We start from the raw sequence: 57,671 nt of genomic DNA on the forward strand, positions 1-57,671 counted from the left end.
TTCTTCCTGACGACGTCTCTCCTGCTCACGTCTTTGAGCTTTTTGACGCTCACGCTTAGCATGACGTTTTTGTGTCTCATCAATCAAGACCTTAGTGTTGTCTTTAATATGCATCCACTTAACAAGACGAACTAGAAGTCTCCATAGGAAGACAATAATTGACTCTGCAAAGAGAAGAATCTCAACCAGAATAACTCCCAACAAGCTCCAAGCCATGAAGAGTGTAATCAATAATTGCGTGAAGATCTTCTTCAAGTCACCCAAATGATTATTGTGAATATTAAGGGTTTCAAGGAAAAGATCTAAAATCCCTTGCAAGAGGTGTGATTTAACAGATTTGTCTCCCTCTAGGCTCAAGTCCGTCTGGACTTCTGCCGGAGTAACAACTGTCAAGTCCCCATCTTGGTAGACATCAATACGATCTCCTAATTTTATATCAAAATCAAAAAGCGTGCGATCTATTTTCTTAAGTCGCCCGTCAGGATGACTGAGATAAACAAAGTCATCATCAAATTTTAAAATACGAAACATAATTTACCTGCTCTTTATTGCTCCCTAAATAATAGCAAAGTTAAAAAGCCCTTGTCAAGAGCTTCTTTTTCAATCCAAGGTTTTCACACCGATACGATTTTTATACTCTTGATACGTTTCAGTGTGCATGAGAGCTTTAGCATTTTTGACCCGATCTGCAGTTGGTGGTTTAACCCCTTCCAAAGGATATGGGATACCGAGCTCACGCCATTTGAACTCACCCATTGTATGATAGGGAAGAATTTCAAATTTATCGACATTTTTCAAGGTCTTTACAAACTCACCAAGCTTAATCAAGTGATCGTCAAAGTCTGTCAAACCAGGTACCAAGACATGGCGAATCCAGACTGGAACTTGTTTGTCAGATAGATATTGAGCAAATTCCAAAATATTCTTATTAGGTTGACGGGTCACAAACTTGTGTTGTTCGGGGTCAATCTCTTTGATGTCAAGTAGGACCAAGTCAGTCACAGCCAAAAGTTTGTCAACAACTTCATGATACTCAGGAGTATTGCGGTACGCAAACCCACAAGTATCAAGCGTACAGTGAATCCCTAGCTTCTTAGCCTCTGTAAAGAGGGCAGTGACAAAATCAATCTGAAGCATGGCCTCACCACCTGATACAGTGATACCACCATGCTCACCCCAGAAATGACGGAAACGAAGAGCCTCATCTAAGACATCTTCAACTGTACGTTCAACAGCCTTATTTGACTCCATAGCCCAAGTATCTGGGTTATGACAATATTGGCAACGCATCTTACAGCCTTGCATGAAAACAATAAAACGGATACCAGGACCATCTACGGATCCAAAACTTTCGGTTGAATGAACAAGTCCAGTCACCTGACTGTAATCAATTTCTGCCATGGCAGCCTCCTTGAAAACGCTTTTTACATGTTTTTATTATACCTCTTTTATCAGAAACATGCTCCATATCTGCCTGAATTCAGGCAAAGGTTATACTATAATACATCTGAAATTAAGGAATATCTATACTATACCAGAAGAAAAACAAAAAAACTGGAAAAATCCAGTCTTTTATCATCTATATTATTAGGCACGTTTCTTAAGCCCCAAAAAGGCTGCAGCAGCAAGGAAGAATGTTCCTGCCATTGTCAAGATTACTGTTGATGCTTCACCAGTCTTAGGAAGTGTAACTTCCTTACCTTTAGCATCTTTACCAGTCAATGTACCGTCAGCGTTCACTTTGAATCCTACTGTTTCAGGAGCGACAACACTTGTTGTACCATCAGTGTTAGCGATAACAATTTGGCTATTTTGTGTAGACACAATTGTTTGGCCAGCTGCAGTGATAACTGGAGCTGTTGGTGTTACAGTAACAACAGGTTGTCCATTAACATTCACCGCTGGAGTTTCAGAGTTTTGAGGTGCTTCGCTTGTCCCTTTATCAGTTGCTGAAGCTGGGTCTTCTGGCTTATCGGCTGGTTTTGTTGATGAATCAGCTGTTGGAGCCGGTGTCGCAGGTGCTTCCGGAGTTGCTGGTGTTGTTGGCTCAGCTGGTACTTCAGGAACTGTAGGTGTTGGTGTTGTTGGCGTTGCCACACCTGTGTTTGAATCATTGCTACGAGCCAAGTCACCATCACTTGGGGCTGTTGAAGGACCAGTTGTTGCACGATCTGTCGTTGGTTGTGTAAGAACAGCATCATTTGTCGCAATACCATCATCCGCAAAAGAGGTTACTGGTACAAAAGCTCCTAGGGTAAGGGTGAGTAAAAGCAAGCTACTATATATAGATATAGATTTTTTAGAAGCCATTAAGATTCTCCTTTTTTCATTTATCAGTTAACCTACATTCTACCATAAAAAAGTAATAAAAGACCGCTTTAATTAAAATCTTATTTATTTTTATTCTAAATCTTTCAACACGCTGAAATATGTTAGATTATCTTCAAAATTATGGTTGTTTTCCTGACAAAGTCCGGCAGTTTTGATAGGTAAAAAAGGCTTTATGACGTACTTTATAGACGTTTTCTAATCTTATTATTTTGATAAGCTGATATTCCAAGATAGATAAGAAAAAACACTTTCACTCATAATGAGAGAAAGTGCCTAATTAGTAAATAGTCGCTTTTAAGTTCCAATATTTTCTAATAAAAACATGTAGAAAACTATTCTTCTGCCTCTTCTGGAGCTGCCGTGATGATTACCTTAAGTTTGGTTACACGACCATCCTTAACTTTATCATTGATAAATTCGAGGTGTTTGTCCTTGTTGATAACTGAATAGTGTTCCTTGACTTCTTGAGTTGGAATGGCTCCCACACCAGTCAAATAATAACCTGCGATAGTATCAACGTCATCACTCTCAAGTTCTGTATCAAAATGTTCATTGAAGTCGTTAAGAGTCATAGCTCCCTCGACAATATAGGTATTCTCACCAATTTCACGAACTTCCACACTAGATTTATCTGTTTCGTCGTCAATCTCACCAACGATTTCTTCCAAAAGATCCTCGAAGGTAACAAGACCAGCAACGCCACCGTACTCATCAAGCAAGATAGCCATCTGATTATTGGTGTTACGAAAGGCTGCCAAGAGATCATCTACGAAGATAGTCTCAGGAACAAAGAGAGGTTCGTTCATGATTCGACGAAGTTTGATATTTTCGAAACCAAGTTCGAAACCTGCTTTAAGAAGATTTTTGGTATGAATGACACCGATAATCTTATCCTTGTCATCTTCGTAAACAGGAATACGAGAGAAACTTTCCTTGAGAATAGCTTGGATATTTTCTTGAGTGTTGTCTTCAATATCAATCATGAAGGCATCCGTACGAGGGACCATAACCTCACGCGCCATCAATTCATCAAGAGAGAATACCCCTTGGAGCATTTCAATTTCTTCAGCCTCAAGCGTATCCTCACTCTTGGTCAACATGTACTCAATCTCATCACGTGTCATCTGCTCATCGGCATCATCAAAGGTCATAGGTGTCAAACGAGACAAAAGATTGGTTGACGCCGAAAGAATCCAAACAAAGGGACTAACAATCTTACCTGTAACAATAATAACAGGAGCTGAGTAGATGGCTAGATTTTCCTTGAGGTTCATAGCGATACGTTTTGGATAAAGTTCCCCAAAAACGATAGAGATATAGGTCAAGACAACCAAAGAAATCATGCTACCCGCTGTCTTAGCCCAAGCCGCATGACCAAACCAAGTCGCTATCACTGCACCTAGTGACGCAGAGAGACTGGCCCCCTGTAAGAGGCTAATAAAGGTAATACCAACTTGGATAGTTGATAGGAAGTTGTTTGGATTTTCAAGAACCTTGAGCAGGCGGATAAATTTCTTATCGCCTTCTTCTGCCTTTTGCTCTACACGTGAGCGGTTAAGTGATACAAGAGCCATCTCAGATGCTGAGAAAAAGGCTGTAAGCAAGGTTAAAATTAGTAGTAAAATAGATTGAAATAATAAGGACTGACCACTAGAGTCTTCCATTTTTTCTTCTCCTCTAAAAAAAATTCTGACTTTCATTATACCATAATTTCCCAATAAAGGCGTCTATTTTATGCTATAATTAGGGTAATTTATCATCAAAGGAGAGACTTATGTCACTTATACGATTAGAAAATGTCAGCTTGGTCCGCCAAGGAAAAACACTTTTATCTGACCTTAACTGGACAGTTGAAAAAGGACAAACCTGGGCTATCCTGGGACTTAACGGTGCTGGAAAATCAACCCTCCTACGTTTGTTGACAGCTGAATTTTTCCCTTCTGAAGGGAAGGCTGGGATACTAGGCTACACCTTTGGTAATGGAGACATCACAGGTCTTCGTCAACACATCGGTATCGTCAGCTCCTTCATCACTGAGCGTCTACCTCAACATATGACTGCTGAAAAAATCGTCCTTACCGGTAAGTACAAGAGCTCAATCCTCTACAAAGCCTATGGAGACAAAGAGCTACAAGAAGCCAAGGATATGCTAACTTCACTTGGTGCTGGAGATTTGATTGGTCGTAAATACCATGGCCTCTCTCAGGGAGAAAAGCAAATCTGTTTGATTGCTCGTAGTCTTATGGAAGATCCCGACATCATCATCCTTGACGAAGCAACTGTGGGCTTGGATCTCTTTGCCCGCGAAAAGCTGTTACGTCAGATCGACCGTATCACCTCGCTTCCTCACGCACCCCTGGTCCTTTACGTCACCCACCATGCTGAAGAGATTACTGAGAAGATGGACCACATCCTCCTACTCCGTCAAGGAAAAATCGTGGCACAAGGACCAAAAAATGATATCATCACACCGGAAGTTTTAGCTGACTTCTACCAAAATCCTGTTCAAATTATTCCAATTGATGACCATCGTTTTTACATTAACCCTCTTCTATAAAAATCGCTCAAAGAAACAAGTCCCCTAGACATTATCTGGGGGACTTGTTGTTTTATCACTACTCCTCTTTTATTTTAGATACACCATACAAAATTAAGGCTGGAACGATATGCTGTTCTATAAAAATATATGAAAAAGAAGCCAAGAAAAATCTTGGCTTCTTTTTGTGATAACATTCATTGCTTAAGCCCGACCTCGAGCCAGATTAATCATATCATAGGTTAACGTGTTGCTAGTTTCTTTGAGAGAGTAATCCTCCAAAGTATTGACTTCCTTACGAAGCTGCTTGGCATAACGGCTAGAGATAAGTTCAGCCTGCTCGTACTCGTTGATAACCTTACGTTCCAAATAGTAGCCTCGCAACATTTCATCAATATTGTCTGGATGAAGGTGGGTGATAACCCGCTCAACAAAGGCACCTGATTGAATAATCTCAGCCTCTTGAAGGCGACTGCGTTTCAGATAAGACAAGAGATCTGAGTGATAAACACCTTCCAGATTACTCAAGGCTTCCAAAATCTGCTCAGTATTTGTCAAATAGAGCTCAGTCATATGGTCGCGGTTTTCTTCCGTCAACCTAGGACCTCTTCTAGTATCATCCTGATCAATACGAAACTTGAAAGTAAGAGCTAAGTGCAACAATCTACGAAGGCCACGCACAAAGACAGCTAGGGCGTAAGAAAGGCTAGAGACAAAACCACGGTTGATACGACGTTCCAAGCCCTTGATATAACGTTGGTAGAGATTGTATTCGAGTTCTGAAATCTTCCCCTTCTTGTAGGCATATTCCAGACCCTCACTCTCGATTTCCATAATCATTACTCGAATATTGGCCAACTCTTCTTTGACATCATTTGATTCCTGCTCCAAGATTAAATCTTCCAAGCGTTGATTGTAGTTGTCAATCGTAGCATAGACAGCTCCTTGATTAGTTGACTGTTTTAGATCTTTTTCCAACTCGCCGACCACATCATTAAGAATGGCAATCTGCATATAATGGTTGGTCGTGTGGGCTGGTCCAGTGGCTAGCTTAGGTAGGACTAAAATCCCTGTTAAGAAACTTAATAAAGTGACACCCGCTACCGTAAAGAGCAAGAGACTATGTTCCAAAGCCGTCATATTGGCAACCGGAAGCAAAAGGATGGTTGCAATGGAAACCGTTCCTTTAACACCTGAAAAGGTTAACAGAGTAGAACCCTTCCAGATTTTTTTTAGTGATCGTTTGGCCCTCCAAGCTCTTTGGGCAAATACTGCACTAATCATAACAAAGCGAATGCCAAACATGGTCGCTGTTAAAAGGATGATAGCAAGAAGCATCCAGAGATTATCGTAAGTGCTGCTACGCAGTACTGGGGCTGCTAGGGTTGGAAGTTCTGTTCCCAAGAGGAAAAAGACCATACCATTAAGCATGAAGGTAATGGTTCCCCAAATCGTATGAGAAACACTATCCAACTTGGCATCAAAAACGGTGATTTTTTTGAACCGACTGGCAAGCGAAATCCCTGCTACGACAACGGCAATAATTCCAGAAGCATGAATTTCCTCGGCTACAAAGTAAGAGGAAATCGGTAGTACCAACTCTAGTAAGAGAGCACCTGTGACATCTGCAGCATCCATATTGTCCAAAATGGTCAAAAAGAGGCGATTAAATAAGGCTGTAATCAAGCCAATTAAAAAACCACCAAGCACAGAAATAACCAAATTCCAGCTCGCACCAAGGAGGGAGAAGGTCCCTGTTGTCAATGCAGTCACTGCCACCTGAAAGGCAACCAAGCCAGAGGCGTCGTTCAGAAGACCTTCACCCTGCAAAATATAGCTAATCCACTTTGGAAAACTGAAACGTTTGGAAATAGCGGAATAGGCAACCAAATCCGTTGGTCCAAGGGCGGCACCGATGGCTAGGCAGGCAGACAAGGGTACCGAAGCAGGCAAGACGGCCTTAGCAAGATAACCGATTCCCAAGGTAGACACAAAGATAACTGGGAAAATCAAAAATAGAATGAGTTTCCAGTTACGTAGAATACTAGTGATATCACTTTCTTCACCCTCACGAAACAGCAAGGGAGCAATAATGAAAGCTAGGAAAAGTTCTGTTTCAAGCTCGAAAGCGCGTCCCTTTAAAAGTAAACCAATACCAACCCCAAAAATAATTTGAATCAAAGGTAGGGGAAGACGTGGAAAGACACGATTGATAACGTTCGATAAAATCAAGCTAAAAAGAAGAACAAGCAAAGCTAATGATAAATGCATAGCTCCTCCTACCCTTCCTTATGACAACAGTTTGAGAATAGTTCTTTTTGCTTACTAATTTTTTTATCAATGGCAGTGACATCTTCCTTAGCCAAAAGTTTATGGCAACGTTCGACCTCAAGACTAGCTAACTTTTTCTTAATTTTAGCCGTTTTACGATTATCAACCTTTTTCAAAGTACCCTCGGCACTCTGCTTATCGATATATTTGGCCTGCATATCTGCAAGTTTTTCTTTAATATCTGTAATCATTGTAATTTCTCCAACATCACCAAAAATGGTGGGGTATTAATTTGATTAAGGGGTTGGTAAAGCATAGCTGTAAAATCACGCTGGTCCAAACCGATAACGTACTCAAGCACAGCATCCTTCTCCATATCGCCACCATCATGACCATAGTAAATCATAATAGCTAAACGACCACCCACCTCTAGACGGTCAAGAATTTTCTCAATGGCCTCAAGGGTCGTGTGGGGTTTGGTAATAACACTCTTATCTGCAGATGGCAGATAACCCAGATTGAAAATAGCTGCACGAATAGGTTCCGTGACATAACGGTCCAGATTTTCGTGACCGTCTAAAATGAGTTCCGCATTTTCAATTTCCAAATCTGACAAGCGTTGACGAGTCTTTTCGAGCGCCTGCTCCTGCACGTCAAAGGCATAAACCTTCTTGGCAAGACCAGCCAGAAAGGCTGTGTCATTGCCGTTTCCCATGGTTGCATCGACAACTACACTCTCATCGTCCAGCACTTGAGCTAGAAAGTCATGAGATAGATGAATTGGTCGTTTAATCATGCTTTTTCCTCCTTCTCGTTAGCTACTTTGCACCCTTGCCATGAGTCACGACGTTCCATCTCTTTGTCAATGGCATTGAGGACTTCCCATTTGTTGAGACTCCACATAGGACCTATCAACATATCTCTCGGCGCATCACCAGTAATTCGATGAATGACGATATCCTTAGGGATGATTTCCAACTGGTCACAGATGATGGACACATACTCTTCCTGACTCAGCAATTTAAGACGCCCCTCGTGGTAGTCTCTTTGCATACGCGTATTGGTCATCAGATGGAGGAGGTGGAGTTTAATTCCCTGAATGTCATTGTCCGTCACACAACGTCGAACATTTTCCACCATCATCTCGTGGGTTTCCCCTGGTAGCCCATTAATCAGATGCGATACAATCTCAGCCTTTGGCGCACGCTCACGCACACGCTTAACCGTCTCCACATAGAGATCATAGCTGTGTGCTCGGTTAATGAGTTCTGACGTTTCTTCATAAGTCGTTTGCAAGCCAAGTTCAACGGTCACATGCATACGTTCTGTGAGTTCTGCCAGATAATCAATCACATCGTCTGGCAAACAGTCCGGGCGGGTACCGATATTGATGCCAACAACACCAGGCTCATTGATAGCCTGTTCGTAGCGTTCCTTGATAACTTCAAGCGACGCGTGGGTATTGGTAAAGTTTTGAAAATAAACCAGATATTTCTGAACTTCTGGCCACTTGCGGTGCATGAAGTCAATCTCATGGTAAAACTGCTCACGAATCGGTGCCTCAGGTGCTACAATAGCATCCCCAGACCCCGATACCGTACAAAAGGTACAGCCACCGTGGGCCACTGTGCCATCACGATTGGGACAATCAAAACCCGCATCAATTGGTAGTTTGAAAATCTTTTCGCCAAAAATTTCACGATAGTAATCATTGACTGTTCTATAACGTTTTTTCATAAAGACTATTATAACACTTTGACCTAAAAAAGAGAGTAAGACTCAGACAAAAATCATGAATTTCTGCCTGTCCTACTCTCTTCTTATTTAGTCTTTTTCAAATAATCAATGGCTTCTTGAGCTGTTTTAACAGGGACGATTTTCATCTTGGTTCCCAGTTTCTTGGCAGCTTCCTTGGCCTCTTGATAGTTGGTTTTGGCATCCGGATCAGCCTTTTTCATTTCCTTGGTTACTGGATTATTTGGCACGAAGAAAATGTCTGCACCACTATCAGCCGCTGATTTCACCTTGAGGTAGGCACCACCGATATCACCGACCGAACCATCCTTTTCAATGGTTCCTGTTCCAGCAATCTTACGGCCAGCCTTGAGGTCTTGACCAGATACCTGATCGTAAATAGCTAGGGTAAACATAAGACCCGCACTTGGTCCGCCAACGCCATCAAGTTTAAACTTCACATTTTCAGGACTCTTAACCTCGGTATGATCTGTCAAACCGATACCAATACCATTTTTACCATTGGCAATCTTGATAATCTTACCAGTGGCAGTCTTTTCTTTGTCATCTGTCGTATAAGTGACCTTGACTTTTGAACCCAGCTTAAGTCCTTGAACGTATTTAATCAAGTCAGCAGAATTATCAAAGGTCTTGCCATTGACAGCTGTCACCGTATCCGCAATATTGAGGACACCCTTGAAGCTAGAATCATCAGCCACCTGAAGCACATAGACACCCATATACTCCAAGCTAGCCTCCTTACCGGCCAGAGTCAAGCCCTGATAAATCGCTTGGTTTTGGGAAGTCTCCATGTAAAATTGGTTGATACGCATGAAATCTTCATCAGAGTAATTCCCAGTTGCCTCTTCAGCTGTTTGAAGCTTTGCAAAATCATTAAGCTGAGCATAGAGCATCAAGGCTAAAGTCGCCTTGGTTTGGGCCACTGCCACAAAATTGTAGGATCCTTTTGAATCATCAGCTTTCTTGTCTACAGTCAAGACTTCCTTAGTATCAAAAGCACCACCCGGAAGCTCAACATAATAATTATTTAGCGGGAAAAAGAGGGCAAATAGGAGGAAAAGTACCGTAAAAATACTTAACAACCACCACTTAATCCGCCAAATTTTCCCTAATAGTGATTTAGATTCGTTCTTGTTTGCCACGCTTAGCCTCCACTTCCTTAACAACTGCTTGAGGAACATAGGAACTAATATCCCCCTCAAAATAAATCAACTCACGCACACGACTGGAAGAGACTGGTGTTACCTCATGACTAGCAATCAAATAAACCGTTTCAATTTCAGGGGCCAACCCCTTATTGAAATAATCCATATTAGCCTCATAGTCAAAATCTGTCGCATTACGAAGGCCTCGGACCAAATAAGTCACCCCAAGATCTCTGGCGACATCTACAGCCAGACTATCGTGAGCCGTTATAACCTTTACATTGGGAAGATCTGCCACGACCTCTTCCAAGATACGCTTGCGAGTCTCCACGTCCCAGAAGCCCTGCTTATTTTTATTATAAAAGAGACCGATATAGAGCTCATCAAAGAGCTTGCTGGCTCTGGCAATAATATCCATATGCCCATTAGTAATCGGATCAAAAGACCCCGTAAACATAGCAATCTTTGTCATAGCATTCCTTTCTACAACTTCCCTATCAAAGGCTAACGCACGTAAACGGTCACCTTACTGATACCATAGGTTTTCTGTTTCCAAATCCCAAAGTTTGAAATTTCTTCAGGCAGGTCCACAGCCTTATCCGTCTCGCAAACCAACATAACCTCCTCAGCTAAGAGCCCTTGCTCCTCTAACTGAGTAATATTGGCCACAATCTGCTCTTTGGCATAAGGCGGATCTAAAAGTACCAAGTCAAACTTTCCTGTCAATTGTGTCAGCGCACGCGCCGCATCCATCTTCAAAAGCTGGAACTGCTTCTCACTCTTGGTCATCTTGATATTTTCCTGAATAACAGCCTGTGCCCGACGATCCTTTTCCACGAGGACAGCAGACGACATACCACGACTGATAGCCTCAATAGCCAGACTACCACTTCCAGAAAAAAGATCCAAAACACGCCCCCCATCAAAGAAAGGACCAATCATATTGAAAATGGCACCCTTGACCTTGTCCGTTGTTGGACGAGTCGTTTTGCCTTCTAACGTTTTAAGCGGACGTCCGCCAAATTCACCTGCTACAACACGCAAGTCGGTCACCTCGTTTTTACTGATTTTTAGTAAGACTTTTCTATTATAACAAAAAACACGCATAGATGTTGGTCCAAAGGGGACTAGACAAGCTAAATCCCCCCAAGAGAACACAAAAAACTCGAGAACATCCCGAGTTTTTATTATTTTACTTATCACCAAGTGCAGTCACGTAGTTGTAGGCTTCGATACCAGCTGTGGCACCATCACCTACGGCTGTTGTAATTTGGCGAAGGTCTTTCTGACGGACATCCCCAATGGCAAAGATACCAGGAATACGTGTCGCCATCTTATCATCTGTAATTACCCAACCATCTTGGTCAGTGACGTCGAGACCTGTCAAGTAATCTGAAACAGGATCAAGTCCCACATAAACGAAGACACCGCCAAATTCGTGGTTAGTCACCTCACCAGTTTTGACATTCTTGATATCAACACTGCAAACCTTGATGTCATCACCCTTAATTTCTTCAACGACTGAGTCCCAGATAAACTTAACCTTTTCATTGGCGAAGGCACGGTCTTGAAGGACCTTTTGAGCACGCAATTCATCACGACGATGAACAATGGTCACGCTATTGGCAAAGCGTGTCAAATAAATTCCTTCTTCAACGGCAGAGTCTCCACCACCAACGACCAAGAGGTCTTGATTACGGAAGAAGGCACCATCACAGACCGCACAGTAAGATACCCCACGGCTGTTGTACTCTTCTTCGCCAGCAACACCAATGTGGCGATGTTTGGCACCAGTCGCAATGATCACTGTCTTGGTTTGGTACTCTTCATCACCAGTTTTGACAACTTTATAGTCACCCTTGTCTTCGATACCAGACACGATACCATAAAGATTTTCAACGCCCAATTTTTCCAAAGGTTCGAACATCTTCATTGACAATTCTGGACCAGAAATACTTTCAAAACCAGGGTAATTTTCAATATCAGACGTGTTATTCATCTGTCCACCAGGAGCACCTTGCTCCAAAGTTGCCACTTTAAGGTTGGCACGTGCTGCATAGAGTGCTGCAGTCATCCCCGCAGGACCAACTCCAATAACAATTGTATCGTACATAAGTAACTCCTTATATGATTTTCTTGTAGAGATATCTTACACCTAATGTGCCAACAAAGCTAGAATTATGCATTCAGCACGATAAGAATCGCCATAAAAGCAAATGCCAAAACTGGGATCGAAACCATCGACATCATAATAGCATCATAGAGGGCACCTTGACGCTCCTTAACAGTTTTGTCCGCACGACGTAAGGCACGCCATCCAAGCCAAATGGCACCAATCACCAAGCACACAAAGAAAGCAATCACAAGGCCTAAGAGGTAAAATTTAAAAATATTTAATAACATAAATCATCCTAAAGTGAGAAATAGAAAAGGCTGAGATAACATTCTCCAACCTCTAAATTCGACTAGTAATAACTGCACGATGCAGTTTCTGATTGGACTATAGTCGCCTTTGAAACATTCAAAAGTTCCTAATCATCCTTGTGGGACTTTGACTATGGACTAAAATGTCGTCCACTCCCACCACCTTTTCTATTGTAACAAAAATCTCATCTTAAAGATATTGTTTTGAATAAGAAGCGAAAAATTCTTTTGTTCGTTCTTCTTTTGGATGGTTAAAGACTTCGTCAGGTGTTCCTTGTTCAAGAATACGACCTTTTTCAAGGAAGAGCACCTTGTCAGCCACTTGATAAACAAAGTTCATGTCGTGACTGACCAAAATCATAGTTTGACCTGACTTAGCTGCATCAGCGATTGATTTTTCAACCTCACCAACCAACTCAGGGTCAAGAGCAGATGTTGGTTCGTCAAGCAAGAGCACATCAGGCTTCATTGCAAGGGCACGAGCCAAGGCCACACGTTGCTTTTGACCACCTGACAAGTGACGTGGGTAGTGGTTTTCACGATTAGAAAGCCCAACCTTAGCAAGCTCTTCTTTCGCAATCTTGGTAGCTTCTTCGTCAGAAAGTTTCTTAACAATCTTAAGACCTTCCTTAACATTATCCAAGGCTGTACGACGTTCAAAGAGGTTGAACTGTTGGAAAACCATGGCCAACTTACGGCGAAGGGTAAGGATTTGTTCTTTAGTGATAGTCTTAAAGTCGACTTTAAAATCATCAATGGTAATGGTACCAGAATCAGGTTGTTCCAAATAGTTTAAGCTACGAAGAATTGTTGATTTCCCTGCACCAGAGGCACCAACAAGAGCTACAACTTCACCCTTTTCAATGTCAATATCAATACCATCGAGAACCTTTTGACCTGAAAATTCCTTGGTCAAATTTTTGATACTAATCATTAGCGGTCACCTCCAATTCCAGAAATGTCAGTCACTTCAGGCGCCTTAATGGCCATGTGATTTTCAACTGAACGACCAATGTACTCAATCAAGATTGAGATTACCCAGTATACAAGGGCAACTGAGATATAACGTTCAAAGTAACGGTAGTCAGCACCACCCAAGATTTGAGCCTGAGCATACATTTCGACGATACCAGCACTAAAGGCAAGTGATGTTCCCTTAGTCAAGCCAATCAAACTGTTAATCAAACTTGGTGTTGCAATAACTGCCGCATTTGGAATAATAACACGACGGTAAACCTGTGCCGATGTCATCCCAAGAGAACGGGCAGCTTCGATTTCCCCAGCGTCAACGGCCTGAATCGCTGCACGAATGGTTTCACTCATGTAGGCTGCTTCGTTAAAGGCAAAGGCCGTAATCGCGAAGATAGCTGGTGGAATCTCATTGATATTCCAATCCAAACCAAATTCACCATTCAAATAACGAAGGAAGAGTGGTATTCCATAGTAAGTCAACATGAGTTGTACAAGGATTGGTGTCCCACGCAAGAAGCTCACAAAAACTGCTTGAATTGGATAAAGGATACGTACTCGATTGATCTTAACGACCGCAAAGACAAGGGCCAAAATCAAACCGAAGAAAGCACCTGCAATGGTCAATCCCAAAGTCAAAGGCAAGCGTTCCACAATCTTAGGAACAGCATCAAAGACTGCCTTCCACGAGAAGAGCTTACCAGCTGGCATCCAAGACGAAATCCATTTGAAGATAATCGTAATCAGTTGCAAAACATAGCCCCAAAGAATTTCTACTAGCCAAGACAAGGGAATGGCTAAAGCAACAGCTACTGCCAAACCAACCAAGCCAATGATAACTTGGAGATACCAAGGTGACCGATTAAATGCTTCTATACTCTTTTTCACAATGTCGCCCTTTCTTTCTAAAAAAGTAGGTTAGCCTAGTGCTAACCATTCAAATATCTTATCATAATTTTATAGTATTCATTTTAGCACGACTCAGAAAGTCTGTGAAATAGTCTTTTCTTATCATAGTGATAAGAAAATCGTATCACTGATAATAATACCTTGTTAAGACCAAAAAGATTTGAACTAATTCCTTATTTAACGAACAAAGTGAGCATAAACCGAGGCTTTCCGGCGTGAGAAAAACACCTGAAACTTTAAAGTTTCAGGTGTTCGGAAGTTTTGAGACCTTAGGCTCAAAACTTAGTCATGGAGCTTCGACGAAGGTCGCTGACGTCCGTCATCACCTCAGGAAAGCCTCAAAAGAAAGCTTTGTGTTAAATCCAAAGCTGAGACAGCAGTCTCAACTTTTAACAGTCTTATTTCAAATCACTGACGTAATCGCCACCGAAGTATTCCTTGCTGAGTTTGGCAAGGGTTCCATCCTTCTTAAGCTCTTTGATACGCTTATTAACAAATGTCTTGAGTTCCTTACCTTGCTTATCATTTGAGAATAGAAGATATTCCAGACCATCAGTCTTCATACCGATATCGTCTTTAATCTTGTTTACAGCTAGCTTATAGCCTTGATCTTTGACAATGTACTCAGACGAAATCGCATCGTAAAGGATAAAGTCAATTTTTCCTTCTTGAATGTGTTGAATACGTGTTGAAAGACCCGTTGAGCTAGAAGCATAGTTGATAGTAATTGGTGTCTTGTCCGCATTGGCATGGTTCCAATTTTCAAGCAACTGAGCATAGTTAGAGCCAGGAAGCACCTCTGTCGTCTTACCAGACAAATCGTCTAGGCTAGTATACTTGGTACCCTCAGCACTAGTGATGGCATAGTTAGAACGTGAAATCGGATCTGAGAAACCATATTTCTGAGCACGTTCTTCATTGTAGTTGAAGTCGTTAGCCGCAATCTGATAACGTCCAGAATCCACCCCTGTCAAGATGGAATCAAAAGGTGTCGTTACAAACTTGACCTCATATTTGTCCGAATCCTTGAAAATAGCCTTGACCAAATCAATATCATAACCCTTGAAGTCGTCACCTTTTTTGAAAGTGAAAGGTGCCGTATCAGAGTCCGTCGCAACAGTAATCGTCTGCTTTTCACCAGATCCCTTACTGTCACTCTTGTTTCCACAAGCTGCCAAAGTCAAAACTGACAAGCCAAGAATCCCTAAACCTGCAAGCCATTTTTTCATATCTATAATCCTCGATACTTTCATTAATAGTTAGTGATAACAGTTTATCATCTTCATCCTTAGTCGTCTAATAATAAAAACCTAAGTGGTGATAGAAAATGGTTATAGGGGAATCGATACAACGAACAATAAGAAAAGAGCTGCCACTGGTGTGACAACTCTTCTCGTCCAAAAAAGCTTTCCGTACATGTTTAACATCAAATGCAATAAAACTCTATTTTCCCTTACTTGATGACTTACTGCTTGAATCGCTACTGTCTTCAGGTTGATAATCTGATAAATTCTTATGGATACGTTCAGCGTAAACGGCTCTGCTTCCTGATTCATCATGGTCAACCAAGGCTTCGGCAAGCTCTTTATAATCTTCTATAGAAATCGTCCAGTTGCCTCCATCATCTTTGGTTAGCTTGAAGGTCTTTTCTAGATTATCAGCACCTGTCAAAGGTGTATAGGCCATTTCTTTATCAATATCCTTAAATTGTGTCAAATCTCCGTTAAAGTTTTCACCATAAAGGAATTTCGTTGTGAGATCTTTGGCTTTACCTTTTTCCACATCGTTGTTATCAGCTTGATTCCATTGTTTCAACTTGTCAATATCGTTGTCATAGAGACTCATAAGGAGAGTACGAACAGCAGCTGCAGCACCATAGGCACTAACAGAACGTGAAGTAAAGGTAACTGTCGCTTCATTTCCTTTAACTTTGACATCTTTCAGCTTATAGTCCTGAATCTTACCAATCATATTACGACGGACCTTGAGGAACTTAGAAAGCACTTGGGTTGGAGTCTTGGCATCATAACCTTCAATGTATTTAAACGTATACTTGTCTTCCGGTGTATACCCCTTTTCTTCGATAGTATCTGCAACTTGTTTTTCAAAAACATTCGTTTCAGTCCAGGTTTCGTAATTTTCACCGTAGAGTTTTGAAAAACCGTTACTAGATTTTCCAAGCATAGTATCAATTAAAACTGTCGCATCAGCCTTGGCACGTTCTGTCGGAGTTGGTGTCGCTTTTTTCTTCTCAGCTGGTTTATTGGAAGCACAAGCTACGAGAACCAAGCAAGCTGCTAGAATCAGTCCTAAATAGGTAAGAACTTTTTTCATTAATATTATTCCCTCATTTCTTTTAGTTACTCTTTAAGATAGCATAGGTCTGATGATTCTTCAAAGTCACTTTCCAAAAGAAAAAATCAAAACTCTACTATTATAATGACTCCAAATCATCTAGGTCCAATTGCCTGCCTTCTTGATCTTCCAGACCCGTCAGCGTCACACCGAGCAGGCGAACACCGCTGCTATTTTCCTCTAATTGATCAAAAATGGTATGGGCAATCCTTTCGATGGTGTCGAAATCCTGAGTCGATTTGTCCAAGGTCATACGCTTGGTTAAGGTCGAGAAATCCGAATAACGGACCTTGATGACAATAATTCGACCGACTTTTTTATTTTTCTGAGCACTTTCAGCTACCCGCCTAGCATTCTTAGTCAACTCAGCCTTGATGTCATCTTCATTATAAAGAAGTTTGCCGTAGGTTCGCTCACTTCCAATAGATTTACGGACACGATTGGGCCTAACAGGACTATTGGAAATCCCTCTAGCCTTTCGAAAGAGATCAAATCCAAAACGTCCAAAACGATCAATCAGCGTCATCTCAGGAATCTTCAGAAGATCGGCACCGGTGTATATTTCCATGTCATGAAGACGTTCAACTGACTTTTTACCTACCCCATGAAACTTTTCAATAGGTAGCTTTCCCAAAAATTCCTGAGCTTCCTCTGGAAGCACCACCGTCAAACCAGCAGGCTTTTGAAAATCAGAGGCTAGTTTGGCGATAAATTTATTGTAGGAAACCCCTGCTGAACAAGTCAGGTGAAGTTCCTGCCAGATATCATACTGGATAAGTTTGGCTACCTTAACCGCCGATTTGATACCAAGCTTATTTATCGTCACATCAAGATAGGCTTCGTCGATAGACATAGGCTCTACCAAGTCGGTGTAGCGTTTAAAAATCTCACGAATTTGCATCCCTACCTCTCGGTAATGGCTATAATTTCCTGAGATAAAGACAGCATTAGGACAACGTTCATAGGCTTCCTTAGAAGACATGGCTGAATGGACACCATATTTTCTAGCCTCGTAATTACAGGTTGATACCACACCACGTCCCCCAGTTTTTCTAGGATCGTGACCGATAATAACCGGTTTGTCCTTAAGACTGGGGTCATCCCTCATCTCGACCTGAGCAAAAAAGGCGTCCATGTCAATATGGATGATTTTCCGACTGGTATCATTTATTAGAGGAAACTCTAACATGGCTCCCTGCCTCCTTTCTCAGATTTATCTCATTGTAAAGCTTTTCACATAAAACTTTGGGACTACAAAGCATTCTCCCCTTATGATACCAAAATCTATCAAAAAACAGAAATTTATAATACAGATTTGTCGTTTTCGAAACTGTATTATAAAAGAATGTCTCTAAAAACGCAGTTTTAAAGTTGTGTAAGCGGTTACTGTGTGATAGAATACTTCTAGAGAATGTAACAGATGATTTTGTTACTAGAATTATAGGAGATCCAAACTATGGCAACGGTTAAAACTAACACAGATGTTTTTGAAAAAGCGTGGGAAGGCTTTAAAGGAACTGACTGGAAAGAAAAAGCTAGCGTTTCACGTTTCGTTCAAGCAAACTACACACCTTATGATGGTGACGAAAGCTTCCTTGCAGGACCAACTGAACGCTCTCTAAAAATTAAAAAAATCGTAGATGAAACTAAAGCAGGCTATGAAGCTGAAGGACGCTTCCCAATGGATACTCGTCCAACTTCAATCGCTGACATTGACGCAGGATACATTTCAAAAGAAGATGAACTTATCTATGGTATCCAAAATGATGAGCTCTTCAAATTGAACTTCATGCCTAAAGGTGGTATCCGTATGGCGGAAACTGCTTTGAAAGAACACGGTTATGAACCAGACCCAGCTGTACACGAAATTTTCACAAAATACGTGACTACAGTTAACGATGGTATCTTCCGTGCTTACACTTCAAACATCCGTCGTGCACGTCACGCTCACACAGTTACTGGTCTTCCAGATGCTTACTCACGTGGACGTATCATCGGGGTTTACGCTCGTCTTGCCCTTTACGGTGCTGACTACTTGATGCAAGAAAAAGTTAACGACTGGAATGCTATCAAAGAAATCGACGAAGAAACTATCCGTCTTCGTGAAGAAGTTAACCTTCAATACCAAGCACTTCAAGACGTTGTTCGCCTTGGTGACCTTTACGGTGTAGATGTTCGTCGTCCAGCCTTCGATACTAAAGAAGCTATCCAATGGACAAACATCGCCTTCATGGCAGTATGTCGTGTAATCAACGGTGCCGCTACTTCACTTGGTCGTGTGCCAATCGTCCTTGACGTATACGCAGAACGTGACCTTGCTCGTGGTACTTACACTGAATCAGAAATCCAAGAATTCGTTGATGATTTCGTTATGAAACTTCGTACAGTTAAGTTTGCTCGTACAAAAGCTTACGACCAATTGTACTCAGGTGACCCAACATTCATCACAACTTCTATGGCTGGTATGGGTGCTGACGGACGTCACCGTGTTACCAAGATGGACTACCGTTTCTTGAACACTCTTGACAACATCGGTAACTCTCCAGAACCAAACTTGACAGTTCTTTGGACTGACAAATTGCCTTACTCATTCCGTCGCTACTGTATGCACATGAGCCACAAACACTCTTCTATCCAATACGAAGGTGTAACTACTATGGCTAAAGACGGATACGGTGAAATGAGCTGTATCTCATGTTGTGTATCACCACTTGACCCAGAAAACGAAGAACAACGTCACAACATCCAATACTTCGGTGCTCGTGTTAACGTGCTTAAAGCCCTTCTTACTGGTTTGAACGGTGGTTACGACGATGTTCATAAAGACTATAAAGTATTTGACATCGAACCAGTCCGTGATGAAGTTCTTGACTTTGACACTGTTAAAGCTAACTTTGAAAAATCTCTTGACTGGTTGACTGACACTTACGTAGATGCCCTTAACATCATCCACTACATGACTGATAAGTACAACTACGAAGCTGTTCAAATGGCCTTCTTGCCAACTAAACAACGTGCTAACATGGGATTTGGTATCTGTGGTTTCGCAAATACTGTTGATACATTGTCAGCAATCAAATACGCTACAGTTAAACCGATCCGTGACGAAGATGGCTACATCTACGACTACGAAACAATCGGTGAATACCCACGTTGGGGTGAAGATGACCCACGTTCAAACGAATTGGCAGAATGGTTGATTGAAGCTTACACTACTCGTCTTCGTAGCCACAAACTCTACAAAGATGCAGAAGCTACAGTTTCACTTCTTACAATCACTTCTAACGTTGCTTACTCTAAACAAACTGGTAACTCTCCAGTTCACAAAGGGGTATACCTCAACGAAGATGGTTCAGTGAACTTGTCTAAATTGGAATTCTTCTCACCAGGTGCTAACCCATCTAACAAAGCTAAAGGTGGATGGTTGCAAAACTTGAACTCACTTGCAAGCCTTGACTTCGGTTATGCAGCTGACGGTATCTCACTTACTACTCAAGTATCACCTCGTGCCCTTGGTAAGACTCACGACGAACAAGTTGACAACCTCGTAACTATCCTTGACGGATACTTCGAAAACGGTGGACAACACGTTAACTTGAACGTTATGGACTTGTCAGATGTTTACGAAAAGATCATGAGCGGTGAAGATGTTATCGTACGTATCTCTGGATACTGTGTAAACACTAAATACCTCACTCCAGAACAAAAAACTGAATTGACACAACGTGTCTTCCACGAAGTTCTTTCAATGGACGACGCTTGGGGATAAATCTAAGCATATAACAAGAAACAAGCATCCTAGTGATGCTTGTTTTTTCTTAGCTTCTTAAACAGTTTCTACCAAACTGTACAAAACCTTACATTAACAGTTGTTAATAATTATGGATAGGACTATAATACAAACTGAATTTGAAAGAAGGTATTATTATGAAAAAAGTGTTTTTCAAAACTAGTCTTGGAATCACACTTAGCGTCCTAGCTAGTGTCTTATTCCTTGCCCACAAATCTGAATTCTTCAAGGACGATAGTGCCTTATATGATGAATTTGATTCTACGTTGGATTAAGGAGGAGAACTATCATGCAAAAGAAAAAAGCAATTATGATCGGTGCTGGTTTATCAAATATGGCTGCCGCTGTTTACCTCATTCAAGAAGGTAAATGGTCAGGAGACCAAATCACTTTCTACGCTCTTGATAATTACGGATCAAACGACGGTTCCCCTACCCAAGATGTTAAGGATGACTATTGGAATAAAAATCATCCGATGGAAAATCAAAAGGGTTATATTGCTCGCGGTGGTCGTATGCTTAACTACCGTACCTATGTTGACTTGATGGATTTGCTTGATCGGGTTCCTTCAATGACAGAACCATGTCTTACAGCTGCTGAGGATACTCGCCAATTTGATGCCGCACACCCAACCTATGACAAGGCTCGTCTCTTAACAGGCGGACAAGGTATCGTTGATGGTGGTAAGCTTGGTTTGAATAATAAAAGTCGTAAGCTCCTTACGCAGTTAATTATGATGCCTGATTCACAAGAAGAAAAACTAGATAACATCACGATTGCTGACTATTTCAAAGACAATACTGAGTTTTTCGAAAGTAACTTTTGGTTTATGTGGGAAACGACATTCGCTTTTAGGACTCGCAGTTCTGCACAAGAGCTTCGTCGTTACATGCACCAAATGATTTATGAATTCACTCAGATTGAGCATTTAGTTGGTGTTAACCGTACACGCTATAATCAATACGAAAGCATCATGAAGCCTTTGATTAATTACTTGGAAAAAGAGGGCTGTCACATAGTCCTTAATCGTCGTGTTGTTGACTGGAAATTCAAGGACAGCAAGATGCAAGACGAAATTACTGTTACTGGTCTTCACATGGTCAATACTAAAACTGATGAAAATGAGTTCGTCCCAGTGGATAACGATACAGCAGTCATCTTTACAAACGGTTCGATTACTGACTCTGCAACACTAGGTGATTTCAACACTCCGGCTGCAGAAAACATGGATTATGGTGCTGCTTCAAGTCTTTGGAAAAAGGCATCAGATCATTTTTATAACCTTGGTAATCCTGATAAATTCTTCGCTGATCGTGATGCCAGTGAATGGGTAAGTTTCACTCTCACTACTAAAAATCATCTCTTCTTGAACGAAATTGCTCGTATTACCACTCAGGAACCAGGCAACGCCCTTAATTCCTTTATTTCTACAGAACCAGTGACACCACTCGGTCAAAAAGATGTAACCATGTCAATCGTTGTCCATCACCAACCTCACTTCACTAGTCAAAAACCAAACGAAACGGTTCTTTGGGGATACTTCCTCTACCCTCGTCGTCACGGGGAAATCATTGATAAACCTTATATCGAAATGACTGGTAAAGAGATGCTCCAGGAACTTATTGGACAACTTTCAAAGGTAGACCCAGGGCCTATCAATATCAGCGATAAAGAAGAGGAAATCATGGACAGTGTTATTAACTGTATCCCTGTCTATATGCCATATGCTTCTGCTCTCTTTAACAATCGAGCCAAGTCAGATCGTCCTAAGGTTATTCCAAAACATTCAACAAACCTTGCCTTTACTGGAGAATTTGTCGAACAACCTTATCAAATGATTTTCACAGAAAATAGTGCTGTTCGTTCTGGAGAAATCGCAGCTTTCCATTTTGCTGGTATCCCCATGTCACGTTTGGTGAAAACACCTCGTTATGATAAAGATGTCAAAACCTTGTTAAGAGCTGCAAAGAAAATGTTCGATTAAGAATCATTACACACATTAAAGACAGTAAACATCATGATTTCAAAATGTTTGCTGTTTTTTTATTTTTGCAAAAACCAGCTTTCATTATATTTTTCTAAATCTACTATAATTTACATTTGACTTTTTATCAGATTAGCTATAAAATAAAAGCGTTTCCGTTTGGTATCTCCAAACACTTCCTTCTCAGAAGCACCATAGAGAAACGATACTCAATTACGTCAAATGGATAGTGTCTAATAACACGTAAACTATCATTGTTATAAGATTAAAGAATATAAGGAGGACAAATGAATAAGAAAAGTTTTAAACTAATTGGATTAGTAGCTCTCGTAGCAAGTACTATCCTACTCGTAGCCTGCCAGTCTGATACCAAAACTGAATCCTCAAAGTCCAAGGACGTTCAATGGGGTTATACTGATGCTACTGGTCCAGACCATTGGGGTGACCTTTCTAAAGATTATAAACTCAGCAAAAATGGTAAAGAACAATCTCCGATCAATATCACCGGAGCTGAGGACGTTGATCTTCCAGAACTAAACCTTAATAATCAAGAATCAGAGGCTCAAGTTGAAAATAACGGGCATACAATTGAAGTCAGCTTTAAAAATCCAAAGAATACCCTAACGATTGGTGATGATGTCTATAAATTACAGCAGTTCCATTTTCACGCACCTAGTGAGAATGAAATTGATGGTCAGACTTATCCTCTAGAGGGTCACTTCGTCTACAAGACTGATAATGGGAAAATCACAGTTGTCTCAGTTCTCTATAATTATGGCGATGAAAATCAAGCCTTAAAACAAATCTGGGATAAGATGCCTCAGGCTGCTAATACTGAAACCGAGTTGTCTCAACCTATCTCACTAGATGATTTCTATCCTGAAGACAAGGACTACTACAACTTCGAAGGTTCCTTGACAACACCACCATGTACTGAGGGTGTTAACTGGATTGTCTTCAAGAATCAAGAAACCGTTAGTAAGGAACAAGTGGAGAAATTCACTCAAACCCTTGGATTTAAAAATAACCGTCCTATCCAAGATACAAACGGTCGACAAATTAAAGAATAAAACAAGATAAAAAGCTTGATGATGACTCCTCTCATCAAGCTTTTTTTCGTTGACAATTAGTTATAGACTTTGTTACACTTGCCCTATGATTATCAAACATACAAGAGATACACTCTCAGAAACTTACCTCGATGCCGTAGCCATCCGAAACACTGTTTTTGTTAAGGGGCAAGGTGTTCCTCGCTCCATTGAGATTGATGCGAATGAAGCCTACTGCATCCACTTTGTTCTATATGATGACAAAGGCAAGGCTGCAGCAACCGTACGCCTACTACCGAATAAAGACTTGACTCAGCTTACCCTCCAACGTATGGCGGTGCTCGATGCCTACCAAGGTCAAGGTCTGGGGAGCATTCTCCTAAAAGAAGCTGAAGATTTTGCACAAGAACAAGGCTTCCAGACTATTTCTCTCCATGCTCAACTCAGTGCACTTAAGTTCTACCTCAATAATGGCTATCAAGAAGTCGGTAACATCTTTGAAGAAGCTGGTATCCAACACATTACTGTAGAAAAATCCTTAATAAGTAAAAAAGCTTAAGCAGTTGACGTACTGCTTAAGCTTCTTCTTTTGTCGCAAATATAGGATAACCATGCTCGACAGCCAGCACTGTCACATTTTCTCTAGCTTTTAATCTCTCTGTGATTTTTTTCCAGTATTTCTGTCCTGTAAAAAGAAGGACAAAAAATCCCATGTAGACCAAAAAACCAAGAAATTGTTTATAATCAGAAGATGCCATTCTTGATTCTAGTTCTAGTAGCTCAAATAGTCCTCTCAATAGGGCTGTAAAGGTAATCATTATAAGACTAAGTCCATTAAAGTATCCTAAACATATAAGCAAATACTCTATTTGAAGCTTCTTGGAACGCTTTTTGTAGAGTAACTTATAGTCTTGACCATACTTTTCAAACACAGGAAAATGAATATCAAACCCTCTTCTCATATGAAGGACTTTTAAATCGGGTTGGGCACGATACCCAAGGCAATGAATCAGTTTGTATAGTAGTTCTCTTATCAAAATATAAAAAGAAATAATAAGGTTAGATAACAAGCTAATAAATACCAAAACTACAAAAGAGCTTACATCTCTATTAGTCGTCAAAAAAATGATCACCACTGTAAAACACATACCACAGAAAAAGAGACTACTCCCGTTAAGCATGCAAAAGAGCAAACTCAGAAACCAAGGGATAAGCTTTCTTTCCTTGGAGTGTCTACTCGACCGTTTCACGAATCAGCTCCTTCTTCATTATCTCAATTAAAACATCTCTGTCCTTAATCCATTGAGCTCTCTCATCCTTGTAGTAAGTACGATTACTGAGGAAAATCGCCGCACGTTGACGAGGGATATTGATAAGCACAAAGGTACCTGTATAACCAGTGTGAAGAATCCACTCGCCTTGGAGGTCCCAAGCGACACTGCGTTCCTTGTTGGATTGGCTGATATTCTGCGTCATATTTTTAGCAAAATCATCCGTCAAATAATGGTTAACAAAAATCTCTAAGTCTTTTAGTGTTGAAAAGAGACCTGCTGAACCTGTATGTTCTTTGAGAACTCGAGCCTTGGGATCATGAACAGTCCCTCCCGTAACCCCCTTAACTGTTGGAACAGCTACCTCAACTGGGCCAAACTGTGTTTCAGACATACCAAACGGTTGAAAAATCTCGGAGTCAAAGAGCTTATCCAGTGTTTGTCCAGAGACTTTTTCAAGCATCAAACCTAGGAGAATAAAATTTATATCTGTATACAAGAAAGGTTTATCAGCCTTAACTTTGATGGCATTAATAGCAGCAATCAAGCCAGCTTGGTCTAAGTCATCACGATTTGGAATAAAAGGATCAATTCCGCTACTGTGAGAAAGAAGCTGACGAAGGGTTAACGTCTTATCCACAACTTCAGGATAATAGGTCGATAGTTTCTCATCCAAGTCCAATTTTCCCGCTTGCAAGTAGAAAAGACAGAGGGTCCCAACTCCGACTACCTTGGAAACACTAGCTAGATCATAGGTAAGTCCTGGAACTACCGGAATAGTTCCATCCTGAGTTCCTAGATAATGCTCCTGCCAATCTTGTCCGTCATAAAGTGCAAGGCTGGCACCTGGAAAGATGTCAGCCTTGATGTAGTCTGTAATTGTTGACAATGTTTGTTGAAAATTAGTCATTACTTTGTAAACCAAACCTCAATATTGCTCATGTCAGTGAGTGCGAGCAAGTTCCCTTTGCTGTCTAGGTAACTAGAGAACTGTTCTTTTTCAAGTTTATCATGCAAGGCAACCAAGTCATAGTCTTCTGCTACCTTAAACTCTAGAATTTCCAAATCCCAAGTCTGGTCTGGACTCACTTGGAGGTCAGGACCTTCTGCTTTTTCAAAGTGGATAGACAAAGGCAATTCTTCGCCAAAAAGATTATCGTAGAAGAAAGCTGCTTGAGCTGTATCAACAACGTTCAAGGTCAAAGACTCAACCGTAAAGTCTGACACTCCTTTGAAATCTTCTTTTTCTTCAACATCTGCGTATTCAACTGTCTTAAGAGTAGACAAGTCATCTTCGGCATGCATCAAAATAAGACCATTCTCAGGTGAGATTGTTTCAAAGGCATACCCCTTTTCCCCTTGGAAAATAGCCTTGGCTTGGTGATCATCACGCGCCAAAAGGTACTCAATCTCAAGTGGATTTGAAACTTTAATGACCACTTTATTAATTTTCTTAGGACCTTCAACAGCGCGACAACGATAAGCTGGTGACTCCTCAATCACAAAAAGTGAGTTACGGTCTGTCCAATCTGTGAAGACCGCAAGGGCATTTTCCTCAGTCAAAAGCTTAAATCCTAATGTATTTTGGTAAAAATCAATATTTTCTTGTCTGTTATTTACACGAAAAATTGGTGTGTGAAACTTAAAATTCCCTGATTGCGTCATGACAACCTCCATTCTTTTCTATTTTATCCGAAAAGAGCCTGTGTGACAAGGATTTTCCTAAGAAAAAACAGTATTGTAATTTTTTCACTTTCTTTCACACAAATTATGAAAATCATTACATTATCTTTACTTTGGGGCTAGCATTTTCCTCATTTTAGAGTATAATAGAGTCTATGAAAACTCTTGTCAATAATCTGGCATTTAGACATGCCTATCAGGGATTTTTTTTACTGCTGATGATAGCTATCCCAAACATCACCTTAGGTATGACAACCTTATATAACAATCAGACTGGATTGACTTTTACGAAGCTTGAAAGCTGGGGAGTCATCGCTATCAATCTCATCATTTTTTACCTTACCTATCTCTGGGCAAAGAGTGAAGGATTGATGACTCGTTTTAGACTAGACCTCAAGGATGCTAAAGCAATTATCTGGGGCTTTCTCACTATCTTCTTGATGGGAGTCATTGGCAGTAATCTTATGCTACTAACCCATACCAACTACCATGCAGAACTTCAAAAGACGCTCACAACAACGCCTATCCTTCCAGTAACCATTGGTATGATTACGACAGCCTTCCTCCAAGAAATCCTCTTTCGCAAGTGGATTTTCACCTGGTTAGCTCCTTATTCGAAAACAGCTGTGCTAGTCAGCACTGGGCTCTTTTGTCTCTTTCATATGCCAACTAATCTTGCCTACCTCACTCTTTATATCGGAATGGGCTTGGCTCTCTCTATGGTCTACCAAAAAAGAGAAAACTTATCTGCAAGTATCACACTTCATGTTTTATGGAATCTTTACACCTTAGGTGCTACCATTCTAGTAATGACTAATCCAATGTGACTGAGAATATTTTCTCAGTTTTTTATTACTTTCAAAATTTTAAGCATAAAAAAATCTGAAGCACTAACTTCAGATTTTTTGTATTGATTAAAGGTAGAGGAACTTGAACAAAGCTATAGCTAAAACTCCTGCTAAGATTGGAGCTACAACTGGAACCCAAGCATACCACCATTTAGAATCACCTTTGTGCTCACCAAGAACTGTTGTTGGCAAGATGTGGTGGAGAAGACGTGGCATCAAGTCACGGGCTGGGTTAAGAGCTGGACCTGTTGCACCACCAAACGAAATAACCAAGGCTGCAACCAAGAAACCAACACCGATGTGGGCAACCGCAAGTGCACCATTAGCCATTTGACCTGTTACAGCTTCTTTATCATACCCATATTGAACTGCTTGTGAGACTAATTTGTGACCAAAGTAGTTGTTAGTCAAGGCAAGAGCACCAAAGAAGAGAAGGAATGAACCCGCAAACTCATTGGCAAAACCATTAAGCCAAGCACGTTTGTGATTTTCCTCTGAGTCTGAGTTATCATCAACAGCAGAGATTGTAGAGAAGGTACCGAGGATGTTGTTTGGATTCTCAGTTTGAAGATAATAAGGTTGGTGAACCCAAACCACGATAGCTTGTCCTAAGAAAGCACCGAGAAGTTGAGCAATCAAGTAACCTGGAACGGCTACCCATGAGAACAAGCCAGATGCAGCAAGTCCAAGTGTGAAGGCTGGGTTGATGTGGTTACCAGAAACATCACCAAACATAAGTGCTGGCATCATTACCGCAAAACCATAACCAAAACCAATAACAAGCCATCCAGACTTATTACCCTTAGTCCCTTTAAGCTCAACATTGGCAACCGAACCATTACCAAGTGCAACCATCAAAGCTGTCCCAATAAACTCAGTAATGTACTTCATAATCCAATCATGACTGAGCGCTTCTTTTAGAAAATCATTCATTTGTCTCTTTATTTCCTTTCACATTTTACAATAATTTAGACATCTATCATTTTATCAAGTATAATGTCTGATGTAAAGATATTTCTGAAATGTTTACGTATTCTTTTTTTGAGGTTTTAAAGTATGAAATTTAATCAGTTTAGTTACATCCCAGTAAGTCCTGAAATGGCTTGTCAGGAACTCCATTCTCTGGGCTTTGAAGTCTCTCTAGATGCCAGTGCCAAAGCTAATTTTGAGGCTTTTGTTCGCAAGCACTTCCTTTTCTTTGAAGATACTGATTTAGCTTTGAAAAATTGGATTGCTGATACAGAGACTGATCTCCTAACATTCTTCCAATCAGACCGTCCTTTGACTGCTGACGTCTTTGGTTTAGTGGCTCTTCAAATGCTAGGATTTGTCCCTAATGTAGACTTTACAGATAGTATTGCTTTCCTAGAGGAAATGGCTTTCCCAATTACTTTTGATGGTAGCCTTAATAACCTCCATCAATTGCTAGCAACACGCACACAGTCTGGCAATACCTTAATTGATCAGTTAGTAGCTCAGGATTTGATTCCTGTAAGTAATAACTACGTCTTCTTTAATGGTAAGAGCTTGGCAACATTTGACACTAATCAGCTTCACCGTGAGGTGGTTTATGTCGAAACACCTGTAGATACCGATAAAGATGGGCAGTTAGACTTGGTCAAGGTGACTATCTTACGTCCTGATGTGGACTTCCCGGTTCCAGCCATGATGACCGCAAGCCCTTATCAACAAGGGACTAACGAGCCTGCTTCAGATAAGCTTACCCACAAGATGGAGGGAGATTTGCTCGTCAAACCAGCAGGTGAAATCTCCCTTAGCCAACCAGAAATCAAGACACCAGAGGCAGACCTTACGCCTATCAATCCTGTCACAAAGGCTCAGGAGCGTTTTGCTCACACAGATACCTACACGCTTAACGATTACATGTTGGCTCGTGGTGTGGCTTCTATCTATGTATCGGGTGTCGGTACTTTCAATTCTGAAGGCTTCATGACCTCTGGAGACTATCAACAAGTTCTGGCCTATAAAGCTGTCATTGACTGGCTCAATGGTCGTGCACGCGCCTTTACTAGTCGTAGTAGACAGCATACCATCACTGCAGATTGGGCATCTGGTAAGGTGACTACTACCGGACTTTCATACTTAGGTACCATGTCCAACGCCCTTGCTACAACTGGTGTTGACGGTTTGGAAATGGTTATCGCTGAAGCAGGTATTTCTTCTTGGTACGACTACTATCGTGAAAATGGACTCCTCGTCAGTCCTGGAGGATACCCTGGTGAAGATCTCGACACTTTGACTGAATTTACCTATTCTCGTGCCCTATTAGCTGGAGAATACCTACGCCACCAAAAAGACTACCAAGCCTACCTCAAAGAGCTAAGCACAGCCATTGATCGTAAGCACGGAGACTATAGCCAGTTCTGGCATAACCGTAACTATGTGCAGTTCGCAGATCGTGTTAAAGCTACTGTTGTCTTTACACATGGTAGCCAAGACTGGAACGTCAAACCGATTAACGTCTATCAAATGTTCAGAGCCCTTCCTGACACTCTTGAAAAACACCTCTTCTTCCACAATGGTGCCCACGTTTACATGAATGCTTGGCAGTCTATTGACTTCCGAGAAAGCATGAACGCCTTGATTTGTCAGAAACTCCTTGGTTTGGAGAATGGCTACACACTGCCTACTGTTATCTGGCAAAACAACCAGTCTGAACAGACCTGGGAAGTTCTCGATAACTTTGGACACGACAATGGTAAAAACATTCAGCTTGGTGAGGCTGAAGCTAGTATCGCTAACCATTATGAAGAGGAAACCTTCACCAAATATGGTAAAGCTTACCAAAGCTTCAAGGATGACCTCTTTGCAGACAAAGCCAATGCCATTACCTTGGACTTTGAACTGGACCAAGATATCCAGATTAATGGTCGTGTCCACCTAGAGCTCAAGGTTAAGTCTAATACAAACCGTGGTCTCATTTCGGCCCAAGTTCTAGAAATGGGTGACAAGAAGTATCTCGCACCTATTCCCGCACTCAAACGCATGAATTTAGATAATGGCCGTCTCTTCAAGGAAGAAGCCTTACGTGAATTGCCATTCAAGCAGGCAAAATACCGTGTCATTACCAAAGGACACCTTAACCTGCAAAATCGCAAGAACCTCCTTAGCATTGAGAATGTCACTCCAAATGAATGGATGACTATCGGTTTGGACTTGCAACCAACCATCTACAAACTCAACAAGGGTGACAAACTCCGACTCGTTCTCTATACCACAGACTTTGAGCACACTATTCGTGATAATAGCAACTATGAATTGACTGTGGACCTAAGCCAAAGTCAGATGACATTGCCTTATTAACTTTTTATCACAAAAAATCCCATAGGATAATGACTCCCATGGGATTTTTTGATTGTGTAGAAATAAACAAGATTTAGACTTCAATTTTTACGATTGATTTTAATATTATTTAAACAAATGATATATCCAAGACAATGGAATAATACAAAGATATGCCAGTAAAAATAGAGCATAAAGCTATCAGATTTGATTATCGAATAAAAAAGAAAAATTGCAACTAATAAAATAGAGAACCACAGCGTCTTCTTAACGAATAAAAAGTATTGATGCCATATCTCTTTATCACCCAAAGTAACTTTAGATTTTTTACTTAGGAAAAGATGCATCAAGATCTCTACTAGACTGCTAAGTACTGTTAAAACCAGAATCTTACTTAGAGGAATACCTAAAAAGAATCCCATCCACTCAATAAGCAATTGGGACAAAACAATGGCCGTAAGGGCACGTAGATTTTTTGACATAAAACTTAAACCTCACACTTCTCTCAAACAGAAAGTTTTTACAATACCTAGAAAGTTACCAAAGCATAGATAAGCACTTACAGCCTCGCTATCTTTATAAGCACGTCTATCATAAACTGCGATTCTAACCTCGTTCACTTTGTTTAATGATTTTAAGCACTCTAGGTGTCAGAAAAGCTAGTAAACAAATATCCAAAACAATCACAACAATAATGATTAGGCACCATTCGGCATCTCTCACCGTCAGCAAACGATAAATACCAGCTAAAATAATAGCCAAATGTGCCAAGCCCATGCCAGCGTAAATTTGTTTAAGAGTAAACTGTCGTTCTTCAAGTGGACGACGGTCAAGCTCTCGCTTAATCAACAATGGCAACACAAGCAAAAGATTGATAGCAATGCCAGAGGCAGCCAAAATAAGAAAGAAGAACCATTATATAATAATTCTAAACCAATATTTCCACATATCAAACCAAAGGCAACAACCATGAGTCGTAAATAAAGTAACGTTCCTGAACGAAGTCGGTTAAGATAAGGCATCGCACTCTCCTTTCATCACAATCACTTGTCCGCTTGGCATAATCATAACTAGAACTTAAGGGTCTTTCTCTGCTCCTCAACAGGTTGGAAAAGAACCTTTTTGCCCCATCTTCCTTTTCTCAATGGACAACTCAACCTTAAAACCAAGAAATCCTCCCTAATGACATCAATAGCCATAACGAATCGCTAGCAATTTTCGCAACTCTGCCATTCGCTCCTCGATAAAGGGAGACAAGGTTAGCTGGTCTTTTCTGACCACTTCGGATATTTCCAGTGACATCCTGCTTAAGATATAGGGAGTGGCTGAACGAGAGTCTGCAAGTTCCGTTCGGTAGGAGTGCAGGACCTGCTTCAAATCAGCATAATCTGGCTTATCTCCAATAGTTTCAATTACTTCATCGATGATAGCTACTGCTTGTTCTCGTCTCTCTTTGCCTCCTGCAAACCATTTAAGTCCTGTCATTAAGAAAACCTCCTTATTTCTTTCAACTAATTTTTCAATCACATCTTTAGTATAGCACCCTGATAATCATTTAAAAGCCAGCGTCCCAAAAAGTGGCTATATGTCCTAAATGGCAGCCAAATCCAAATTGGATGCTGACTAGATAGAGCATTTAAAGCTATATTCCCATTGACTACTCCTAGGATTGCTGATACGACACGTAAAGAACGTAACACAGCAGAACTAAATTTTTGTAATATCACCATTTTAACTCCTTTTTTACTAGGACTATTTAAACAAATTATAAGGTATTATCATAGAAATGATTGGCTATTATTTCTGAATCTAGAATAGCTAAAACCTCGTAAATATCACATTAATCGTGACAGATTAGAGTAACGACATCACTTCTCATTTCTACAAATCAGCTGACTAAGATCATCAGAGAGCGATGAAGAAACATAAAGTGACAAGGTATAAAATAAAAATGTTCTTTCTTGATGCCAGAAAAATGTTATCACACATTGAATACAGACAGCCAAAATAACTTGCACGATAAATTTAATATATTTTCTAGAAATAACAAATTGTTCCAATAGTAATCCTCCTTTCATGACATTTTTTGAAGACCCAGACCCTGCAAGTTTTGTCTATACGATAGAAGAATATCCTTCAAACATTGGAAATTCACTCTAATTTTCACATGTTTCATTAATCACTTTCTTATTATAACACTTTTATGCAACGTAAATTGAATAATGTCACAAACGGTTACTATATTTTCTGAATGGTGGGGTTAGAGTGAGCTTTAGAGTCTTTTCCTCTCAAGATAGTGACAAAACACAAGTAATCGGATTATCTAGGACTCAACATTATTTCTTAAATTGTGTCCATTTTTTAAAAAGCAGACTATAAAGAAGCAAGGTTAGCCCCAACAAGTTAATGGTATGGTGGACTACATCCAAACTTCTAAATAGATTAGCGAGGCCCATTCCGATGAGAATGGTAGCCAGTAAATACGGTTTTGAGTTTTTGAACATACTTTTCTCCTTAAAGTGTTTTTAGCTTTCTGTGCAAAGCTATGATTTTTATTATAGATTGGAAGCCGATAAAAAAGTAGTGACATAAATGTCACTACTTGTCTGACCTTATATCCTTGATAATCGTACACATAAGAAAGAGAAAAAGACATAACCCAATAATATTTAGGCATTGAAGTCCAAAATTCAGTTTTTCTCCCAAGTTATGTAAGGCAACAAGGATGAAGCCCATAGACATCATTAGAGATACTAGGTGTTTTTTAGTCATGATTATAGATACCTTTTATCTTTTAAAATATTTTTTGACTTGCAAGTAAGCTAGAAAATCACAGAGGATTAACAAAAGCATTAATACGGCTAGTACTATACGGTCTGTGGTATCACTGAATGTAAGTAATGTGTAAAACTCTACACAAAGCACTAGAAATGAGATGACCAGAAAGACAATGAAGGACTGCCGTATTGTTAACGGATTCACTGAATCTGGACGCTTCTTAAGAATATGGTAGAGCAGCCCATTTACAAAAATGACTACTAAAGCTAGTGCTCCGACTGCTAACCAAATCTCTGGAGAGGTCTTGCTTTTGTAGAGAGAAATACTGGTACTTATAAGGAAAACTGCCAGTACAGCAGTGACGACCCTAGAAAATCGCAATACTCTCGAACTAACATTCTTTAACTTCATGATAAAACACCTAAATTATGAATAACCTCAGTCAGTCTTGTAAACTGAATAAGCTATTACATTAAACTCTATTCCTTTCTGTATTTTTTTATACTGCTGTAAGATCTCAAAAAAGACCTTAGCGATTACATTCTACTGGAGATGTAATACAGTAGCGTCATTAGTACTGATACTTTAAATAGGCGAATATACATATCTTTGTTTTTTCTATTACTAAGATATGCAATCAAATATAATATAATCTCCGCTATTATCAGCAAGAATAATTTTACTTCGGGAACATCAAAAATAAGCATTTGCAAGCCCCGAAGTAGCACATATCATAGTATAACCCCCTGCGGAAACAGGTCCTGCTGCCCATGCCATGAGCATACCACCTAGACAGCCACCAATTACTGCTCCAACTTTCCCACCACCAGAAATAATTTCTAGCTCAGCATCGCACATCTTATTATACTTAGTCACATTCATTTTTTAACCTCTCTAAAAGCTCGCTCCGATACATGCTAGCCCACCAGCAACTGCTCCAACATGTGCTCCTACAAATGCTCCTGGAAATGCTGTAACACCAAATGCTGCCATACCACCTGTAAATCCAGCACCTGCGCCAGTTAAAGCTCCTCCAAAGATTAAATCTTTACATCTATTTCCACCTTCAACGTTTGCAAGTGCCTCAAGATCGAGTGTTTCAAAATTGTTCATTGTTTGTGTTATCATTCTAACAACCTCCTAAAATATTATTTTTTAGCTTTTTTCTCTCAAGCTATGGTTTTATTATAGGGTGGAAGACAACAAAAAAGTAGTGACATAAATGTCACCACTCGATTTTGATTTTTAGGAACTCTACATTTCGAATACTTCTATTTTTTGAGTCGCTCCCATTTACTAAAAATCAAACTAAAAGTGATTAATGTTAACCCTACCAAATTAATGATATGATGAACAAAATCTAAATTTCTGAAAAGGTTAGCAATGCCAAATCCTAAAAGGAAAATTGCTAGTAAATACATTTTTTTATCTTTAAGCATAGGATCACCTAAATATTAGCAGAATGTAGCGTAACCAACTAAAGCTCCTCCCCAGTAACCTACTGGGCCTCCTGCTGATCCTACTAGAGCAGAGCCAATTGTGCCGGCATAACACTTAACCCATCCGCCACCTTCAACGTTTGCAAGTGTCTCGAGATTGAGTGTTTCAAAATTGTTCATTGTTTGTGTTGTCATTCTAACAACCTCCTAAAATATTATTTTTTAGCTTTTTCTCTCAAGCTATGGTTTTATTATAGGTTGTAGGCCAACAAAAAAGTAGTGACATGTATGTCACCACTCGATTTTGATTTTTAAGAAATCTTTTCGAATATAGAATCTATGCTCTAAACTATCTTACTCTCCTTCCATTGCACCTGCTTGTAGGCTGTACATCTTGTGGTAGGTGCCGCCGAGGGCTAGGAGCTCCTCATGGCTACCGTGTTCGATGATGCGACCCTTGTCTAAGACATAGATGCAGTTGGCATCTTGGATTGTCGATAGGCGGTGGGCAATGGCAATAGTTGTGCGTCCTTGACGCATTTTTGCTAGAGAATTTTGGACAATAGCCTCTGTCTCTGAATCAATATTGGCTGTCGCTTCATCCAAAATCAAAATCTTAGGCTGGCTAGCAACGGTCCTAGCAAAGGCTAGAAGTTGGCGTTGGCCAGTTGAAAAACTTGAACCTCGTTCAGAAACTGGAGCATCGTAGCCTTCTGGAAGTTTGTCGATAAAGTGATTGGCATCCACAAACTCAGCGGCTGCTTTAATCTCTTCATCAGTTAAATCCTGATACATGGCAATATTGGATTTGACTGTACCATGATAGAGAAAGGGTTCCTGAAGAACAAGACCAATGTTCTTACGCAGCTCTGCCTGACTATAATCGCGAATATCCACACCGTCAAGAAGAACTCGGCCTGATTGGAACTCATAGAAACGCATAAACACGTTGATAATAGAGGATTTCCCGGAACCTGTAGAACCGACAAAGGCGATGGTTTCTCCTTTATTGACAGAGAAGGATATATTATCCAAAATCTGGTGCTTGCCATCATAGGAGAAGGAGACATTTTCAAAACGAATATTCCCCTCAGTAACCTTGGCATCTGTATCTCTCTGCTCAGGTTCATAGGTGCGCTCGTCAATCAAGGCAAAGACTCGACCGGCTGAGACCATAGAAGTTTGCAAGGTTGAGAAGTTTTGCGTCACTTCAATCAAGGGATCAAAGAGACGGTTAATGTACTGGATAAAGGCATACATGGTCCCCGCTGTGATACCCAGATAGATGCCACGATAGCCAAAATAGGACATGAGAACAGCATAGCCCAGGAGCTTTAGTAAGCTCATGGCTGGGCGTAGAAAGAGAGAATCTAGTGACATGGAACGGCTAGCATAAATCAGGTGTTCCTCATTAATAGCATCAAACTCTTTTTTGAGGCGTTTCTCTTGGTTAAAGGCCTGAATAATACGAATCCCTTCGATACTCTCTGACAGTTTGGCATTTATATCTGAAAGCAAGGCTCTGGTCTTTTCAATGATAACCACTGATTTTTTGCGGTAAAGGTTAACCAAAAGGACAATCAGAGGAAGAAAGAGCACAATAAGCCCGGTTAGACGAATGTCCAACATCATCATAGTGTAAAGGGTGGTAACAAAGATAAAGATAGCCGAAATAAAGCTAGACAGAATCCCTGAGAACATCTCACTAATAGTCTCTGTATCATTGGTCAAGCGGGAAACGATAGAGCCCGATGGAGTCTTGTCAAAGTAGGACATCCCCAATTTTTCCATATTGGCAAAGGCATCTCGGCGAATATCCCTGACAATACTGTAGGACACACGCGCAAAAAAGAGATTTCCCAAATACTGAACTAGCGTCTGCAAGAGATAAAGACCATAGTACCCAATCAGAATCAAGCTTGCCGCTTGATTCATATCATGAAGATAGTGGTCGATAAAATAAGAGGCCACAAGGGGAATGATACTCTTGATAACCGTTGTGGACAAGAGGAAGGCTAAAGCTAGAAAGGTCAAGAATTTGTAAGGCTTGAGATAGGTCAAGAGACGCTTAAACACAGACCATTGGTTTTGATTAGGCATCGGCTTCTCCTCCTTCCATTTCTAACTGTTGAGACTCATAGGTCTTGGCATACCAACCACCCTGAGCTAGCAAATCCTCATGATGGCCACGTTCAATAATTCGACCATCCTGCATGACTAAGATGAGGTCAGCGTGCACCACCGCACTCAGACGATGGGCGGTAATGATAGTCGTCTTGTCCTTACGGGTATGTTTGAGATTGTCAATAATAGCATATTCTGTCTTGGCATCAACCGCAGATAGGGAGTCGTCCAAAATCAAAATGTCTGGATCCAAAATCATAGCCCGACTCATGGCCAGACGTTGTTTTTGACCACCTGATAGGCTGACACCCTTTTCACCAATGATCATTTCAAAACCTTCAGGCATATCCTTGATATCATCATAAACTTGAGCTAACTTAGTTGCTTCCTCTACCTTGTTCAAGGAGAGATCAGGATTACCAAAGCGGACATTGTCTAAAATGGAACTGGCAAAGAGAAACTGGTCTTGAGGAACATAGCCCATCAAGCTACGCAAGTCTGATAGGCGATAGTCTCTGATGTCATGGCCATTCAAATAGATGGCTCCTTGATTGACATCGTGCTCCCGCAAGAGCAACTTGACAAGGGCCGTCTTTCCTGAGCCAGTCTGCCCAACCAAACCAAGGGTTTGCCCCTTGTCCAAGGTAAAATGAATATCTCTCAAAGTATCCTCATCCTCAAAGGCAAAGCGGTCAATCGCATATTCTAAACGACCATTTTCAATACTTGGGAGAGGGTGCGCAGGATCTTGAACATCTGATTCCTGTTCCAGAAGATTTTCAATACGTTGGTAGGATACATTTCCCCTCTGTGTGATATTAAAGAGGAAGCCAATGGCCATCAGAGGCCAAACCAGCATGTCCAAATAGGTAATGAAGGTTACCAAATTTCCGACCGTTATCTGACCAGCCTGAATCATAAAGGCACCGACAAGAAGGGTCAAAACATAAGATGAGCCAACAAAGAGTAAGACCAAAGGATCAAAAAGGCTATCATACTTCATGGTATGCATATTCTTTTTAAAGGTCATCTTATTGGTCTCTTGGAAGGACTGAAGCTCAGCCTCCTGATAGCCAAAAGACTTGGTTACCTTGATTCCTGATACCGACTCTTGAACCTTATTATTAAGTTCTGAAAAGGCTGCCTGGGATTCTCCAAAAGCTTTATGGGTCTTGCGTCCCAAACGACTGGTCGCAAAAGCCATGAAAGGTAGGGGGAAGACAGCCACTAGTGTCATCTGCCAGGAAATGCTGAAAAACATAGTGATTAGGGTTACCAAGGCTGTAATAGAGGCATCCACGGCTGACATGACACCCCCACCAGCCAAGCGGGTTAAAGAGTTGATATCATTGGTTGCATGGGCCATGAGATCCCCAGTTCGGTACTTTTGATAAAAAGAAGGCGACATCTTGGTAAAATGCTCAAATAGGCGTGAACGCATAATCTGGCCTAAGCGATAAGAAGTCGCCAAGATATACATGCGCCAAACATAGCGCAAATAGTACATCCCCAGAGCTGCCAAAAGCAAATAAACGAGATTCAGAAGCAAGATCTGATTGGTCAATTTTCCCGATGTGATAGCATCAATGACCCGTCCCATAACCATAGGAGGAATCAGATTGAGAACCGAAACCAGACTCAGTGCCAAAATCCCAACAATATACCGGCGTTTTTCTAACTTGAAAAACCACCAAAGTTTTGCAATGATTGATTCTTTAAAAGACAAGTTACTCCTCCTATCCTTACAAATGGTTAATAATAGACCTCGTATAAGTCTCTTATGATAAGGTTACTTCCAATAGCGATAGATTGTGCCATCTTCTAACTGAAAGTGACCAATATAAGATAACTTCCCAAAATCAGTAGACTCTGGCAATTGATAAGCAAAGGAATCAAAATTATATACCTTGTTCCCACCATCCACAGAGTAACTCTCCTTATCATGGATAACTGATTCATCTTTCTTAGGGTTCCAAATGCGTCTGATTTCATCAGATGTCTTATACTCTCTGACAAAATTGTACAATTCAAAGTTAGTTGCCTCACTGAGATAGCGACCATCGGTGTTGTAGTTGGCTAATTGAGGCTCTCTCTTAGACTCAGAATAATTCCAAACCTGTCCTCTTTCTCGCATAATATCGGCATCACGGCCACTTTGATAAGTATCTGCCTTAACCATCGTCATTGTTACTCCTAACGTTAATACGGTGACTACTGTCATCATTAAGTGTTTCATTATTTCTCCAAACGTGTTTATTCATTTTTCCCTCTTTTGAATGTGTTGTATTTGTATGATAGAAAATAAGTGAAACCTGAGACGCGTAAGCTCCCAGGTTTTTTACTCTTTTAAATGCGTTTGAATCAGTTTTACAAGAAGGCGGTAGACAACTAGTGCCACCAAACCTCCCAAAGTGTTGGTCCATAAATCATCTAACTCAAAGACACGATTAGCATCAATGAGAAGATCTAGAATGACTTGTCCAACCTCAATCGTCAAAGACATGACAAAGGTCGCTAAAAGGACCTTTTTCCAAGACCTGAATCTTGGGTACAAGGCTAAAAGCCCTAAAATCAGCGGACTCAGCAAGAAAATGTTGGTCACATTTTGCCCAAGCACAAAGACAATCTCTTTAAGACTATCCAGCTGATAAAAGTTGGTCAAACTATTGAATGGGGTTAATAGGACCACTACACGACCAAAATGTTGAATACCAGGGGTTTCAACACCTTCAACTAGCCCGTACTGGGGTGTCCAACATAGGAGCACTAAACAAAGGAGATAAGCACAGACCAAAACTCGGCTTAGCTTTCTTCCTTTTGATGTTAGTTCTCCATCCTTATCTACCCAAGTCTTAAGCTGAAACATCTTACTTACCTTCTGATTTACCAGAAGCTTCTGCTACTGCCTTTTGACGGTCACGTTTCATAGTGTTTGAACGCAATTGTCCACAAGCTGCGTCGATATCTGTACCGTGCTCTTGACGAACCACGCAGTTGACTCCATTTTTCTTGAGCACATCGTAGAAGGCCGCCACACGTTCTTTCGTTGAACGGCTATATTGGTCGTGCTCTGATACTGGATTATATGGAATCAAGTTGATGTATGACAACTTACGGATTTTCTTAGTCAAATCAGCCAACTCTTGAGCATTTTCAGGATGGTCATTGACCTCATTAAGCATGATATACTCAAAAGTTACACGACGGTTGGTTGTCTGGATGTAATACTCGATAGCTTCAAAGAGTTTTTCAAGTGGGAACGAGCGGTTGATACGCATGATGCTTGAACGAAGGTCATTGTTAGGCGCGTGAAGTGATACGGCAAGGTTAACTTGAACACCTTCGTTAGCAAATTCCTTAATTTTTGGTGCCAAACCAGATGTTGACACGGTGATGTGACGCGCTCCAATGGCAAGACCATTGTCATTGTTAATGGTACGCAAGAAGCGAAGCACATTGTCATAGTTATCAAATGGCTCACCGATACCCATAACAACCACGTGGCTGACACGTTCACCGTCACCACGATCGTCAAAGTATTTTTGTACCAACATGATTTGCGCCACAATCTCACCAGCAGTCAAGTCACGTTGTTTCTTAATCAAACCACTGGCACAGAAAGTACAACCGATGTTACATCCAACCTGGGTTGTCACACAGACAGACAAACCATAGTGTTGACGCATCAAAACCGTCTCAATCAACATACCATCTGGCAATTCAAAAAGATATTTAACAGTACCATCTTTAGATTCTTGAACGATACGTTGTTTCAATGGGTTTACGCAGAAATTCTCATTCAATTTAGCAATGAAATCCTTTGAAATGTTGGTCATTTCTTCGAAAGATTGCACACGCTTCTTGTAGAGCCAATCCCAAATTTGTGTAGCACGGAATTTCTTTTCACCGTGTTCCATAGCCCAATCAATCAACTCGTCACGAGTAAGACCATAAATAGAAGGTTTGTAGCCTTCCATATTCTCTAACTTCTGACGTTTACGGCGTTCTGGTTTTGCTTGTGTTGTTACTTCTGACATAGTTTAATTTCCTTTTTTTCTGATTGTGAAATGCTGACCATCTGACTTGGTCTGGCTTTGTTTCTTCGATGGGGTGTTTTGACCTTTAGATTTTGGAGCTTGCTTCTGACTCTTCTTGAAGTTAGGCTTACGCTCACGACCACCGTCCTCGGATCTAGATTTGAACTTAGGACGACGCTTGATTTTCTCAAAGCTTGGGCCCTCTTGGTCCCTATCTCTTCGTTTGGACTTGTCTGGCTTTTGCTTCGCAGAAGCTTTTTGCCCCTTATTCTTTTGAGAAGCATTGCACTCTCTAGATTCCTGAGAGGCATTACGACGATTATTAGAACGACGGCGCTTGCGACGAGGCTCCGTCTCCTCTTCAAAGACGATTAACTGCGGCTCTTCATTTTTCAAAATAAAGTAGGCACAGCCAAAGGCACAGTATTCACGCAAATACTCAGACAATCGGCTAATGCGGTCTGTTTTACGCGTATTAGGGCGCTCGTCCTCGTAAAATCCCTTAAGGCGAAGCTGATCATTAGACCAGTCCCCAACGATATAATCATACTTGAGCATGATTTCAGAAAAACGTTGCCCAAAGCGGGTAGCGTCTAAAGCATCCTTGTGATTTTCAAGAACTGTAAACTGACAGGCATCTGATTTCAGAAGATCAGCCACATACACAAAGTCTGGCCCTGGATATTTATTATAATTAAACATTTCTGGCAAGATTTCTTTACGCATGTGCCATCCTTTCTGCTCTCTCTTATTTTCTATCCTGATGCTGTAATAATGTCTCTATATCTTATCCCAATTGGCACCATTTTTTCCTAAATACTTGGCCACAAGTTCCCTTAACAAATCTGGAAAAAGAAGAGTAACTTCCTTTTCCTTAATTGTAGGAAAGTAAGAAGCAAAGTAGTACTGGTCCACAAGGACCAAACTAAACTTCTCATTGGAATCTACAACCCTTCTATTATACAACAAATTACCGTTTTTGTAAGCAAAATTCCCCGTGATTACTTCACCAAATGTCTTCCCTCTAAATCCCATACCTTTAATAGCCTGATTTTTAAGGAGTTCAGCCTTAGTAAAAACTTCCTGACAGATTTCTTTGAGTTCTTGTCCTGTCACGACTAGACGTGCCATCCGCATCTGGTGAGGAAGGGCTTCTTGCAGGTCTGCCATGGTCACTTGAGGACCTAGTGTTTTCATGATAAGTCCAGTATTTAAAAGCGTTAACTGGCTATGAGTCTCCTGACAAACAGCCTGTAAAACCAATTGACAGGTCTCATCAAAATCTAGTTCTCGACCTAGATTAGCTACCTTTTTCTGAGCTAAACGACGATGGCCTTCCTCACGCATAGCCTTGATAAAGGCTTCGTCCTCCTTGTCTAAATCCAAGATGTAGGACTTGGTGGGAATAGCCTCGACCTGACATTCTATCAATCGCTCATTTTCCACAGTAAGGTCAATACAGCCAAGATAATAACCATATCTGTCAGCAGCTGCTAAATAGGTTTCATTGACTAATTTACCCTCTTCAAAAAGGTGATGTGTGTGGCTCCCAATGACAAGGTTTACCTGTGGATAAGTCTCTGCAATCTGCTCATCATAACGTACACCTAGGTGGCTAAGAACGACAACTATATCTGCATCCCTTACCTCAGGACGAGCCAAATCCTCTTCCAACCGAGCCATAGGCTCTAACACCTGCCAACCGTTGGGAGCATAGGTGATGTAATATGGGAAGGTATAGGCTAAGAAAGCAATGTTTGTACCTGCCTTAGTTTTGTGGATAAAATAGGGCTTAGCCCATTCAGGTTGTCTTCCCTCATCCTTGAGATTTCCTATGATAGGCTGAAACTTAGCCTGCTCATAAAGACAGTCTAGCTCCTCCTTGGCCAGACCAATCCCCTCATTATTTCCAATAGTCGCATAGTCTATCCCCAACTCATTCATCAGGGCTACATTAAAACGCCCAGCGGTCGCATCAGACAAGGGATGGGACTTATCCACATTGTCCCCAAGATCTACCTTAATCAGCTCTCTATCCGTCTGACTCAAATCATCCACAGCGCGCTTGAGTTGTGGATACTGTTCAAAATGAGAGTGTAAATCATTGATATGAAGAATTCGAATCTTGTCTTTCATGACTCCTATTGTAGCACTTTTGCTATAAAAAAACTTGACAATCATTCTGCCAAGTTTTTACATGTGAGACGATGCTTCTTGCTATCCAATTTTTTAATAACTGAAAGGCTTATGATTAATGATGAATTTTAGTATAGAGAAGGACTACGAAACCTGCAACTCCTAAAACATCTATCATTGTAATTAACCAATAATGAGGGACACACAACTGATAGCAACCTGCTAGAATGAAACACACACAAATGAGAATGCTCGGATCATTTTGTTTCTTCAAATTTCTAACTAAACTCCGCAAAATGTAGCCATTCCAAGGCCAGCTCCTGACCATGCCCCAAATGCTCCACCTGAAACAGTCCCAACAATTGGAAATGTAACAGTTCCAACTGATGTTCCAGTCAAAAATCCAAGCCCAGCAGATCCAGCAGTCCCAGCTACACAACCAATCACACCCCCACCTTCGATAATAGAAAGATCTTCGGAATTAAGTGAATTAAAATTGTTAATGATTTGTGTTGTCATAGTAACAACCTCCTTTAAAATATTTTTTTAGCCTTTTCTCAAAAGCTATGATTGTATTATAGATAGAAAGCCAACAAAAAAGTAGTGACATTAATGTCACCACTTGATTTTGAGAGTTGATTCAGCTTAGGACTTCCAAATTATTTTATTTTTAAAGGAATAACAACTAGCACCACAAATTGATTTGACTGTATATTAATATTCAGATGTCCTTTCAGTTTCATGATTCTATCATAACTACTTTTTATTCCTAGACCACGTCTATTAGGTAATTTTATAGATTTCATTCTGTCGTAATTGATATCTATTTCAGAAGTAAGTATAGGATTCGCCACTTTAAAGACTAATTTATTATTCTTAAAACGTAATACTATTTCAATTGGATTCGTTAATCCATTACGTTCAACCTCCTCTATTGCATTGTCGATAATATTTCCGAGAATAGCGCAAGAATCTATAGCAATCGAACTTATATCTAAGTTATAGGGAATTTGTAAATCTAAATGAAACTGGACTCCATCTTTTTTCATTTTAGATATTTTTTGATTTAATATAGCGTCAATTGGTATACATCCTGTAATCTTGCGATTAAAAACCTCCTGTCCCAGTATCTCTCGAGTTATTGCTTTGATGTTTTCAAAATCATTACTATCTGCATAAAAATCTATTGAGGAAACAATATTTTTTAAATCATGTCTGAGAATTGCTAATTCTTCTTCTTGTTGAATGATTTCACTGGTCATGCTATTTTCATCAAAAGAAATTTTGCCTTTGATAATATTATAATTTTTTTCACTCAAATAATTGTAAAGCACAATTATAACAATGTTTATCAATAATAAATAACTATCAAATATCAAAACTCGACTTAAAGGTAGTGACATCTTATATAACAGTAAAATAATAGACAAAAATGGAGGCAACGATAAGATACCGTATTCTATTTTGTTCAGCTCAAATAGATTATCTATTTTAAAGTGTTTTAATCCTAACACAAATAAAAGCGTTAACAACATCAAAAAGAATTGGGCGAAAAAAATTACGATTTCTTTAGTTTGTTGAACTTGATGTAATAGCAATATTGCTATATCTTCTTGAATCAAAAACCAAAAAATCAGGAATAAATAATGAAATACCTTTTTCATAACATCTCCCGATAAAAAGAGGAAAAGAATCAGGAAAGTTAATAGCAAAGATAAGATTTTAAAATCTAACAATGTATTATGATTTATTGTTATTGATGTGTGGCCAATAAAATAAACAAATAAGATCAAACAATAAAACTTGCTTTTGGAAATTCTGATCACAAAAAAGTGTTGTAAATAAAACCAAACAACAAAACTTTGGAATAAAAAAAGAGAGAGCAGCCCCACTGATTTATATACATCAATCATAAACCGAAACTCCTCTCAATAAAATGGCTATATGCTGTTCTCACGGCTTTCTTACGACTTCTACTAATAGCAATACAATTACCATTTATCATAGTTACATCATTCTGATTAAATGAGGATATATGGTTTAAATTAATCATTGTTCCACTATTAACCCTAACAAAATGAGTTGAAGGTAATTCTTTTTCAATTGCTGATATCCTCCCGTAAAACGATGTATCACTACCACTAACTAATTCAAGGTGGATTTTCCTTCCAAACTCAGAATATAGACACACAATATTATCTAAGCTTATTTGGAAATGTTCCGTACCTATCTGATAAAACATAAATTTTTGTTTTGCAGTTAATTCCACCAGAACATCCCTGAGAACCTCTCTCAATTTTTCAATAGATACAGGTTTTATTAGATAACGAAATGGAGAGACTTCAAAACTTTCTAAAGCATATTGCTCATAGCTTGTGACATAAATGAGTATAAAGTTTTTATCAATATTTCTCAATAACTTAGCAGTCTCTATACCATTTAGACCCTCCATCTCAATATCTAAAAATATCAAATGATAGTTGTCAATTTGTCCACTCATGGTATTTACCAGACGGTCTCCTTTGTAATAGCCATCAATTTCATATTGAACATTGATTTCATCAAAATATTCTGAAATATGAGTTTCTAAATTACTCACTTGTAAGCTATCATCATCACAAATTGCTACTTTATACATCTGTCTCTATAAATTCCTTTTTCTAATATTATATCATTCAAAACGCCTTACTTTCAAACCCTTTCACGGTAGCAATCAATAACAGTATACAAAGCAAAAAATAACTTAGTAAATGAATTAGAGATAATCCAATTGTAAAGTGATAATTAGGCACAACAAAAAAATATCCAGGAATAAATTTAGAAATCATAGTAATATTTGATAGAAGTTGACATAAAAAGTAAACACCTAGACTTGCAAACGAAGCCATTATTGCCGAAATATTTAGTGATAGATAAAAAGCAATGCTAGCAAGCAAAATAATAAATCCTAAATTCACTAAACTAACTACTATTGATTGTACATTTGTAGCATGTAGCTCCCAAAAACGTGTATAACCGAACTCAGTATGAGATATAAAGCAAATATAAGTGACTAACGACGTCAAGCAATTTAAGATATATAAAAATAATATTGATAGGATAACAACAATATACTTAGAGACTATCAATATTTTCTTACTAGTGACTCTATTTACCTCTAATAAAATTTGTCCTCCTTGAATCTCTCCTCCTAAAATAAAGGAAGAAGTATATAAAATTAATAATAACGGGATAGTTAATATTAATAAAAATGTCCACATCGTGGTGATAAAGGTAACTAAATCTAATTTAGCCCCTATTTTTACAAAGTCCCAATGTAAAAAGGCACCAAAACCATAAATCAAAGACCACAATGATAGTATAGCTAATATAATAAAATTTTTCCGTTTCAATAATTTATATAGTTCTGCTAAAACGATTGATTGCATTTTTTACCCCCTAAATAATTCTTCAATAGAGTCACTCACCGTGATTTCTTTTATCTCACAATTATATTTATAAATGAGCTTCAGGATCGAATTCAATAACATCATATCATGTGGTAAGATTATCTGACCTTCTTTTAGGGTAACTAATTTACTAAGACTTTGTTCCAACTCCGGCACTGCATATTCTAAAGTAATAATTATTTTATTTTTTCCTAGTTTAGTATGTGTTTCAATACTCTTTCCATTTATAAATAGGAAATAATCACAAATTTCTTCAATTTCATGTAACTGATGTGATGAGATTAATATTGTAACCCCTTTTTCACGACGTAACTTCACAATATAGTCTAAAAGAACTCTAACTCCTGCAGGATCTAAACCCACAAAAGGTTCATCTAGAATCAGAAACTCAGGGTCATCTAACAAGGCCAATGCCAAACCCAATCTCTGCTTCATGCCAAACGAGTAAGATTTTACTAGTTTTTTGCTACTATCTAAACCCACAAATTTTAACAACTTATTAATCCGTTTATCTAGTCCACTCTTATCAAATGATGAAGAATACATAGAGAATAATTTCAAATTATCATATGCAGAAAAATCTTCAAATAATTTACAATCTAGAAGAAAACCGATTTTATTTAAACTATTTCTTTTAGTATTATATTCTGAATCCCCTTTAAATTGAATTTTACCTTTTGTGCGTGGAGTAAGTCCTAAGATCATCTTCATTAAAGTAGTCTTTCCACAGCCATTCTTCCCAATTAAGCCAACAATGTCACCTCTTTGAATTTCGAAATTGAGATTGGTTAATACCTCTTGTTTTCCAAATGATTTATTCAAATGACAGACTCGTAATATTGTATTCATGGTGATTACCTCCATCAGTTGCAGTATACATTAAAAAATCATTGAATTTATCAAAAGTTTCAAGTAATAATTCATACTTGTCTTTTGCAATAATTTTACCTTTTTCCATAAAAGTTATAGAATCAAATCTTTTTAAAAATGGCTTTAATAAAGCTATTTAAAATGTGTCAACTATTATTAATAAGGCATTCTATATGTTTTTAGTTTAGCTTAAAATATCAAAATCAACTTTCTTTTGTATCATTTTGTTGTTTTTTTTGTAGTAAATAGTAAAAAACTATTTATTCATTACATTTTCAGTTCTTAAGACAGCCAATTATTTTGCGAGTGTAGTGAGCATATACTGAGACTTGACGCTGTGATAATGACGCCTAAAACTTTGTAGTCATAAGCGTTGGGAAGTTTTGAGACCTTAGGCTCAAAAGAAAAATTTATCTTCAAACTAAATAAGCTCTTTTGAGTTTCCAAAAAGGTTTGATAATAATCAAAAAAGCTGAAACACTTTGGTTTCAACCTCTTGAATTTTTAAATTAAAATTTGCTTTCACCTAAAAGCCTGAGCCTAGAAACTTTGCTTCTTAGCTTTACGCTCAGCACGCCCCTTAGCACGGTTAGCCGCACGGCGCTCACGTTTGCGTTTTTCATCAACCTTCCACTGAATTTTCTTCTTGTAGCCAGGCTTGATTTTTTTCTTTTTCTTCTTAACCAAACCGATCATTTCCGTATCAAGTTTTTGATAGGCTTTTTCACGGTTGGCACGACGGTCACGGTCATAGGTATCTTGAAACTCGCCGTCCTTATAGACTTTAGGGTCAAAGGTAATCCCCATCTTTTCAAGCTCACGAATATCTGAGTCGTCACTTGGTTGATAAAGGGTAATGGCTGTTCCTGACAAACCATTACGTCCTGTACGCCCCACACGGTGAACAAAGAAGGACAAGTCTTGAGGGATAGCATCATTGATAACATGGCTAACCCCTTCAATATCAATCCCACGCGCTGCAAGGTCAGTCGCTACAATGTACTCAAAATCAAGCTTCTTGACTTGATTCATGATACGCTTACGCTCACGTGGTGGAATACCTCCATGAATTTTGGCAACCTTAAGACCATTTGACACTAGGTAGCTGTGCAAATCGTCTGCACGTTCCTTGGTATTAACGAAAATCATTGCCAGGTATGGTTGCATCCCCTTAAGCATCTCAAGAATCTGTTCATTCTTGTTGCGACCCTTAGTAGATACCAACCAGTTATCAATGGTATCAGCAATAACTGTTGAAGTTTTGATTTGTTCCATGACGGGATTGGTCAAATACTTCTTCAAGAATGGCTGTAATTTTTGAGGAATGGTTGCTGAGAAGACCAAAATTTGCACTTCTTTAGGAAGGCTTGCCGCAATCTTGTCCACAGTATCCAAGAATCCCATGTCCATGGTCATATCAGCTTCGTCAACAACAAAGGTATGGGCCTTGTGGATAGCCAAGTCACCAGACTTAACTAGGTCATAGATACGCCCTGGTGTACCGATAACAATATGAGGTTGGGCTACCTTGAGTTTCTCAATCTGACGTTGCTTGTCTGTACCACCCACATAGTTAACAACACGAATTTCTGTATCAGAGTGTTTAGCAATCTGTTTTGTCGCTTGGTAAATCTGTGTCGCCAATTCACGTGATGGCGCTGTGATAACAACTTGAACATCTCCACTCTTTGGATTGAGTTTCTCAAAAATTGGCAAAAGGAAGGTATGTGTCTTCCCTAAACCCGTCTTTGATTCACCAACCAAATCACGACCTGAACGGACTACAGGAATCAATTTCTGTTGAACAGGTGTTGGCTCCTTAAACTTAATCTCGTCAAGAGCCTCCTGAATAAATGTTTTAAAATTAAAATCTTTAAATGACATGTTTATTTACTTCTTTTCTATCTAGTCTATCCCTATCATTATAACAAAAAAAGAGCATTTCTGCTCCTTTCATTTATTTCATAACGTTTCCAAGAACCATCCAAAGGGTAATGGCACTTGCAAGTGCTCCAACGGTCCAAAGGAAAGCATCAACCTTCCACTCTGACCATTTGTCACCCTTACCTGAAAGACCACCCAATTCTAGGTGATGGTGGAATGGTGTCATACGGAAAATACGACGACCTTCTCCATACTTACGCTTAGTGTATTTGAAATAGCTGACCTGTAGCATGACAGAAGCTGTCTCAAAGACATAAACCACACCAATCAAGAGTAGGGTCCACTCTACACGTAAGGCAATAGAGATAACTGCAAGCATAGCTCCAAGTGACAAGGAACCAACATCTCCCATAAAGACCTTGGCTGGCTTGTGGTTAAAGACGAAGAAGCCAAGAAGAGCACCAATCATAGTGATAATGATGGTCAAGATAGCGAACTCACCCTTGACAAAAGCGATAATCCCATAGGCAATCAAGCTGATAACCACAGAGATAGAAGCTAAACCATCAATACCATCTGTCAAGTTCACAGCATTTGAGAAACCAACAATCCAGAATAGGACAAAGAGAACATAGAAGACACCGAGATGAATGGTTAATCCACCAATAACTAAGCTATCTGTCCCACTAGGGAGTACGTGGATAAAGTAGAAAAGCAAACCCGCAATAATCTGCAAGGCCATCTTTTGCCAAGGTTTAAGTCCCTCATTGATTTGACGGAAAATCTTAAGGAAATCATCAAGGAAACCAATGATTCCATAAATCAAAATGACAAAGAGAATCCCCGCTGTGGCACCATAGGCTTGGTGTCCCTCGCTAAAGACGTGGAAGTTGAAAATCAAGCTAACCAAGATGGCAACCACTAGGAAGACTGTCCCTCCCATAGTTGGCGTCCCAGCCTTAGCCAAATGCTGCTTCACATCTTCATGCATTTGTTGGCCACCGATTTTCTTGATTTTGTAGTAAGTAATAAAGTGAGGCATGGCGAGCACCGTCAACACAAAGGCGGCCACGCCTGCTATCAGACTCATAGTCATCTTAGTCTCCTAAAGTAATGGTAATCTTCTTGGTTTTAGACAGGGCTTTTCCTGCCGCAACACTTTGTTTGGTAACAGTCCCTGACTTGCTACCCTTGTAAGTAATTTTAATGCCTTTCCATTTAGCAAAGGTTTCAACGTTCTTCTTGGTCCAACCATACATGTCTGGAAGTTCTGTGAAGTCATTGGTCATGATAAGAATCTGTTCATTAGCCTTAATATTGGCTTTGGCATCTACAGAAACCTTCTCAATCTTATCACCAACACCCAAAACAATCGGATGAATCAAGTTTTGACGAAGGGTGTTAGCTGTCTCACCTGGACGCTTACCGATAATATCGCCAGTTTGATAGCTCGTTTCTTCGGTCTTTTCACTACCTTCAGAAACAGAAGTATCTAGGGTGTCGCCCATAGACATGGCTTCTTCCAAAACCGGGTTAACCACAGTCGCATAGAAATTATTATCCCAGGTCTTAGGCTCTTGAACAGTCACATACATGATGTATTCTGGATCATCTGCAGGAACCATGGCCACAACTGAGTTGAGAGTTTCATTAGCCCCATCTTTGTAAGTCCCAGTCTTTTCATCGGCAACTTGAGCCGTTCCTGACTTAACTGAAACGTCATAATTGCCGACCTGGATAATCGGTGAACCTTCAGATTTATTGTAAAGAGTACCGAACTCTGGGTCTGTGCCAACAGAAATCATATAATTACGAGTTTCAGAGGCGGCCTGCTTAGAAACTGGCTTGCCGATAACTTCTTTCTTAGCTGTACGGACAGTACCTTGGTTAACATCAGCAACCTGTTTAATAAACTGAGGTTCCAGCATAATACCTTTGTTAGAAATTGCGGTAAAGGCTCGAAGCATTTGTACCTGAGTCACTGAAATCCCTTGTCCAAAAGACGATTGAGCGATATTAACAGAGTTTCGAGAGACAACACCAGAAGACTCACCTACCATACCAAAGCGAGTTGGAAGACCAAATTTGTAGAGAGAAAGGTAGTTAGACCAGACTTTGTCCCCCATCTCTTGTTCCAAAATGGTCATACCAACGTTACTTGAATAGGAGAACCCTTGGGCAAATGACATGTTTTGACCTGTTGAGATACCTTCATTGATTGACCAGTCATTGATTTCAACGTCGTCAACCTTAATACCGTTGGCATTACTATAGGTCGCATTCGGGTTGAAGCTTCCATTGTTAATAGCAGCTGACAAGAGCATGACCTTCATGGTTGATCCAGGCTCATACTGGGCTTCGTAAAGACGGTTAACCCAGTCATAGTTCTTCTTAGCCTGTCCCTCAAGGGTATCAGAATTATAGGTCGGACGTTGTGTCGTTGCAAGGATCTCACCTGTCTTAGCATTAACAACTGTCGCTGAAGCATTTACCCCTTTTGTCTGCTCCATAAAGGTATCCATCTGCGTTTCTAGGAAGGTTTGAAGAGGCGCTGACAAGGTTGTATAGATGTTCTTACCATCGATAGCTTCCTTGGTAATGGTTTCCGTACCTAGAAGCGTATTACCGTTTTTATCCTTCTCATAGATGGCTTCACCATCTGTCCCTGTCAAAAGGCTATTAAGCGAACGCTCCAAACCAGTTTGGCCAATCAAAGAATAAGAGCCGTCTTTTTTATTTTCAACAGCTTCGGCACGACCAAGAAACTCTGATGCGAAGGTCCCATTAGGGTACATACGTGACGTTGTTGCTTCAAAGGCCATCCCCTTAATTCCCGCATCTTTAAAGGCTTTTTCTAGCTCTTCTTTAACAGAGTAGGTAATTCCCTTCCCCTTTAGTCCAAAGGAAACCTGATAGGCACCCTTGGTACGTAATTGGGCCAAGGCAGCACTCTTTTCAATTCCTAGCTTATCCTTTAAAATATCGGCAACCTTGTCAAACTGACTATCTTGGACATAGAGTTTTTCTTGAGTCGCTGACACATAGCTGGTAGACACGATTGCGTAAATGGCATAACTGGTTGAATCCTCAGCCAAAACATTTCCATTTCGGTCGTAAATCGTACCACGCTTAGCAGCCACTGTGGTCTTAGTGTTATAAGACTTAGCAGCCTGGGTCGACAAATCGACACCAAACTTACTGTCTGTCCCGATAATCACCACAAAGTTGATAATAAAGACGAAAAAGATAAAGATACTAAGAACCATAAGGTTCTGACCAACGTGCTGTCGGTTCTGGGCTGGCTTTCGCCTATCCCTAACGACATAGTTTAGAAATAAATGTTTAAGTTTTCTTAATCTGTTCATTGGCTATTTCACACTCTTAATACTATCGTTATTAATAGACAGGCCTGCCTTATTAGCAATCTCTTTAATACGGTCAGAGTTAGTCAACTCATTAACCGCCTGCTTAGCATTATTAAGCTCTGTTTTTTCATCGCTAATCTTGCTATTAAGGTCTGTGATTTGTTGCTTGATAGCCTGATTACGCCCTTGTAAAAATACAACAGCGATACTCATCACAATAGCTGTCAAAACAATTGCCGAATAGAAGGCCTTTTCCATACGCGTCATAAAACGAATATGGTTTCTAATGGCTCTATTAACAATCTGATGTTCCTTATTTCCCATAATTATTTCCTGATTTTTTTAGCCACACGCAATTTAGCAGAATGCGAGCGGTTATTAGCTTCTAATTCTTCCTGACTAGGTAGGATTGGCTTACGATTAACTAAGGCTACCTTAGGTTGGAGGTCTTCAGGAATAAAGGGTAAACCTTTAGGCACATCTACCGTACTGGCTTCCTTGAAAAGCTGTTTAGTCAATCGATCCTCCAAAGAATGGAAGGTAATGACCGAAATACGACCATCTACAGCAAGTAAATCCAAGGCCTCTTGAATAGACTCATCCGCAGCACCAAGCTCATCATTCACTTCGATGCGAATAGCTTGGAAAATTTGCTTAGCTGGATGGCCCTTCTTCTTCAATTCCTTAGCAGGCTTAGCTGATTTAATGATTTCCGCCAGTTCCGTCGTGGTCTCAATTGGTTTAACCTGACGAGCCCGTTCAATCTTACGTGCAATCTGTTTAGAGAACTTGTCCTCACCATACTTGAAGAAAATACGCACCAAATCGTTGTAAGGATAGGTATTGACCACATCATAAGCGGTCAAGCTCGCCTCCTCATTCATGCGCATATCCAGCTTGGCATCCTGTTTATAGGAGAAACCACGCTCACGCTCATCCAACTGTGGGCTAGAGACACCCAAGTCATAGAGAATGCCATCAATTTCAGACACCCCCAAGGCTTCAAGATTGGACTTGAGATTACGGAAATTATCCTTGATGAAAGTCACCATACCCTTATCAATATAGTCCTTAAGACGCACTTGAGCATTATCAATAGCCTTTTGATCCTGATCAAAGCAGTACAAATGACCCTTTTCAGATAATTGCGACAAAAGATAAGACGAATGTCCTGCGCCACCCAAGGTCGCATCAACATAGATGCCATCGGGCTTGATATCAAGCATATCAACAGTTTCGTGTAAAAGAACGGTTACATGGTGAAATTCATTAGTCATAACTTTTATTATAGCACAAGAATAGAGAAATTGTCTCGTTCTGTAAGTATACAGGATAGTAAAAGAGCCAGATCCAAGGCCTGACTCTTTAGTTGCTATACCGTTTGATAAGATTAATCCACTCTGTAAAAATAGCTTTCCTCAGATGGTACTCCATTCGTCGCTAGGATACGATCCTTACTGTTATCTCCCACATCACTACCATCGCTAATTCCTTTAGGGCAAAGCTGAATTGGTGTGTTCCCTACTTGACTAGAATCAACATAAGTTAGGGTATATATGCCAGACACATATTGATTTGATGAGACTTTGTCAATAGGGTAAGTAGATCCCCAGAGTTCTAACTGTCCATCTGAAGTAATGATAATGGTCTTTCCATTTGAAGACTTCCATGTTCCTACAGTTAATTTGTAGTTGCGATTTTTGAGATCATAAGGCTCAAGAGCTGTTGAGCTTGTTTGAGAATTAGCATAAGTCACAACGAAAGAATTAAGTGAGGCATCTGTTTGGTTGTTGGCCACAGCAGTTTGGTACTTACTAATGATGCTATCATAGGCAGAGGTATCTACCTTTTTCTCTTGACTAGAGATTGAACTCGTACTTGTGCTAGAACTCTCACTGCTACTTGATTGTGACTGCTCTACTGATGAAGATGAAGTCGGGGGAAGTCAAGCCATTTGCTGATTTGAACAAACTGCTAATAGGACTAAACTAGATAGTCCTGTCACTAATGCTAAAATTTCTAATCCTAAATTCCTTTTCTCTAACTCTTATTCTGTTGTCCCAGAGCTGACATCTGCACTGTATGCAGGAGCTGTATAGCTTGAGGCATCACTATGTGATTCTGTAAAAGTTGTTGGTGGCACATAGTTATACTGGGGCGCTTGATAAGTCTCTTGTGCTGAAGATGGTGTTGGGGCTGATACTACCGCAGGAGTAGAACTTGCCTCTGTCTGACTAGCTACCGTTGAGCTTGCTGACGACGATTCGCTCGAAGACTCACTTGACGTTGAAGAAGATGACGAAGAGCTTGAGCTAGATGCCTTGGGCTTGCTTGACGATGACTGCTTAGTACCAACCTTTACTTGGACCTTAGCATGATTGTGTGCCGGCTGCAAAAAGACAATAGCCAGAGCCAAAAGTATAGCTGGTAGGGTAAATGTCAAAATAAGGTAACGTTTTTCTTTTAAATTACGAAGTAGTTTCATAGAGTATTCACATTTCTTAAATATATTTTTAGTATCAATTAGTCTCAGATAAGATTATATCAGAAATATTAAAATGTGCAACATTAACATAAAGCTTTTTTGACATCAGAAAAACCAACTCAATGAGTTGGTTGATTGTCATTATTGCTGTGGATTATTGAAGTTATTGAATGGATATTCCACTTTAGTTGGTTTACATAGCAAAACAATTAGGATAATCCAACCTACAAATGGGATAAATGCAACAAAAATATACGGCCAATTGTAGCCAGCATCACGCAAACGACGAACCGTTAGAGCAATACCAGGTAAACACGCAGCAATACCATAGGCAAAAAAGATAAGTAGGAGGATAAGTGAAATAACAGCCAAAAAGCTTGAATCAGTTGCAGCTGCAAGTCCTCCAAATACTGCTTGGAGCAAAAAATAAGCAAAGGTAATCAATACATTTACCAAATATACAAACCAATAATCTGAACGTGTTGAACGACCCTCAAAATCTACATAGCCCTTCCAAAACTTCTTATAAGCTTCGATCATAATAAAATCTCCTCATTTTTTGATACTTCTACTATACCAAAAGACCAATCTTCTGGCAAATCGACTAAAAAACATCCTAAGGAGGCTGTTAAGTAACTATCATTGCTGAAGATTATTAAAATTGTTGAAAGGAAATTCTACTTTTGTTGGTTGACAACACAAAACCAAAAGTACGATATCACCTATAAAAGAGGCAAAACGTAGGAAAATCAATGCCCAATGAAAACCGGCATCACGTAAGCGACGGACCTGAAGGGCAATAGAGGGGATAAAGCTAGCGAAAAAATATGTCATTACAAGCAGATACAGTAAGTTAAGAATAACATGATAATGACTATCGGGACTATCAAAAACAATTACAACTATAACTATACTAAATAAAATGATAGTTACTATAGTATTTGCTAGAACTGCTAACCAATAATCTGAACGTGTTGAACGTCCCTTAAAATCTACATAGCCCTTCCAAAATTTTTTGTAGGCTTCAATCATAATAAAATCCCCCTTTTTTATGATACCCCCAGTATAGCAGAAGCTTTATACTCTAGCAAATAGACCAAAAAAGCCCCATGAGGAGCTTTTTTGTTTATTCTCTAATTTGTCCTTGGCCATTAATATAGAACTTGGTTGAGGTTAGAGCCTCAAGTCCCATTGGGCCACGAGCATGCATTTTCTGGGTTGAGATTCCGATTTCAGCACCCAATCCAAAGACGAAGCCGTCTGTGAAGCGGGTTGAGGCATTAACATAGACCGCTGCAGCGTCTACGTCGTCTTGGAATTGCTCAGCACGACTGATATCCTGAGTCACAATAGCCTCTGAATGCGATGTCGTGTAAGTATTAATCCAATCAATGGCCTCATCAAGGCTATCTACTACTTTAACAGACATGATATAGTCAAGAAACTCTGTCGCAAAATCTTCTGGAGAAGCTGATACAGCTTTTTCCATAAGTTTCAAAGCCGTTTCATCCGCACGGAACTCAACAGCCTGAACTTTTGAAATAGCTTTTTCTAAATGAGGCAAGAAGTCTTCCGCAATATCAGCATGAACGACGAGAGATTCTGCAGCATTACAAACACTTGGTCGTTGGGTTTTGGCATTGATGACAATCTGTGTCGCCATATCTAAGTCAGCATATTTATCCACATAAATATGACAGTTACCAACACCCGTTTCGATGACAGGAACCTTGGCTTTTTCTTTAACCGTTTGGATGAGACGGGCGCCACCACGAGGAATGAGCAAGTCTACATACTTGGTCGCCGCCATGAGTTCCTCTGCTACCTCATGAGAGGTGTCTTCAACTAGCTGAACAGCATTTGCTGTGATACCTGCATTTTCCAAAGCCTTACGGGCTACTGTAACCAAGGCCTTGTTGGAATTGATGGCATCACGACCTCCACGGAGAATGATGGCATTATTGGTTTTAAAGGCAAGGCTAAAGGCATCGATTGAGACATTGGGACGGCTCTCAAAAATCATAGCAATAACACCCATAGGAACACGCTTTTGAACGATTTTGAGACCATCCAGATTCGTATAGCCACGAACCACTTGACCGATTGGGTCCTGAAGATCTGCCACCTGACGGACACCCTCAGCAATCCCTGCGATACGGTCTTCCGTTAAGAGCAAACGATCTTGCATAATCTCTGAAATACCATTTTCCTTGGCATTTGCCATATCCTTAGCATTTTCAGTGATAATATAGGCACTCTCAGCTACTAGAGCTTTAGCTACCTGATTTAGAAGGTCGTTTTTAGCTGCTGTTGATAATTTAGCAATCTGACGACCTGCCACCTTGGCCTGTTGGCCTAGTGTATCGATATATGTCATCTTAGCCCTCCTGTTTAAAGAGTGTACCAATCTTGGCTCCTTCTAGGACACGAAGGATGTCACGTGGATTTTCACCATTCATCAAAACCATTTGGCTATGATTT

General features: G+C 40.0%; 61 protein-coding genes (2 of these 61 running past the window's edge). 8 read left to right on the top strand and 53 right to left on the bottom strand.

What is annotated here, in order from left to right; all coding sequences use genetic code 11:
* From V471_RS00865 to V471_RS00880, 4 genes are all read right to left on the bottom strand, one after another.
* A protein-coding gene (locus V471_RS00865; RefSeq protein ID WP_014632685.1) for a hypothetical protein crosses the window boundary here: on the bottom strand, positions 1 to 531 show its 5' portion. 222 nt of this gene lie to the left of the window's left edge; the window shows 531 of its 753 coding nt (coding positions 1-531); the start codon lies at positions 529 to 531; its stop codon lies beyond the left edge, outside the window.
* Positions 532 to 600: 69 nt separating this feature from the next.
* Complete coding sequence (gene pflA / locus V471_RS00870; RefSeq protein ID WP_014632684.1) at positions 601 to 1,401, bottom strand: pyruvate formate-lyase-activating protein; 801 nt, start codon at positions 1,399 to 1,401, stop codon at positions 601 to 603.
* A 186-nt stretch (positions 1,402 to 1,587) separates the two neighbouring features.
* The gene (locus V471_RS00875) at positions 1,588 to 2,310 is read right to left on the bottom strand and encodes an LPXTG cell wall anchor domain-containing protein (protein WP_014632683.1); all 723 of its coding nucleotides are present in this window, start codon (positions 2,308 to 2,310) and stop codon (positions 1,588 to 1,590) included.
* Positions 2,311 to 2,663: 353 nt separating this feature from the next.
* On the bottom strand, positions 2,664 to 3,995 hold the full coding sequence (locus V471_RS00880) for a hemolysin family protein (protein ID WP_014632682.1): 1,332 nt from the start codon (positions 3,993 to 3,995) through the stop codon (positions 2,664 to 2,666).
* Between the two features lie 110 nt (positions 3,996 to 4,105).
* Between V471_RS00880 and V471_RS00885 the strand changes: the two genes are divergently transcribed.
* Positions 4,106 to 4,888, top strand: coding sequence for an ABC transporter ATP-binding protein (locus V471_RS00885; protein ID WP_014632681.1), 783 nt, complete (start codon positions 4,106 to 4,108; stop codon positions 4,886 to 4,888).
* A 183-nt stretch (positions 4,889 to 5,071) separates the two neighbouring features.
* Here the strand turns inward: V471_RS00885 and V471_RS00890 are convergent, their stop codons facing one another.
* The 14 genes from V471_RS00890 to dinB all read right to left on the bottom strand — a co-directional run bounded on the left by V471_RS00890 (position 5,072) and on the right by dinB (position 17,884).
* Positions 5,072 to 7,138, bottom strand: a complete 2,067-nt coding sequence (locus V471_RS00890; RefSeq protein WP_049529032.1) for a cation:proton antiporter — start codon at positions 7,136 to 7,138, stop codon at positions 5,072 to 5,074.
* A gap of 8 nt (positions 7,139 to 7,146) precedes the next feature.
* The gene (locus V471_RS00895; protein ID WP_002891697.1) at positions 7,147 to 7,389 is read right to left on the bottom strand and encodes a hypothetical protein; all 243 of its coding nucleotides are present in this window, start codon (positions 7,387 to 7,389) and stop codon (positions 7,147 to 7,149) included.
* Positions 7,386 to 7,934, bottom strand: a complete 549-nt coding sequence (gene mnmM, locus V471_RS00900) for a tRNA 5-(aminomethyl)-2-thiouridylate-methyltransferase MnmM (protein WP_049529030.1) — start codon at positions 7,932 to 7,934, stop codon at positions 7,386 to 7,388. Before mnmM ends, V471_RS00895 begins: the two co-directional genes overlap by 4 nt.
* On the bottom strand, positions 7,931 to 8,875 hold the full coding sequence (gene mnmL, locus V471_RS00905) for a tRNA modification radical SAM protein MnmL/YtqA (RefSeq protein ID WP_014632678.1): 945 nt from the start codon (positions 8,873 to 8,875) through the stop codon (positions 7,931 to 7,933). Before mnmL ends, mnmM begins: the two co-directional genes overlap by 4 nt.
* A gap of 83 nt (positions 8,876 to 8,958) precedes the next feature.
* Positions 8,959 to 10,035: a SepM family pheromone-processing serine protease gene (locus V471_RS00910; RefSeq protein ID WP_002884703.1), complete on the bottom strand. Its 1,077-nt coding sequence runs from the start codon at positions 10,033 to 10,035 to the stop codon at positions 8,959 to 8,961.
* Positions 10,013 to 10,510: a pantetheine-phosphate adenylyltransferase gene (coaD, locus tag V471_RS00915; RefSeq protein ID WP_014632676.1), complete on the bottom strand. Its 498-nt coding sequence runs from the start codon at positions 10,508 to 10,510 to the stop codon at positions 10,013 to 10,015. The genes V471_RS00910 and coaD overlap by 23 nt, the downstream gene beginning before the upstream one ends.
* 32 nt (positions 10,511 to 10,542) lie before the next feature.
* Positions 10,543 to 11,091 (bottom strand): 16S rRNA (guanine(966)-N(2))-methyltransferase RsmD, encoded by a 549-nt coding sequence (rsmD, locus tag V471_RS00920; RefSeq protein ID WP_231910681.1) that lies wholly within the window; start codon positions 11,089 to 11,091, stop codon positions 10,543 to 10,545.
* 139 nt (positions 11,092 to 11,230) lie between these two features.
* A complete protein-coding gene (gene trxB / locus V471_RS00925) occupies positions 11,231 to 12,151 on the bottom strand; it encodes a thioredoxin-disulfide reductase (protein ID WP_014632674.1) in 921 nt (306 codons plus the stop codon).
* Between the two features lie 65 nt (positions 12,152 to 12,216).
* Positions 12,217 to 12,441, bottom strand: a complete 225-nt coding sequence (locus V471_RS00930) for a DUF4059 family protein (RefSeq protein WP_002884393.1) — start codon at positions 12,439 to 12,441, stop codon at positions 12,217 to 12,219.
* A gap of 211 nt (positions 12,442 to 12,652) precedes the next feature.
* Positions 12,653 to 13,396, bottom strand: coding sequence for an amino acid ABC transporter ATP-binding protein (locus tag V471_RS00935; protein WP_014632672.1), 744 nt, complete (start codon positions 13,394 to 13,396; stop codon positions 12,653 to 12,655).
* On the bottom strand, positions 13,396 to 14,142 hold the full coding sequence (locus V471_RS00940; RefSeq protein ID WP_096832659.1) for an amino acid ABC transporter permease: 747 nt from the start codon (positions 14,140 to 14,142) through the stop codon (positions 13,396 to 13,398). The genes V471_RS00935 and V471_RS00940 overlap by 1 nt, the downstream gene beginning before the upstream one ends.
* 596 nt (positions 14,143 to 14,738) lie before the next feature.
* Positions 14,739 to 15,569: a transporter substrate-binding domain-containing protein gene (locus V471_RS00945; protein ID WP_004183337.1), complete on the bottom strand. Its 831-nt coding sequence runs from the start codon at positions 15,567 to 15,569 to the stop codon at positions 14,739 to 14,741.
* Positions 15,570 to 15,783: 214 nt separating this feature from the next.
* Positions 15,784 to 16,674 (bottom strand): hypothetical protein, encoded by an 891-nt coding sequence (locus tag V471_RS00950; protein WP_004183338.1) that lies wholly within the window; start codon positions 16,672 to 16,674, stop codon positions 15,784 to 15,786.
* Between the two features lie 100 nt (positions 16,675 to 16,774).
* On the bottom strand, positions 16,775 to 17,884 hold the full coding sequence (dinB, locus tag V471_RS00955) for a DNA polymerase IV (protein WP_045769047.1): 1,110 nt from the start codon (positions 17,882 to 17,884) through the stop codon (positions 16,775 to 16,777).
* Between the two features lie 267 nt (positions 17,885 to 18,151).
* Here dinB and pflB point away from each other — a divergent pair, with 267 nt between their 5' ends.
* From pflB to V471_RS00975, 5 genes are all read left to right on the top strand, one after another.
* Positions 18,152 to 20,464, top strand: a complete 2,313-nt coding sequence (pflB, locus tag V471_RS00960; RefSeq protein WP_084871004.1) for a formate C-acetyltransferase — start codon at positions 18,152 to 18,154, stop codon at positions 20,462 to 20,464.
* Positions 20,465 to 20,622: 158 nt separating this feature from the next.
* Positions 20,623 to 20,760, top strand: a complete 138-nt coding sequence (locus V471_RS11030) for a hypothetical protein (protein WP_004183341.1) — start codon at positions 20,623 to 20,625, stop codon at positions 20,758 to 20,760.
* Positions 20,761 to 20,774: 14 nt separating this feature from the next.
* Positions 20,775 to 22,469 (top strand): oleate hydratase, encoded by a 1,695-nt coding sequence (locus V471_RS00965; protein WP_084871005.1) that lies wholly within the window; start codon positions 20,775 to 20,777, stop codon positions 22,467 to 22,469.
* A 287-nt stretch (positions 22,470 to 22,756) separates the two neighbouring features.
* Positions 22,757 to 23,539 carry a carbonic anhydrase gene (locus tag V471_RS00970; protein WP_084871006.1) on the top strand — a complete coding sequence of 261 codons (783 nt, stop codon included), beginning with the start codon at positions 22,757 to 22,759 and terminating at the stop codon, positions 23,537 to 23,539.
* An 85-nt stretch (positions 23,540 to 23,624) separates the two neighbouring features.
* Complete coding sequence (locus V471_RS00975) at positions 23,625 to 24,077, top strand: GNAT family N-acetyltransferase (protein ID WP_049529020.1); 453 nt, start codon at positions 23,625 to 23,627, stop codon at positions 24,075 to 24,077.
* 16 nt (positions 24,078 to 24,093) lie between these two features.
* On the opposite strand, the gene V471_RS00980 is transcribed toward V471_RS00975, so the two are convergent.
* Genes V471_RS00980 through V471_RS00990 form a run of 3 tightly spaced genes read right to left on the bottom strand, consistent with a single transcriptional unit; the run spans position 24,094 to position 26,454 of the window.
* On the bottom strand, positions 24,094 to 24,768 hold the full coding sequence (locus V471_RS00980; RefSeq protein ID WP_070850120.1) for a hypothetical protein: 675 nt from the start codon (positions 24,766 to 24,768) through the stop codon (positions 24,094 to 24,096).
* Positions 24,752 to 25,699 carry a serine hydrolase domain-containing protein gene (locus V471_RS00985; protein ID WP_014632661.1) on the bottom strand — a complete coding sequence of 316 codons (948 nt, stop codon included), beginning with the start codon at positions 25,697 to 25,699 and terminating at the stop codon, positions 24,752 to 24,754. The genes V471_RS00980 and V471_RS00985 overlap by 17 nt, the downstream gene beginning before the upstream one ends.
* Complete coding sequence (locus V471_RS00990) at positions 25,699 to 26,454, bottom strand: CppA family protein (protein ID WP_004183351.1); 756 nt, start codon at positions 26,452 to 26,454, stop codon at positions 25,699 to 25,701. Before V471_RS00990 ends, V471_RS00985 begins: the two co-directional genes overlap by 1 nt.
* A 173-nt stretch (positions 26,455 to 26,627) precedes the next feature.
* Between V471_RS00990 and V471_RS00995 the strand changes: the two genes are divergently transcribed.
* The gene (locus V471_RS00995) at positions 26,628 to 27,299 is read left to right on the top strand and encodes a CPBP family intramembrane glutamic endopeptidase (RefSeq protein WP_045001459.1); all 672 of its coding nucleotides are present in this window, start codon (positions 26,628 to 26,630) and stop codon (positions 27,297 to 27,299) included.
* Positions 27,300 to 27,386: 87 nt separating this feature from the next.
* On the opposite strand, the gene gla is transcribed toward V471_RS00995, so the two are convergent.
* On the bottom strand, positions 27,387 to 28,253 hold the full coding sequence (gene gla / locus V471_RS01000) for an aquaglyceroporin Gla (protein ID WP_014632658.1): 867 nt from the start codon (positions 28,251 to 28,253) through the stop codon (positions 27,387 to 27,389).
* A 123-nt stretch (positions 28,254 to 28,376) separates the two neighbouring features.
* Between gla and V471_RS01005 the strand changes: the two genes are divergently transcribed.
* Complete coding sequence (locus V471_RS01005) at positions 28,377 to 30,644, top strand: Xaa-Pro dipeptidyl-peptidase (protein WP_084871007.1); 2,268 nt, start codon at positions 28,377 to 28,379, stop codon at positions 30,642 to 30,644.
* A gap of 585 nt (positions 30,645 to 31,229) precedes the next feature.
* Here V471_RS01005 and V471_RS01015 read toward each other — a convergent pair.
* The 31 genes from V471_RS01015 to proB all read right to left on the bottom strand — a co-directional run.
* Positions 31,230 to 31,520, bottom strand: a complete 291-nt coding sequence (locus V471_RS01015; RefSeq protein ID WP_084871008.1) for a hypothetical protein — start codon at positions 31,518 to 31,520, stop codon at positions 31,230 to 31,232.
* Positions 31,521 to 31,811: 291 nt separating this feature from the next.
* Entirely contained in the window at positions 31,812 to 32,108 is a 297-nt protein-coding gene (locus tag V471_RS01020; RefSeq protein WP_021152512.1) for a bacteriocin immunity protein, read from the bottom strand.
* A gap of 851 nt (positions 32,109 to 32,959) precedes the next feature.
* Positions 32,960 to 33,127, bottom strand: a complete 168-nt coding sequence (locus tag V471_RS11035; protein ID WP_198166464.1) for a hypothetical protein — start codon at positions 33,125 to 33,127, stop codon at positions 32,960 to 32,962.
* A gap of 283 nt (positions 33,128 to 33,410) precedes the next feature.
* Positions 33,411 to 33,812, bottom strand: coding sequence for a hypothetical protein (locus V471_RS11350; protein WP_048674851.1), 402 nt, complete (start codon positions 33,810 to 33,812; stop codon positions 33,411 to 33,413).
* Positions 33,813 to 34,094: 282 nt separating this feature from the next.
* Entirely contained in the window at positions 34,095 to 34,283 is a 189-nt protein-coding gene (locus V471_RS01035; RefSeq protein ID WP_049553855.1) for a hypothetical protein, read from the bottom strand.
* 12 nt (positions 34,284 to 34,295) lie between these two features.
* Entirely contained in the window at positions 34,296 to 34,529 is a 234-nt protein-coding gene (locus tag V471_RS01040; protein ID WP_049553854.1) for a Blp family class II bacteriocin, read from the bottom strand.
* Between the two features lie 143 nt (positions 34,530 to 34,672).
* Complete coding sequence (locus V471_RS11040) at positions 34,673 to 34,840, bottom strand: hypothetical protein (RefSeq protein ID WP_049527516.1); 168 nt, start codon at positions 34,838 to 34,840, stop codon at positions 34,673 to 34,675.
* Between the two features lie 15 nt (positions 34,841 to 34,855).
* The gene (locus V471_RS01045; protein WP_084871010.1) at positions 34,856 to 35,035 is read right to left on the bottom strand and encodes a Blp family class II bacteriocin; all 180 of its coding nucleotides are present in this window, start codon (positions 35,033 to 35,035) and stop codon (positions 34,856 to 34,858) included.
* Between the two features lie 159 nt (positions 35,036 to 35,194).
* A complete protein-coding gene (locus tag V471_RS01050; RefSeq protein WP_084871011.1) occupies positions 35,195 to 36,940 on the bottom strand; it encodes an ABC transporter ATP-binding protein in 1,746 nt (581 codons plus the stop codon).
* The gene (locus tag V471_RS01055) at positions 36,933 to 38,690 is read right to left on the bottom strand and encodes an ABC transporter ATP-binding protein (RefSeq protein ID WP_084871012.1); all 1,758 of its coding nucleotides are present in this window, start codon (positions 38,688 to 38,690) and stop codon (positions 36,933 to 36,935) included. The genes V471_RS01050 and V471_RS01055 overlap by 8 nt, the downstream gene beginning before the upstream one ends.
* 63 nt (positions 38,691 to 38,753) lie before the next feature.
* Positions 38,754 to 39,149: a hypothetical protein gene (locus tag V471_RS01060; RefSeq protein WP_045772444.1), complete on the bottom strand. Its 396-nt coding sequence runs from the start codon at positions 39,147 to 39,149 to the stop codon at positions 38,754 to 38,756.
* A 153-nt stretch (positions 39,150 to 39,302) separates the two neighbouring features.
* Positions 39,303 to 39,830 carry a VanZ family protein gene (locus tag V471_RS01065; RefSeq protein WP_049553913.1) on the bottom strand — a complete coding sequence of 176 codons (528 nt, stop codon included), beginning with the start codon at positions 39,828 to 39,830 and terminating at the stop codon, positions 39,303 to 39,305.
* 1 nt (position 39,831) lies between these two features.
* Positions 39,832 to 41,001, bottom strand: coding sequence for a dual-specificity RNA methyltransferase RlmN (gene rlmN, locus V471_RS01070; RefSeq protein ID WP_084871013.1), 1,170 nt, complete (start codon positions 40,999 to 41,001; stop codon positions 39,832 to 39,834).
* Between the two features lie 3 nt (positions 41,002 to 41,004).
* On the bottom strand, positions 41,005 to 41,727 hold the full coding sequence (locus tag V471_RS01075; RefSeq protein WP_084871014.1) for a YutD family protein: 723 nt from the start codon (positions 41,725 to 41,727) through the stop codon (positions 41,005 to 41,007).
* Between the two features lie 54 nt (positions 41,728 to 41,781).
* Positions 41,782 to 43,137 carry a bifunctional metallophosphatase/5'-nucleotidase gene (locus tag V471_RS01080; protein WP_084871015.1) on the bottom strand — a complete coding sequence of 452 codons (1,356 nt, stop codon included), beginning with the start codon at positions 43,135 to 43,137 and terminating at the stop codon, positions 41,782 to 41,784.
* A gap of 282 nt (positions 43,138 to 43,419) precedes the next feature.
* Positions 43,420 to 43,656: a Blp family class II bacteriocin gene (locus V471_RS01085; RefSeq protein ID WP_004183378.1), complete on the bottom strand. Its 237-nt coding sequence runs from the start codon at positions 43,654 to 43,656 to the stop codon at positions 43,420 to 43,422.
* A 140-nt stretch (positions 43,657 to 43,796) separates the two neighbouring features.
* Positions 43,797 to 44,801, bottom strand: coding sequence for a GHKL domain-containing protein (locus tag V471_RS01090; RefSeq protein WP_232326835.1), 1,005 nt, complete (start codon positions 44,799 to 44,801; stop codon positions 43,797 to 43,799).
* 245 nt (positions 44,802 to 45,046) lie between these two features.
* Entirely contained in the window at positions 45,047 to 45,775 is a 729-nt protein-coding gene (locus V471_RS01095) for a LytR/AlgR family response regulator transcription factor (protein ID WP_004183381.1), read from the bottom strand.
* A gap of 37 nt (positions 45,776 to 45,812) precedes the next feature.
* The gene (locus V471_RS01100) at positions 45,813 to 46,565 is read right to left on the bottom strand and encodes a hypothetical protein (protein WP_049527499.1); all 753 of its coding nucleotides are present in this window, start codon (positions 46,563 to 46,565) and stop codon (positions 45,813 to 45,815) included.
* Positions 46,566 to 46,568: 3 nt separating this feature from the next.
* Entirely contained in the window at positions 46,569 to 47,435 is an 867-nt protein-coding gene (locus V471_RS01105) for an ABC transporter ATP-binding protein (RefSeq protein ID WP_004183385.1), read from the bottom strand.
* A gap of 561 nt (positions 47,436 to 47,996) precedes the next feature.
* Positions 47,997 to 49,340 (bottom strand): DEAD/DEAH box helicase, encoded by a 1,344-nt coding sequence (locus V471_RS01110; protein ID WP_084871016.1) that lies wholly within the window; start codon positions 49,338 to 49,340, stop codon positions 47,997 to 47,999.
* A gap of 73 nt (positions 49,341 to 49,413) precedes the next feature.
* Positions 49,414 to 50,436 carry a phospho-N-acetylmuramoyl-pentapeptide-transferase gene (gene mraY / locus V471_RS01115; protein ID WP_004183389.1) on the bottom strand — a complete coding sequence of 341 codons (1,023 nt, stop codon included), beginning with the start codon at positions 50,434 to 50,436 and terminating at the stop codon, positions 49,414 to 49,416.
* A 1-nt stretch (position 50,437) separates the two neighbouring features.
* On the bottom strand, positions 50,438 to 52,705 hold the full coding sequence (pbp2x, locus tag V471_RS01120) for a penicillin-binding protein PBP2X (protein ID WP_037605662.1): 2,268 nt from the start codon (positions 52,703 to 52,705) through the stop codon (positions 50,438 to 50,440).
* 3 nt (positions 52,706 to 52,708) lie between these two features.
* Entirely contained in the window at positions 52,709 to 53,029 is a 321-nt protein-coding gene (ftsL, locus tag V471_RS01125) for a cell division protein FtsL (protein ID WP_049527490.1), read from the bottom strand.
* 2 nt (positions 53,030 to 53,031) lie between these two features.
* Positions 53,032 to 53,982: a 16S rRNA (cytosine(1402)-N(4))-methyltransferase RsmH gene (gene rsmH / locus V471_RS01130; protein ID WP_049527487.1), complete on the bottom strand. Its 951-nt coding sequence runs from the start codon at positions 53,980 to 53,982 to the stop codon at positions 53,032 to 53,034.
* A gap of 113 nt (positions 53,983 to 54,095) precedes the next feature.
* Complete coding sequence (locus tag V471_RS01135; RefSeq protein ID WP_231910698.1) at positions 54,096 to 54,572, bottom strand: hypothetical protein; 477 nt, start codon at positions 54,570 to 54,572, stop codon at positions 54,096 to 54,098.
* 180 nt (positions 54,573 to 54,752) lie between these two features.
* A complete protein-coding gene (locus V471_RS01140) occupies positions 54,753 to 55,190 on the bottom strand; it encodes a Wzz/FepE/Etk N-terminal domain-containing protein (protein WP_084871017.1) in 438 nt (145 codons plus the stop codon).
* Between the two features lie 141 nt (positions 55,191 to 55,331).
* Entirely contained in the window at positions 55,332 to 55,730 is a 399-nt protein-coding gene (locus tag V471_RS01145) for a DUF805 domain-containing protein (protein ID WP_004183402.1), read from the bottom strand.
* A gap of 99 nt (positions 55,731 to 55,829) precedes the next feature.
* Positions 55,830 to 56,222, bottom strand: a complete 393-nt coding sequence (locus tag V471_RS01150) for a DUF805 domain-containing protein (RefSeq protein ID WP_013991138.1) — start codon at positions 56,220 to 56,222, stop codon at positions 55,830 to 55,832.
* Between the two features lie 94 nt (positions 56,223 to 56,316).
* Entirely contained in the window at positions 56,317 to 57,567 is a 1,251-nt protein-coding gene (locus V471_RS01155) for a glutamate-5-semialdehyde dehydrogenase (protein WP_014632638.1), read from the bottom strand.
* Between the two features lies 1 nt (position 57,568).
* A protein-coding gene (gene proB / locus V471_RS01160) for a glutamate 5-kinase (RefSeq protein ID WP_014632637.1) crosses the window boundary here: on the bottom strand, positions 57,569 to 57,671 show its 3' end. It continues 701 nt past the right edge of the window; the window shows 103 of its 804 coding nt (coding positions 702-804); its start codon lies off the right edge, out of view; it ends in the stop codon at positions 57,569 to 57,571.

The sequence above is a fragment of the Streptococcus salivarius genome (assembly GCF_002094975.1).
In the GTDB taxonomy this organism is placed as follows: Bacteria; Bacillota; Bacilli; order Lactobacillales; family Streptococcaceae; genus Streptococcus; species Streptococcus salivarius_D.

What these genes read in the sequence shown, in the direction of transcription:
- V471_RS01080 (WP_084871015.1), bottom strand. Translation starts at nt 43,137, where the DNA reads ATGAAAGACAAGATTCGAATTCTTCATATCAATGATTTACACTCTCAT.
- V471_RS01035 (WP_049553855.1), bottom strand. Translation starts at nt 34,283, where the DNA reads ATGAATGTGACTAAGTATAATAAGATGTGCGATGCTGAGCTAGAAATT.
- mraY (WP_004183389.1), bottom strand. Translation starts at nt 50,436, where the DNA reads ATGACTATGAGTCTGATAGCAGGCGTGGCCGCCTTTGTGTTGACGGTG.
- V471_RS00995 (WP_045001459.1), top strand. Translation starts at nt 26,628, where the DNA reads ATGAAAACTCTTGTCAATAATCTGGCATTTAGACATGCCTATCAGGGA.
- trxB (WP_014632674.1), bottom strand. Translation starts at nt 12,151, where the DNA reads ATGTACGATACAATTGTTATTGGAGTTGGTCCTGCGGGGATGACTGCA.
- V471_RS00940 (WP_096832659.1), bottom strand. Translation starts at nt 14,142, where the DNA reads ATGCCAGCTGGTAAGCTCTTCTCGTGGAAGGCAGTCTTTGATGCTGTT.
- rsmH (WP_049527487.1), bottom strand. Translation starts at nt 53,982, where the DNA reads ATGACTAATGAATTTCACCATGTAACCGTTCTTTTACACGAAACTGTT.
- V471_RS00970 (WP_084871006.1), top strand. Translation starts at nt 22,757, where the DNA reads ATGAATAAGAAAAGTTTTAAACTAATTGGATTAGTAGCTCTCGTAGCA.
- V471_RS00950 (WP_004183338.1), bottom strand. Translation starts at nt 16,674, where the DNA reads ATGAAAAAAGTTCTTACCTATTTAGGACTGATTCTAGCAGCTTGCTTG.
- V471_RS11040 (WP_049527516.1), bottom strand. Translation starts at nt 34,840, where the DNA reads ATGCTTAAAGATAAAAAAATGTATTTACTAGCAATTTTCCTTTTAGGA.
- V471_RS01145 (WP_004183402.1), bottom strand. Translation starts at nt 55,730, where the DNA reads ATGATCGAAGCTTATAAGAAGTTTTGGAAGGGCTATGTAGATTTTGAG.
- V471_RS01105 (WP_004183385.1), bottom strand. Translation starts at nt 47,435, where the DNA reads ATGAATACAATATTACGAGTCTGTCATTTGAATAAATCATTTGGAAAA.
- mnmM (WP_049529030.1), bottom strand. Translation starts at nt 7,934, where the DNA reads ATGATTAAACGACCAATTCATCTATCTCATGACTTTCTAGCTCAAGTG.
- dinB (WP_045769047.1), bottom strand. Translation starts at nt 17,884, where the DNA reads ATGTTAGAGTTTCCTCTAATAAATGATACCAGTCGGAAAATCATCCAT.
- V471_RS00990 (WP_004183351.1), bottom strand. Translation starts at nt 26,454, where the DNA reads ATGACGCAATCAGGGAATTTTAAGTTTCACACACCAATTTTTCGTGTA.
- V471_RS00890 (WP_049529032.1), bottom strand. Translation starts at nt 7,138, where the DNA reads ATGCATTTATCATTAGCTTTGCTTGTTCTTCTTTTTAGCTTGATTTTA.
- pflA (WP_014632684.1), bottom strand. Translation starts at nt 1,401, where the DNA reads ATGGCAGAAATTGATTACAGTCAGGTGACTGGACTTGTTCATTCAACC.
- V471_RS11030 (WP_004183341.1), top strand. Translation starts at nt 20,623, where the DNA reads ATGAAAAAAGTGTTTTTCAAAACTAGTCTTGGAATCACACTTAGCGTC.
- ftsL (WP_049527490.1), bottom strand. Translation starts at nt 53,029, where the DNA reads ATGGGAAATAAGGAACATCAGATTGTTAATAGAGCCATTAGAAACCAT.
- V471_RS01150 (WP_013991138.1), bottom strand. Translation starts at nt 56,222, where the DNA reads ATGATTGAAGCCTACAAAAAATTTTGGAAGGGCTATGTAGATTTTAAG.
- V471_RS01060 (WP_045772444.1), bottom strand. Translation starts at nt 39,149, where the DNA reads ATGACGATGGTTAAGGCAGATACTTATCAAAGTGGCCGTGATGCCGAT.
- V471_RS01045 (WP_084871010.1), bottom strand. Translation starts at nt 35,035, where the DNA reads ATGACAACACAAACAATGAACAATTTTGAAACACTCAATCTCGAGACA.
- pbp2x (WP_037605662.1), bottom strand. Translation starts at nt 52,705, where the DNA reads ATGAACAGATTAAGAAAACTTAAACATTTATTTCTAAACTATGTCGTT.
- V471_RS01085 (WP_004183378.1), bottom strand. Translation starts at nt 43,656, where the DNA reads ATGACAACACAAATCATTAACAATTTTAATTCACTTAATTCCGAAGAT.
- V471_RS00985 (WP_014632661.1), bottom strand. Translation starts at nt 25,699, where the DNA reads ATGACTAATTTTCAACAAACATTGTCAACAATTACAGACTACATCAAG.
- V471_RS00945 (WP_004183337.1), bottom strand. Translation starts at nt 15,569, where the DNA reads ATGAAAAAATGGCTTGCAGGTTTAGGGATTCTTGGCTTGTCAGTTTTG.
- rlmN (WP_084871013.1), bottom strand. Translation starts at nt 41,001, where the DNA reads ATGTCAGAAGTAACAACACAAGCAAAACCAGAACGCCGTAAACGTCAG.
- V471_RS00935 (WP_014632672.1), bottom strand. Translation starts at nt 13,396, where the DNA reads ATGATTAGTATCAAAAATTTGACCAAGGAATTTTCAGGTCAAAAGGTT.
- V471_RS00975 (WP_049529020.1), top strand. Translation starts at nt 23,625, where the DNA reads ATGATTATCAAACATACAAGAGATACACTCTCAGAAACTTACCTCGAT.
- V471_RS01090 (WP_232326835.1), bottom strand. Translation starts at nt 44,801, where the DNA reads ATGAAAAAGGTATTTCATTATTTATTCCTGATTTTTTGGTTTTTGATT.
- V471_RS01075 (WP_084871014.1), bottom strand. Translation starts at nt 41,727, where the DNA reads ATGCGTAAAGAAATCTTGCCAGAAATGTTTAATTATAATAAATATCCA.
- pflB (WP_084871004.1), top strand. Translation starts at nt 18,152, where the DNA reads ATGGCAACGGTTAAAACTAACACAGATGTTTTTGAAAAAGCGTGGGAA.
- V471_RS11350 (WP_048674851.1), bottom strand. Translation starts at nt 33,812, where the DNA reads ATGAAGTTAAAGAATGTTAGTTCGAGAGTATTGCGATTTTCTAGGGTC.
- V471_RS01065 (WP_049553913.1), bottom strand. Translation starts at nt 39,830, where the DNA reads ATGTTTCAGCTTAAGACTTGGGTAGATAAGGATGGAGAACTAACATCA.
- V471_RS01095 (WP_004183381.1), bottom strand. Translation starts at nt 45,775, where the DNA reads ATGTATAAAGTAGCAATTTGTGATGATGATAGCTTACAAGTGAGTAAT.
- V471_RS00965 (WP_084871005.1), top strand. Translation starts at nt 20,775, where the DNA reads ATGCAAAAGAAAAAAGCAATTATGATCGGTGCTGGTTTATCAAATATG.
- gla (WP_014632658.1), bottom strand. Translation starts at nt 28,253, where the DNA reads ATGAATGATTTTCTAAAAGAAGCGCTCAGTCATGATTGGATTATGAAG.
- mnmL (WP_014632678.1), bottom strand. Translation starts at nt 8,875, where the DNA reads ATGAAAAAACGTTATAGAACAGTCAATGATTACTATCGTGAAATTTTT.
- V471_RS01040 (WP_049553854.1), bottom strand. Translation starts at nt 34,529, where the DNA reads ATGATAACACAAACAATGAACAATTTTGAAACACTCGATCTTGAGGCA.
- V471_RS00885 (WP_014632681.1), top strand. Translation starts at nt 4,106, where the DNA reads ATGTCACTTATACGATTAGAAAATGTCAGCTTGGTCCGCCAAGGAAAA.
- V471_RS01100 (WP_049527499.1), bottom strand. Translation starts at nt 46,565, where the DNA reads ATGCAATCAATCGTTTTAGCAGAACTATATAAATTATTGAAACGGAAA.
- V471_RS01020 (WP_021152512.1), bottom strand. Translation starts at nt 32,108, where the DNA reads ATGACAGGACTTAAATGGTTTGCAGGAGGCAAAGAGAGACGAGAACAA.
- V471_RS00930 (WP_002884393.1), bottom strand. Translation starts at nt 12,441, where the DNA reads ATGTTATTAAATATTTTTAAATTTTACCTCTTAGGCCTTGTGATTGCT.
- V471_RS01005 (WP_084871007.1), top strand. Translation starts at nt 28,377, where the DNA reads ATGAAATTTAATCAGTTTAGTTACATCCCAGTAAGTCCTGAAATGGCT.
- V471_RS01140 (WP_084871017.1), bottom strand. Translation starts at nt 55,190, where the DNA reads ATGAAACTACTTCGTAATTTAAAAGAAAAACGTTACCTTATTTTGACA.
- V471_RS01050 (WP_084871011.1), bottom strand. Translation starts at nt 36,940, where the DNA reads ATGCCTAATCAAAACCAATGGTCTGTGTTTAAGCGTCTCTTGACCTAT.
- V471_RS01110 (WP_084871016.1), bottom strand. Translation starts at nt 49,340, where the DNA reads ATGTCATTTAAAGATTTTAATTTTAAAACATTTATTCAGGAGGCTCTT.
- V471_RS11035 (WP_198166464.1), bottom strand. Translation starts at nt 33,127, where the DNA reads ATGTTCAAAAACTCAAAACCGTATTTACTGGCTACCATTCTCATCGGA.
- V471_RS00880 (WP_014632682.1), bottom strand. Translation starts at nt 3,995, where the DNA reads ATGGAAGACTCTAGTGGTCAGTCCTTATTATTTCAATCTATTTTACTA.
- coaD (WP_014632676.1), bottom strand. Translation starts at nt 10,510, where the DNA reads ATGACAAAGATTGCTATGTTTACGGGGTCTTTTGATCCGATTACTAAT.
- V471_RS01155 (WP_014632638.1), bottom strand. Translation starts at nt 57,567, where the DNA reads ATGACATATATCGATACACTAGGCCAACAGGCCAAGGTGGCAGGTCGT.
- V471_RS00875 (WP_014632683.1), bottom strand. Translation starts at nt 2,310, where the DNA reads ATGGCTTCTAAAAAATCTATATCTATATATAGTAGCTTGCTTTTACTC.
- V471_RS00895 (WP_002891697.1), bottom strand. Translation starts at nt 7,389, where the DNA reads ATGATTACAGATATTAAAGAAAAACTTGCAGATATGCAGGCCAAATAT.